Annotated in this window: 49 protein-coding genes and 1 pseudogene (1 of these 50 running past the window's edge); 17 read left to right on the plus strand and 33 right to left on the minus strand. The window is 58.4% G+C overall.

Annotation, left to right across the window (positions count from 1 at the left end):
- From THS5294_RS01220 to guaA, 3 genes are all read right to left on the minus strand, one after another.
- The coding region (locus THS5294_RS01220) for a P-loop nucleotide/nucleoside kinase family protein (protein ID WP_145974153.1) at positions 1-185 on the minus strand (185 nt) is incomplete at its 3' end.
- A 9-nt stretch (positions 186-194) separates the two neighbouring features.
- Positions 195-1,430, minus strand: coding sequence for a tyrosine-type recombinase/integrase (locus THS5294_RS01225; protein ID WP_058122296.1), 1,236 nt, complete (start codon positions 1,428-1,430; stop codon positions 195-197).
- Positions 1,431-1,593: 163 nt separating this feature from the next.
- Positions 1,594-3,168 (minus strand): glutamine-hydrolyzing GMP synthase, encoded by a 1,575-nt coding sequence (guaA, locus tag THS5294_RS01230; protein ID WP_058122297.1) that lies wholly within the window; start codon positions 3,166-3,168, stop codon positions 1,594-1,596.
- A 134-nt stretch (positions 3,169-3,302) separates the two neighbouring features.
- Here guaA and THS5294_RS01235 point away from each other — a divergent pair, with 134 nt between their 5' ends.
- A complete protein-coding gene (locus THS5294_RS01235; protein WP_038003853.1) occupies positions 3,303-4,847 on the plus strand; it encodes a trimethylamine methyltransferase family protein in 1,545 nt (514 codons plus the stop codon).
- A 107-nt stretch (positions 4,848-4,954) separates the two neighbouring features.
- Here the strand turns inward: THS5294_RS01235 and THS5294_RS01240 are convergent, their stop codons facing one another.
- Positions 4,955-5,230 (minus strand): DUF6477 family protein, encoded by a 276-nt coding sequence (locus THS5294_RS01240; RefSeq protein ID WP_038003285.1) that lies wholly within the window; start codon positions 5,228-5,230, stop codon positions 4,955-4,957.
- A gap of 219 nt (positions 5,231-5,449) precedes the next feature.
- Here THS5294_RS01240 and THS5294_RS01245 point away from each other — a divergent pair, with 219 nt between their 5' ends.
- Positions 5,450-6,544 (plus strand): DUF6456 domain-containing protein, encoded by a 1,095-nt coding sequence (locus tag THS5294_RS01245; RefSeq protein WP_052068394.1) that lies wholly within the window; start codon positions 5,450-5,452, stop codon positions 6,542-6,544.
- Between the two features lie 211 nt (positions 6,545-6,755).
- Here THS5294_RS01245 and THS5294_RS01250 read toward each other — a convergent pair whose 3' ends face one another.
- The 3 genes from THS5294_RS01250 to gltX form a co-directional block, all read right to left on the minus strand.
- Positions 6,756-7,718 carry a calcium-binding protein gene (locus THS5294_RS01250; protein WP_058122298.1) on the minus strand — a complete coding sequence of 321 codons (963 nt, stop codon included), beginning with the start codon at positions 7,716-7,718 and terminating at the stop codon, positions 6,756-6,758.
- A 178-nt stretch (positions 7,719-7,896) separates the two neighbouring features.
- A complete protein-coding gene (locus THS5294_RS01255) occupies positions 7,897-9,192 on the minus strand; it encodes a citrate synthase (protein WP_058122299.1) in 1,296 nt (431 codons plus the stop codon).
- Between the two features lie 75 nt (positions 9,193-9,267).
- The gene (gene gltX / locus THS5294_RS01260) at positions 9,268-10,689 is read right to left on the minus strand and encodes a glutamate--tRNA ligase (protein ID WP_058122300.1); all 1,422 of its coding nucleotides are present in this window, start codon (positions 10,687-10,689) and stop codon (positions 9,268-9,270) included.
- 91 nt (positions 10,690-10,780) lie between these two features.
- On the opposite strand from gltX, the gene THS5294_RS01265 reads away from it, so the two are divergent.
- Positions 10,781-12,865 carry a ComEC/Rec2 family competence protein gene (locus tag THS5294_RS01265; protein WP_233486381.1) on the plus strand — a complete coding sequence of 695 codons (2,085 nt, stop codon included), beginning with the start codon at positions 10,781-10,783 and terminating at the stop codon, positions 12,863-12,865.
- Here the strand turns inward: THS5294_RS01265 and lexA are convergent.
- The 6 genes from lexA to THS5294_RS01295 all read right to left on the minus strand — a co-directional run bounded on the left by lexA (position 12,829) and on the right by THS5294_RS01295 (position 17,682).
- The gene (gene lexA, locus THS5294_RS01270) at positions 12,829-13,521 is read right to left on the minus strand and encodes a transcriptional repressor LexA (RefSeq protein WP_058122301.1); all 693 of its coding nucleotides are present in this window, start codon (positions 13,519-13,521) and stop codon (positions 12,829-12,831) included. The two genes, THS5294_RS01265 and lexA, sit on opposite strands and share 37 nt — an antisense overlap.
- A 94-nt stretch (positions 13,522-13,615) precedes the next feature.
- Positions 13,616-14,791, minus strand: coding sequence for a molybdopterin molybdotransferase MoeA (locus THS5294_RS01275; RefSeq protein WP_058122302.1), 1,176 nt, complete (start codon positions 14,789-14,791; stop codon positions 13,616-13,618).
- Positions 14,788-15,279, minus strand: a complete 492-nt coding sequence (gene moaC, locus THS5294_RS01280; protein WP_058122303.1) for a cyclic pyranopterin monophosphate synthase MoaC — start codon at positions 15,277-15,279, stop codon at positions 14,788-14,790. Before moaC ends, THS5294_RS01275 begins: the two co-directional genes overlap by 4 nt.
- A complete protein-coding gene (trpC, locus tag THS5294_RS01285) occupies positions 15,276-16,088 on the minus strand; it encodes an indole-3-glycerol phosphate synthase TrpC (RefSeq protein ID WP_058122304.1) in 813 nt (270 codons plus the stop codon). The genes moaC and trpC overlap by 4 nt, the downstream gene beginning before the upstream one ends.
- Positions 16,085-17,104 (minus strand): anthranilate phosphoribosyltransferase, encoded by a 1,020-nt coding sequence (gene trpD / locus THS5294_RS01290; RefSeq protein WP_058122305.1) that lies wholly within the window; start codon positions 17,102-17,104, stop codon positions 16,085-16,087. The genes trpC and trpD overlap by 4 nt, the downstream gene beginning before the upstream one ends.
- On the minus strand, positions 17,101-17,682 hold the full coding sequence (locus tag THS5294_RS01295) for an anthranilate synthase component II (protein ID WP_058122306.1): 582 nt from the start codon (positions 17,680-17,682) through the stop codon (positions 17,101-17,103). Before THS5294_RS01295 ends, trpD begins: the two co-directional genes overlap by 4 nt.
- Before the next feature lie 181 nt (positions 17,683-17,863).
- Between THS5294_RS01295 and THS5294_RS01300 the strand changes: the two genes are divergently transcribed.
- Positions 17,864-19,510: a divergent polysaccharide deacetylase family protein gene (locus THS5294_RS01300; RefSeq protein WP_058122307.1), complete on the plus strand. Its 1,647-nt coding sequence runs from the start codon at positions 17,864-17,866 to the stop codon at positions 19,508-19,510.
- Positions 19,511-19,517: 7 nt separating this feature from the next.
- On the opposite strand, the gene THS5294_RS01305 is transcribed toward THS5294_RS01300, so the two are convergent.
- The 4 genes from THS5294_RS01305 to THS5294_RS01320 form a co-directional block, all read right to left on the minus strand.
- A complete protein-coding gene (locus tag THS5294_RS01305) occupies positions 19,518-19,739 on the minus strand; it encodes a hypothetical protein (RefSeq protein ID WP_058122308.1) in 222 nt (73 codons plus the stop codon).
- A complete protein-coding gene (locus THS5294_RS01310; RefSeq protein ID WP_058122309.1) occupies positions 19,736-20,890 on the minus strand; it encodes an aromatic ring-hydroxylating oxygenase subunit alpha in 1,155 nt (384 codons plus the stop codon). Before THS5294_RS01310 ends, THS5294_RS01305 begins: the two co-directional genes overlap by 4 nt.
- Before the next feature lie 106 nt (positions 20,891-20,996).
- Positions 20,997-21,560, minus strand: coding sequence for an acetolactate synthase small subunit (ilvN, locus tag THS5294_RS01315; protein ID WP_038003253.1), 564 nt, complete (start codon positions 21,558-21,560; stop codon positions 20,997-20,999).
- A gap of 76 nt (positions 21,561-21,636) precedes the next feature.
- Positions 21,637-23,490: an acetolactate synthase 3 large subunit gene (locus tag THS5294_RS01320; RefSeq protein ID WP_370736562.1), complete on the minus strand. Its 1,854-nt coding sequence runs from the start codon at positions 23,488-23,490 to the stop codon at positions 21,637-21,639.
- Positions 23,491-23,813: 323 nt separating this feature from the next.
- Here THS5294_RS01320 and THS5294_RS01325 point away from each other — a divergent pair, with 323 nt between their 5' ends.
- The 3 genes from THS5294_RS01325 to THS5294_RS01335 are packed head-to-tail and all read left to right on the plus strand — an operon-like array spanning position 23,814 to position 26,052.
- Positions 23,814-24,575, plus strand: a complete 762-nt coding sequence (locus THS5294_RS01325; RefSeq protein ID WP_058122310.1) for an HpcH/HpaI aldolase family protein — start codon at positions 23,814-23,816, stop codon at positions 24,573-24,575.
- Positions 24,572-25,603: a hypothetical protein gene (locus tag THS5294_RS01330; RefSeq protein WP_072936712.1), complete on the plus strand. Its 1,032-nt coding sequence runs from the start codon at positions 24,572-24,574 to the stop codon at positions 25,601-25,603. The genes THS5294_RS01325 and THS5294_RS01330 overlap by 4 nt, the downstream gene beginning before the upstream one ends.
- On the plus strand, positions 25,600-26,052 hold the full coding sequence (locus THS5294_RS01335) for a YaiI/YqxD family protein (protein ID WP_058122312.1): 453 nt from the start codon (positions 25,600-25,602) through the stop codon (positions 26,050-26,052). The genes THS5294_RS01330 and THS5294_RS01335 overlap by 4 nt, the downstream gene beginning before the upstream one ends.
- 48 nt (positions 26,053-26,100) lie before the next feature.
- On the opposite strand, the gene THS5294_RS01340 is transcribed toward THS5294_RS01335, so the two are convergent.
- The 7 genes from THS5294_RS01340 to THS5294_RS01365 form a co-directional block, all read right to left on the minus strand.
- Positions 26,101-26,973: a dimethyl sulfoxide reductase anchor subunit family protein gene (locus tag THS5294_RS01340; RefSeq protein WP_058122313.1), complete on the minus strand. Its 873-nt coding sequence runs from the start codon at positions 26,971-26,973 to the stop codon at positions 26,101-26,103.
- Positions 26,973-27,719: a 4Fe-4S dicluster domain-containing protein gene (locus tag THS5294_RS01345; protein WP_058122314.1), complete on the minus strand. Its 747-nt coding sequence runs from the start codon at positions 27,717-27,719 to the stop codon at positions 26,973-26,975. The genes THS5294_RS01340 and THS5294_RS01345 overlap by 1 nt, the downstream gene beginning before the upstream one ends.
- Positions 27,716-27,868 carry a hypothetical protein gene (locus THS5294_RS18425; protein WP_199484377.1) on the minus strand — a complete coding sequence of 51 codons (153 nt, stop codon included), beginning with the start codon at positions 27,866-27,868 and terminating at the stop codon, positions 27,716-27,718. Before THS5294_RS18425 ends, THS5294_RS01345 begins: the two co-directional genes overlap by 4 nt.
- Positions 27,865-30,678: a molybdopterin oxidoreductase family protein gene (locus THS5294_RS01350; RefSeq protein ID WP_058122315.1), complete on the minus strand. Its 2,814-nt coding sequence runs from the start codon at positions 30,676-30,678 to the stop codon at positions 27,865-27,867. Before THS5294_RS01350 ends, THS5294_RS18425 begins: the two co-directional genes overlap by 4 nt.
- 137 nt (positions 30,679-30,815) lie before the next feature.
- Positions 30,816-31,826 (minus strand): phosphate acetyltransferase, encoded by a 1,011-nt coding sequence (gene pta, locus THS5294_RS01355; RefSeq protein ID WP_233486382.1) that lies wholly within the window; start codon positions 31,824-31,826, stop codon positions 30,816-30,818.
- Positions 31,823-33,595, minus strand: coding sequence for a sulfoacetaldehyde acetyltransferase (gene xsc / locus THS5294_RS01360; protein WP_038003233.1), 1,773 nt, complete (start codon positions 33,593-33,595; stop codon positions 31,823-31,825). The genes pta and xsc overlap by 4 nt, the downstream gene beginning before the upstream one ends.
- Before the next feature lie 333 nt (positions 33,596-33,928).
- Complete coding sequence (locus tag THS5294_RS01365) at positions 33,929-35,305, minus strand: M20/M25/M40 family metallo-hydrolase (protein WP_058122317.1); 1,377 nt, start codon at positions 35,303-35,305, stop codon at positions 33,929-33,931.
- A 112-nt stretch (positions 35,306-35,417) separates the two neighbouring features.
- On the opposite strand from THS5294_RS01365, the gene THS5294_RS01370 reads away from it, so the two are divergent.
- The 4 genes from THS5294_RS01370 to ispG all read left to right on the plus strand — a co-directional run bounded on the left by THS5294_RS01370 (position 35,418) and on the right by ispG (position 39,933).
- Positions 35,418-35,993 carry a hypothetical protein gene (locus THS5294_RS01370; RefSeq protein ID WP_083571850.1) on the plus strand — a complete coding sequence of 192 codons (576 nt, stop codon included), beginning with the start codon at positions 35,418-35,420 and terminating at the stop codon, positions 35,991-35,993.
- Positions 35,994-36,113: 120 nt separating this feature from the next.
- Positions 36,114-37,337 carry a 5-aminolevulinate synthase gene (gene hemA, locus THS5294_RS01375; protein ID WP_058122319.1) on the plus strand — a complete coding sequence of 408 codons (1,224 nt, stop codon included), beginning with the start codon at positions 36,114-36,116 and terminating at the stop codon, positions 37,335-37,337.
- Between the two features lie 112 nt (positions 37,338-37,449).
- Complete coding sequence (locus THS5294_RS01380; RefSeq protein ID WP_058122320.1) at positions 37,450-38,703, plus strand: helix-turn-helix domain-containing protein; 1,254 nt, start codon at positions 37,450-37,452, stop codon at positions 38,701-38,703.
- Positions 38,704-38,811: 108 nt separating this feature from the next.
- Positions 38,812-39,933, plus strand: coding sequence for a flavodoxin-dependent (E)-4-hydroxy-3-methylbut-2-enyl-diphosphate synthase (gene ispG, locus THS5294_RS01385; protein WP_058122321.1), 1,122 nt, complete (start codon positions 38,812-38,814; stop codon positions 39,931-39,933).
- Positions 39,934-39,957: 24 nt separating this feature from the next.
- Here the strand turns inward: ispG and THS5294_RS18735 are convergent, their stop codons facing one another.
- Positions 39,958-40,218: an Lrp/AsnC ligand binding domain-containing protein gene (locus tag THS5294_RS18735; RefSeq protein WP_306434192.1), complete on the minus strand. Its 261-nt coding sequence runs from the start codon at positions 40,216-40,218 to the stop codon at positions 39,958-39,960.
- A 57-nt stretch (positions 40,219-40,275) separates the two neighbouring features.
- A pseudogene (locus THS5294_RS18740) lies at positions 40,276-40,425 on the minus strand (Lrp/AsnC family transcriptional regulator); the annotation flags it as partial.
- A 130-nt stretch (positions 40,426-40,555) separates the two neighbouring features.
- Between THS5294_RS18740 and putA the strand changes: the two are divergent.
- Positions 40,556-43,861, plus strand: coding sequence for a bifunctional proline dehydrogenase/L-glutamate gamma-semialdehyde dehydrogenase PutA (gene putA, locus THS5294_RS01395; RefSeq protein WP_058122323.1), 3,306 nt, complete (start codon positions 40,556-40,558; stop codon positions 43,859-43,861).
- A 60-nt stretch (positions 43,862-43,921) separates the two neighbouring features.
- On the opposite strand, the gene THS5294_RS01400 is transcribed toward putA, so the two are convergent.
- The 6 genes from THS5294_RS01400 to miaA all read right to left on the minus strand — a co-directional run bounded on the left by THS5294_RS01400 (position 43,922) and on the right by miaA (position 52,403).
- Entirely contained in the window at positions 43,922-46,009 is a 2,088-nt protein-coding gene (locus tag THS5294_RS01400) for a dipeptide ABC transporter ATP-binding protein (protein WP_038003217.1), read from the minus strand.
- Positions 46,010-46,024: 15 nt separating this feature from the next.
- On the minus strand, positions 46,025-47,476 hold the full coding sequence (locus THS5294_RS01405) for an ABC transporter permease (RefSeq protein ID WP_058122324.1): 1,452 nt from the start codon (positions 47,474-47,476) through the stop codon (positions 46,025-46,027).
- A 13-nt stretch (positions 47,477-47,489) separates the two neighbouring features.
- A complete protein-coding gene (locus tag THS5294_RS01410; RefSeq protein WP_038003213.1) occupies positions 47,490-48,578 on the minus strand; it encodes an ABC transporter permease in 1,089 nt (362 codons plus the stop codon).
- A 110-nt stretch (positions 48,579-48,688) separates the two neighbouring features.
- Positions 48,689-50,350, minus strand: a complete 1,662-nt coding sequence (locus THS5294_RS01415) for an ABC transporter substrate-binding protein (RefSeq protein ID WP_038003210.1) — start codon at positions 50,348-50,350, stop codon at positions 48,689-48,691.
- A gap of 213 nt (positions 50,351-50,563) precedes the next feature.
- Complete coding sequence (locus tag THS5294_RS01420; protein ID WP_058122325.1) at positions 50,564-51,457, minus strand: AraC family transcriptional regulator; 894 nt, start codon at positions 51,455-51,457, stop codon at positions 50,564-50,566.
- A gap of 64 nt (positions 51,458-51,521) precedes the next feature.
- Positions 51,522-52,403 (minus strand): tRNA (adenosine(37)-N6)-dimethylallyltransferase MiaA, encoded by an 882-nt coding sequence (miaA, locus tag THS5294_RS01425; RefSeq protein WP_058122326.1) that lies wholly within the window; start codon positions 52,401-52,403, stop codon positions 51,522-51,524.
- Positions 52,404-52,505: 102 nt separating this feature from the next.
- On the opposite strand from miaA, the gene pyrH reads away from it, so the two are divergent.
- Positions 52,506-53,237: a UMP kinase gene (pyrH, locus tag THS5294_RS01430; protein WP_038003203.1), complete on the plus strand. Its 732-nt coding sequence runs from the start codon at positions 52,506-52,508 to the stop codon at positions 53,235-53,237.
- Between the two features lie 15 nt (positions 53,238-53,252).
- On the opposite strand, the gene THS5294_RS01435 is transcribed toward pyrH, so the two are convergent.
- Complete coding sequence (locus tag THS5294_RS01435) at positions 53,253-54,035, minus strand: Hint domain-containing protein (RefSeq protein WP_158508571.1); 783 nt, start codon at positions 54,033-54,035, stop codon at positions 53,253-53,255.
- Between the two features lie 489 nt (positions 54,036-54,524).
- Between THS5294_RS01435 and frr the strand changes: the two genes are divergently transcribed.
- The 4 genes from frr to dxr form a co-directional block, all read left to right on the plus strand.
- Complete coding sequence (gene frr, locus THS5294_RS01440) at positions 54,525-55,088, plus strand: ribosome recycling factor (RefSeq protein WP_038003201.1); 564 nt, start codon at positions 54,525-54,527, stop codon at positions 55,086-55,088.
- A 77-nt stretch (positions 55,089-55,165) separates the two neighbouring features.
- The gene (gene uppS, locus THS5294_RS01445; protein ID WP_058122328.1) at positions 55,166-55,915 is read left to right on the plus strand and encodes a polyprenyl diphosphate synthase; all 750 of its coding nucleotides are present in this window, start codon (positions 55,166-55,168) and stop codon (positions 55,913-55,915) included.
- Positions 55,912-56,691 carry a phosphatidate cytidylyltransferase gene (locus THS5294_RS01450; RefSeq protein ID WP_233486383.1) on the plus strand — a complete coding sequence of 260 codons (780 nt, stop codon included), beginning with the start codon at positions 55,912-55,914 and terminating at the stop codon, positions 56,689-56,691. Before uppS ends, THS5294_RS01450 begins: the two co-directional genes overlap by 4 nt.
- Positions 56,688-57,671: the 5' portion of a 1-deoxy-D-xylulose-5-phosphate reductoisomerase gene (dxr, locus tag THS5294_RS01455; RefSeq protein ID WP_058122329.1), read on the plus strand. It continues 201 nt past the right edge of the window; the window shows 984 of its 1,185 coding nt (coding positions 1-984); the start codon lies at positions 56,688-56,690; its stop codon lies off the right edge, out of view. Before THS5294_RS01450 ends, dxr begins: the two co-directional genes overlap by 4 nt.

Raw genomic sequence — 57,671 nt, forward strand, 5'->3', positions numbered from 1 at the left:
CACGCTGGCTTCACGTAGTGAATCCCCTCATGATGGGATTTGTGCAACAAAGCCGCATAAAGTTTTGATAGTAAGTCGTCTTCACTTATCAAAACAGCACCTTTTTCTTCTGCTAGTCTCTTTGCTAACGTACTTTTTCCAGCACCCATCTTTCCACAGAAAAATATTAACGTTCCGTTTGTCATATAGCTTCCTTACAGCACTTCAATAGTGCCATCTGCGTTACGTCTGTAGTCAGCTACAGCATTGGTTAAACGTATCTCGTCATTTAAGTGGTAATACGTCTTTTCAATCTGCGCCACGCTAGTGCCACACATATCTGCTATCTGTCTGAACGTTAAACCACTCATAATACGCTGCGTAATCATAAAGTGACGCAAGCTGTAGGGTACTAAGTCACGCACTTCCCTATCAGCAATATCAGCTAACTCAATCATCTTGTGCCAGTGGTATAGCAGCGTACGCTTGCTTAGTTCGTTAGCGTTATCCACTGTAAAGATTAACTCGTCAGCAGTTTTAGGTTTAGATATTTCACGCAAGCGTTCAAAGTACTGTCCGTTACGACACAAGAAGGTGCGACTTGTACGCACTTTACTTGTCTCTGCACGTACGTGGATACGTGCTAGCTTTTGTTCTTCGCCATTTACTTTGTGACGTTCAATCTGCACATCACTCCAACGCAGCTGTCGCTGTTCACCAACACGCAATCCACTGTTAGCTGCGATTAGCACATAGTGCTGCACGATTTTTCGCACTCTAAGTTCAGCATCATCTAGCTTGTTGTGTTTGGCAGTGTAGGTACGCATTGCACGATACAGTGCTTCGTATTCGTCATTAGTCAGTGTTGCACGACGTATAGCTTCATTGCCTTTGTCTAAGCGTGGTAGCTTCTTAAAGTCGAAGCCATCAATGTGTGTTTCGCCATTCTTATGCAGCCACTTCATCAGCGCATTGATGGTGCTTTGTTCGTTTTGCACTGTGACTTGTTTGACGTTGCCGTTGGTGGCTTTGTGGCGATGGTAGAAGTAGTTTTCGCAGTCAGTACGTTCTAGTTCTTTCAGCTTGGTGTCTTTGCCCATGAAGCTTAGAAAGTGCTGTAGATGCGTTGCGATTGTTGTGTGACGTCCCTTTACGATGTGTCCAAGTTCAACGTCACGCATACGGAACGATAAGTACTTCTCCACACCTTCTTTTGTGGTTATGGAGAAGTAGGATTTACCTTGTTGCAGATTAGCGTAAATCTCTAAGTACGCAGCTTTACCCTTTTCTATTGCAGTAGCTTCACTGCGTGTACGTAGGCTTTTACGTGCGTACTTGTTTTCTTTTGGCAACCACATACGAAACTGCCAATACTCACCTCGCTTGTAGATACAAGCTTCGTCAAATATTGCTATCTCGCCTTCAGCAAACTGCTGTTTCTTCAGTGCCAAATCTTAGTCTCTGAGTTACTACGAGTTTCAGTAGTCACACGTTTGTGCAACATTTTGTGTAACTGTATGAAAAAAGACTAAGGAAATCAACGATTGATTTTTGAGTGTGAAAGTAATGTGTAAGTCATTAATTCAATAATATCAATAACTTACGCTTGAAAAACTACTCCCACTCAATCGTGCCCGGAGGCTTGGATGTGATGTCATAGGTCACACGGTTGATGCCCTCGACTTCGTTGATGATCCGCGTGGCGGTTTCACCAAGAAATTCATGGGTAAACGGATAGTAATCCGCAGTCATCCCGTCGACCGAGGTCACCGCGCGCAGGGCGCAGGCATAGTCGTAGGTACGGCCATCGCCCATCACGCCAACGGTCCGCACCGGCAGAATCGCGACAAAGGCTTGCCAGATATCATCATACAGCCCGTGCTTGCGGATCTGGTCGATGTAGACTGCATCCGCTTTGCGCAGGATGTCCAACTTGGCGCGGGTGATCTTGCCAGGGCAACGGATCGCAAGGCCGGGGCCGGGGAAGGGGTGGCGCCCGATAAAGCTCGCGGGCAGACCCAGTTCACGCCCCAAGGCGCGAACCTCATCCTTGAACAACTCGCGCAGCGGTTCAACAAGGCTAAGGCCCATTTTCTCGGGCAGGCCACCGACATTGTGGTGGCTTTTGATCGTCACAGAAGGACCGCCTGAGAAGCTGACAGATTCGATCACATCAGGATACAGCGTGCCTTGGGCCAAAAACTTTGCGTCGCCAATGGCTGTCGCGTGCTTTTGAAAAACGTCGATGAACAGTTTGCCGATGGTCTTGCGTTTGACCTCCGGGTCGCTGATCCCTTCGAGTGCGCCCAAAAACAGATCCTGCTCTTCGGCGTGGATCAGTTTCATGTTGTAATTGTCGCGGAACATCGTGACGACTTCCTCGGACTCGCCCTGACGCAGCAGGCCGTGATCCACAAAGACGCAAGTCAGCTGATCCCCAATCGCCTCATGGATGAGGACCGCGGCGACCGAGCTGTCAACGCCGCCGGACAGGCCACAAATGACCTGATTGTCGCCGACTTGAGCGCGGATCGCCTCAATCGCTTGTTCGCGGTAGGCGCCCATGGTCCAGTCGCCGTTAAACCCGGCCAAACGCACAAAGTTTTCGTACAGACGCGCGCCTTTGGGGGTGTGGTGCACCTCGGGGTGGAACTGCACAGCATAAAAATCGCGCGCGGTATCGGCCGTGATGGCGAACGGCGCATTGGGGGAGGTGCCAAAGACCTCAAACCCCGGCGCAATCGCGCTGACGTGATCCCCGTGGGACATCCAGACCTGCTCTGCACCGTCGTCGAACCAACCGTCCAACATCGGCAGGGCGGATTTGGGCGTCACATAGGCGCGACCGAACTCAGCGGTGCCATGGCCCCGCTCAACGGTGCCCCCCAGCATGTGCATCATGACCTGCTGACCGTAGCAGATGCCCAAGATTGGCACGCCCAGATCAAAAACCGCCTCAGGCGGGCGGGGCGATCCGGCGTCGATCACACTGGCCGGTCCACCGGACAGAATCACCGCCTTGGGCGCAAAGGTTTCCAAAAACTCGGCTGTCACGTTTTGGAACGGATGAATCTCGCAATAAACGCTCAATTCCCGCAGGCGACGCGCAATAAGCTGGGTCACCTGGCTGCCGAAGTCGATGATCAAAAGGCGCTCGTGGGTGCCTGTATCCGTCAAGGTATTTGTCATGGCGCGGGTCTACGCCTGCAATGATGCGTGCGCAAGCGTGGCAATGTCGCTTTGCGCCCTCAAGGGGCGGAAAAGAGCCTCGCGCCCACGGGATCGCGCGCTATGTGATGTCCAACTGTAGCGCGGAGGGTGCCATGAGTAATGTAGCAGAAACAGGTCGTCGGCGGAGCCGTGGGGGTGGTGGTGCTGCGCGCCGTGCGGAGCGGACCGCGATTTCGGTCGAGACCGCCAAGTATATTGAGCGGAATATCCCCAATTTTGAGGTTCTCAACGAAGAGGCGTTGGAGATCATTGAGGCCAACGCGGAAACCGTGCTGGCCGAGATTGGTGTGAATTTCGTGGATAACCCTGCCGCGCTGGATCGCTGGCGCGAAGCAGGCGCGGATATTGATGGCGAACGCGTGCGTATTCCGCGTGGATTAGCGCGGCAATTGTGCCAGACGGCGCCATCGCAGTTCACACAGCATGCGCGCAACCCCGAACGGTCCGTTGAAATCGGGGGCAAGAACCTCGTGTTGGCGCCAGTTTATGGCCCGCCCTTCGTGCGCGACGCCCAAGGCGGTCGCCGCTACGCGACGATGGCTGACTTTGAGAAATTCGTGAAGCTGGGCTACATGTCCAAGTGGTTGCACCACTCGGGCGGAACGGTGTGCGAGCCAACCGATGTTCCGGTCAACAAGCGTCACCTCGATATGTTGTATGCGCACATGTCGCTGTCGGACAAACCATACATGGGTTCCGTGACAGAACCCTCGCGCGCCCGCGACTCGATCGAAATGTCAGATATCCTGTTCGGTGGGTTGAACGACCGCACAGTCATGACCTCACTGATCAACATTAACTCGCCGCTCACCTTTGATGGCATCATGATGGGCGCGCTCGAAGAATTCGCCGCCGCCAATCAGGCGAGCATCATTTCGCCGTTCATCGTGGGCGGGGCAATGGCGCCTGTGTCTGTGGCCGGGACGCTGACCCAAGTGTTGGCCGAGGTTATGGCCGGTGTCGCGTACAGCCAGTTGATCCGCCCCGGGGCACCCGTGATCTTTGGCGCGTTTGTGACGTCAATTGACATGAATTCCGGCGCGCCCACGTTCGGGACGCCTGAGGCCGCACACATCACCTATGGCGCAGGCCAATTGGCGCGGCGGCTCGGGCTGCCGTATCGTTCGGCGGGGTCATTCTGTGGCTCCAAACTGCCCGACGCGCAGGCGGCTTATGAAACAGCAAACTCGTTGAACGTCGGCCTTCTGTCGGGGGTGAACTTTATGCTGCACTCTTGTGGCTGGCTGGAGGGCGGTCTTGTGGCGTCGTTCGAGAAGTTCGTGATGGATGCAGATCAGCTAGGCACATTGCACCACATCGCGCGGGGCGTGGCCGTTGACGAAAATGCACAAGCGATGGATGCATTACGCGAAGTTGGTCCCGGCGGGCACTTCCTTGGATGCGCGCACACCCATGCGAATTTCAAGGATGCGTTCTGGCGGTCCGAGATGCTGGACTACAAGCCATTTGAGACGTGGTTTGAGGAGGGCGCCCGAGATACAGAGGCACTTGCAAGCGCCAGGGTTGAGAAATTGATTGCTGCTTATCAGCAGCCGCACTTGGATCCGTCGATCGATGCCTGTCTAAAAGAATATGTTGCCAAGCGAAAAGAGGGCATGCCCGACGCGTTCATCTGATTCGCCGTGTTTACCTTTTGTTCTGAGGGTTAACTGTTTTGCAATATGAAACGCCCGGGTGTGTTATCCACACCCGGGCGTTTTTTTGCTGCTGATTGTTTCCAGTTTCAGCCTAATGTTCGGGCCTCACCCATCATTGCAATCAAGATATCGACATGCCGGGTCAGCGAATAGTTGGCATCGCCCGTCTGGCGGCGGACTTCTAATTTGTCTTCGATGTCCATCAACATGGGCAGCGCTTTGCGCGATGTTGCGGGCACGGCGACCCGTGTCAAACGGCGTAAGTCCCTCTTGCGATTATAGTCTGCCACCCCCATGCGCGCAGCCCGAACCAATAGTGCAGGGCGATTTAAGCGGGAAAGTTTATGGGTCAGATCGCACATGGGACATTCCTTGAGTTGCAAATAATACGTGATTTGTGATCGCTAAGATTTGCCACAAACTTGACCGGTGTTGCCGACGAATTGGTTGCACCGTTCGGTCCTGCCTCGCGTTTACTTCTTGGAAACAATTCAAATAGTTTTCCACAGACATTAAGGACTTAGTAACCAATATCTCGCTGTTTAAGGGGCGTGACCTTCGCCGAACCTTGGACAAACACAATGGAACAGCCCCTTCGATTTCCCTATCCGGAAATGCCCGCAATGCCCCAATGGGTGCCCGACGCTGTGCGTCGGTATTTGGAGCATACATCGAACGGAATGGCCCTGCGTGAGGTTGCCCGCCGGGACGGATGCCACCCGTCTACGATCTTGCGGCAAATCCGTCGTCTTGAAGGTCGCCGTGATGATCCGCTGATCGATGATGCGCTGGAAACGCTCGCAACCCAACTCACTCCCCCGACTGACCAAAAGGACTGCCCTTCAATGACAGCAATGAGTTCCCCCGCCAGTTTGCTGGACGACGACACGATCGCGCGTGAGGCGCGACGAATCTTGAGACGGCTTTGCGAACGCGATGCCGTCCTCGTTGTCAGCCATGAAATGGACCGCGCCGTTGTGTTGCGCCAACCTGATGATGAGGCCCCGACCCGCACAGCCGTTGTGCCGCGCCCTGTGGCGCAGGCATTCGCGCTGAAGGATTGGATCAGCTGTTATGCGGCGGGCAAGGTCACCCGGTATCGCATCACCGAGGCAGGGCGCGCAGCACTTAAACGGTTTCTGGCCGAAGACCATAAGCGTAAAATTGAACAACGCGGGATGGCCGAAGCACCGTCACCGTTTTTGACTCAACACGTCGAGTGGGGGGAGCGGACAATCCCCGGCACGGACGAAACGCTGCGGGTCAATTTAGCCGAAAGCCCGCTGGGGGCGCTTGCGCGGAAAAAGGACAAAAACGGAGAGCCGTTTTTGAACATGAATTTGGTTCTTGCCGGTGAACGTCTGCGCGAAGACTTTGAGGCCGCGCATATGGGCGCGCGTGTGGGCCAGAACTGGGAGCGGTTTCTCACCCCCGGTGATCGCGGCAGCTTTGGTGCCAAGGGGCCTGCATCCGGGCCTATGGATGCCCGCGCGCGGGTGCATGCTGCTCTACAGGACCTTGGTCCCGGCCTTGGTGACGTCGTCCTGCGGGTCTGTTGCTATCTTGAGGGGCTTGAGGCAGCTGAAAAACGCATGGGCTGGGCGGCACGCTCGGGTAAAATCGTGCTCCGCATCGCGCTCCAGAGACTAGAACTGCATTACGCGGGCCTCAGGTAGACCACGGGCGAAGCTCTGAACCACCCTGCCTGTGGGGGCCAGGGGGTCGGATGAAACGGGTTCGGCGCGGCTTTTGCAGGTGATGCAAAGACTGTGATGATACATAAAGTGTGAGAGTTTTTGAGGGGTCGCAGCAAGCGGCCCTTGTTTCGTTTGTCTATGCATTGGAGTGGTGTGGGGCAGGGCGTTGGTGCCGCTCAAGAGGGAAAGCCTAGACCAGCATGCTTGAAACACCGTTGGGGTTAAATGTCGTGAGGTCTTGGTTGCGCAAGATCACGACCGTGTCGCCTTCGGTGTTTCGATACTCGATATCGGAGCCCACCTGTATCGGTGTCATCACAATGGCGGGATCCGTTGCTGCCACCTCAATCGCCAACTGATCGGTTCCGGTGTTGTAATCGTTGATGATGACCGGATCGCCGGTGCGCTCCGCGAGGAGCAAGAACATATCATCACCGTCGCCGCCCTCGGCCTCATCGCCGCCACCGAGGATCATCATATCATTCCCGTCGCCGCCCATAAGCGTGTCGACCGCGCCATCGTCGGGTAGCGTGGATTGGAATAGATCGTCGGGCGGCGTTCCGGTGTCGCCAAACTCGAACCATTCCGAGAGGCTCAGGTCACGCTCACCCAAGGTGCCGGAGAAAAGGACGTCATCTCCCGCGCCACCGTTCAGCACATCCGCGCCAGCTCCGCCCGTAAGGACATCGCCACCTAGACCGCCGTCCAAGGTATCAACTCCATCGCCGCCAAAGAGATAGTCATTGCCCGCGCCACCGTTCAAAGTGTCTGCCCCAGTCCCGCCGTCAAGAAAGTCACCGCCGCTGCCGCCCTCGATCCTGTCTGCGCCTTCTTCCCCCACAAGGATATCGGCATCTGCACCGCCTTGGATCAGATCATTGCCGGTTCCACCGATCAAAATGTTGACCCCATCCCCACCCGATAGGGTGTCATTGCCCGTGCCGCCGTTGATGAGGTCGTTGCCCGGCTCACCGTCAAAGACATCGTTCCCACCGCTTAGCGTGGTGATACGGTCCAAGATGTCATCGCCTGTCGTCTCAGGCTCATCCTCCAAGTCCCCGAAGGTGCCAGTTTCCACCCCCTCATCTGAGGCCGATCCGCCAAGCCCCATCATCAGGGGGGCCAAAAGAAATAATCCCAACAACTCTAGCATAAGAGGCTCCGTCAAAACGCGGTCCAAGGTGAGCAATCACCGGGACAAGAGAAAAGGTTAACAAAATGTAGACAGAAAAACTGAGGTGGAAATTGGGCGGGTCTGTGTCGCGGCAACGAAAAAGGCGCGGCCCCTTTACGGCGCCGCGCCTCTTTAAATCTTGAACTGTCAGAGCCGCTTAGCGGTTTTCGACATCCACGTAGTCACGCTGCGTGGGGCCGGTGTATAGCTGACGGGGGCGACCAATCTTGTGGGCCGGGTCCGACAGTTGCTCTTTCCACTGCGAAATCCAGCCAACGGTGCGCGACAGCGCAAAGATCGGTGTGAACATGGACGTGGGGAAGCCCATCGCCTCAAGAATGATGCCCGAATAGAAATCAACGTTCGGGAACAGCTTCTTCTCTGCGAAGTACGGATCCTCGAGGGCTGCCTTTTCAAGCTCTTTGGCGACCTGCAATAGCGGGTTGTCTTCGACACCCATCAGTTCCAGAACTTCGTCCGCAGACTGCTTCATCACCGTCGCGCGTGGGTCAAAGTTTTTGTACACGCGGTGGCCAAAGCCCATCAGGCGGAACGGATCGTTCTTGTCCTTAGCGCGCGCGATGAACTCGGGAATACGGTCGGGCGTGCCGATTTCCTTGAGCATTTCAAGGCAGGCTTGGTTCGCGCCACCGTGGGCAGGGCCCCAGAGACACGCGATACCGGCCGCGATGCAGGCAAACGGGTTCGCACCAGAGGACGAGGCTAGGCGCACAGTCGAGGTGGAGGCGTTTTGCTCATGGTCTGCATGGAGCGTAAAGATACGGTCCATCGCGCGAGCGAGGATCGGATCGACCACGTAATCCTCAGCCGGGACCGAGAAACACATGTGCAGGAAGTTGGCCGCATAATCGAGGTCATTGCGGGGATACACAAACGGCTGCCCGATGGAGTATTTGTAGGCCATCGCAGCAATTGTTGGCATCTTGGCGATCAGACGGTGCGAGGCAACCTCACGCTGCTGCGCGTCCGAAATATCGGTACTGTCGTGATAAAACGCCGACATTGCACCCACAACACCGACCATCGTGGCCATTGGGTGTGCGTCGCGACGGAACCCGCGGAAGAAGTTGTGCATCTGCTCGTGGATCATTGTGTGACGCGTGATTGTCGTCTCAAAATGCTCCAGCTCAGCCGCCGACGGCAGCGCGCCGTAAAGCAGCAGATAGCAGACCTCAAGGTAGTGGGATTTGCCGGCCAGCTGATCAATCGGGTAACCGTAGTGCAGCAGGACGCCTTCATCGCCATCGATGTAGGTGATCGCACTGTCGCACGCCGCGGTCGACGTAAAACCGGGGTCATAGGTGAACACCTTGCCCTGCGCATAAAGCTTGCGGATATCAAGCACATCAGGACCCAAGGTGGGGGAGTGGATTGGCAAATCGAGTGTCGTGTCGCCGATGGTCAGCGTCGCCGTCTTAGGAGTATCAGCCATGGTTTTCCTCATATTAGGCCCACGCTCTTGGCGCGCAGGTCAGGTGCGTTTCAGCGCGAAACAAGAGGGTCGGCCTCAGGTCTCCGCGCTGGCATCATTTATTCGGGCCAAGGTTTCATCACGGCCCAGAACCAACATCATGTCATATACGCTTGGGGTCACAGACCGACCCGCAAGAACTGCGCGTAGGGGGCCTGCGAGCTTGCCAAAACCGATGCCATGCGCGTCGGTAATGATCCCGAATGCTTCCTCCAAAGCGTCTCGCGACCAGCTAGCAGTTTGCAGGTGCGGCGTCAATTCAATCAGTATACCACGGGATACCGCATCCAGCGCCTTGGCAGCCTTCGCATCCGGTGTAATGGGGCGCGAAGTCAGTGCAAACTCAGCCTTTTCAATGAGTTGCGGAATTGTTCGCGCCGATGGCTTGAGGCAATACATCGCACGTTGCAAAGTCTGACGCTGCGTCGCAGAAAATTCCTCGACCGGTTCGAGGCTCCGGTAGGCATCTACGGCGGCCATGGCCTCATCGTCGGTCATCATCGCGATGTGCTGGCCGGACGTATGTTCCAGCTTTTTCAGGTCCAAACGGGCAGGGGCTTTGCCGATGCCGTCCAGATCAAACCACTCGAGCGCTTGCGCATCGGTAAAAATCTCATCATCGCCGTGGGACCAGCCGAGGCGTGCAAGGTAGTTGCGCAAGGCCGCGGCGGGGTAGCCCATGGCGGCATAATCCTCAATTCCAAGTGCGCCGTGGCGTTTGCTGAGCTTTTTGCCGTCTGCGCCGTGGATCAGGGGAATATGCGCCCAGACGGGTACGCTCCACCCCATCGCAGCATAGATCTGTTCCTGCCGTGAGGCGTTATTAAGGTGATCATCACCCCGGATCACATGCGTGACGCCCATGTCGTGATCATCAACAACGACGGCCAGCATGTAGGTTGGTGTCCCGTCAGACCGCAGTAGGATCATATCATCCAGCTGCGCGTTCTGAACAACAACAGTGCCTTGCACAGCGTCGTTCACCCGCGTTTCGCCGTCACGCGGGGCCTTCAGGCGGACCACATAGGGGGCATCTGGATGCTCAGCCTCGGGCACATCCCGCCAAGGGCTGAGGTACAGCGTGGACCGCCCCTCGGCCTTCGCGGCATCCCGGAAGGCTGCGATTTCGTCTTGGCTGGCAAAGCACTTGTAAGCCGTGCCTTGCGCCAACATGGTGTGAGCAACCTCTGCGTGGCGGTCCGCGCGCTCAAACTGGCTGATCGCGTCGCCGTCCCAATCGAGGCCCAACCAAGTCAGCCCGTCCAAAATCGCTTGCGTCGCCTCAGGGGTGGATCGGGCGCGGTCGGTGTCTTCAATCCGCAGCACAAATTTACCGCCGCGCGCACGGGCATAGAGCCAGTTGAACAGCGCCGTACGCGCCCCTCCGATGTGCAAAAAACCCGTAGGCGATGGGGCGAAACGAGTGACGATAGGGGTCTCGGACTGGGACGAAGTCATAGGGGATTAACCTTTTAGCAACCAAGATGAGCGATGAGTGAGGGGACGTGCTTTGGGCGGGGTTTAGACCCCGCGAATTGGGGACACAAGAGTGACCGACCCAGCCGCCCTGATGGGGGTGATGAGAACCCGCCTGATCTGGGCGTTACAAAGCCAACGGGGCCACCGCTTGCCCTTTGTTGCAGTGGCGTTCGGCGTTGGCGTGGGGGCCTATTTTTCCCTGCCGGTTGAGCCGAGTATACGGGTCTTATCGGCGATTGCGCTGGCGGCTTTGGCGGCATTTGCCGTTGGTTACTGGCTACGTGAAACCTTTGGCGGGGTTGCCGTGGTTCTAGGGGTTGCGTGTCTGGGCCTGTTGATCGCAGCCCTACGCACCCACAGCGTTGCTGCCCCAGTTCTGGCCTTTCGCTATTACGGCGCGATTGAAGGGCGGATTGTCAAAATCGACCGCTCAGCCTCGGACAAGATGCGGTTAACGCTTGATCGCGTGCGTCTTGCGAACATGTCGCCGGACCGCACACCCAAATACGTGCGGGTTTCGCTGCATGGGGCGCAGCCGTACCTTGCGCCCGCACCCGGCCAGCGGGTGATGATGACGGGCCACCTGTCACCGCCCAATGGCCCTACGGAGCCGGGCGGTTTTGATTTTCAACGCCATGCGTGGTTTCAATCTATGGGGGGCGTCGGCTACACCCGAACGCCGGCCTTATTGGCGGCGCCTGATCCCGGTGAATTGTGGCTTCAATCGTTGCGCGCAAACATCGCCGCCGGTCTGGCCGACCGGATCGGAGGCCAAGCGGGCGGCGTGGCGGCTGCTGTTGCCGTCGGGGATCGGGCTGGGATTGATGCCCCAACGATGGAGGATTTGCGCGCCTCCAACCTCGCACATTTGTTGGCGATCTCGGGCCTACATATGGGGCTGCTTGCGGGGTTCGTGTTTATGTCGGTGCGCGGCGGCCTTGCGATGATCTCGCCTCTGGCGCTGCGGTATCCGATCAAAAAATGGGCGGCCCTCGTGGCGCTGCCAGCGGCGGCCTTTTACCTCGCGCTTTCAGGGGGAAGTGTCGCCACACAGCGCGCATTCATCCAAGTCGCGGTGATGCTTGCTGCGATTTTATGCGACCGTCGTGCTTTGACGCTGCGATCGGTGGCAATCGCGGCGTTGATTGTTCTGGCATGGCGACCAGAGGCCCTGTTGGGCCCTGGGTTTCAAATGTCCTTTGCTGCGACCACCGCCATGGTCGTGATATTCAGCGGGATGCGCGGTCACACGCCTCGCCTGCCGATGGGTGTTGCGCAGGTCAGCGCAGTGTTGATGTCCTCCATCATTGCAGGCGCTGCGACCGCACCCATTTCAGCAGCACATTTCAACCAGATCGGCCAATACGGCGTTCTTGCGAACCTCTTGAGCGTTCCGATGATGGGCACAATCGTGATGCCGTTGATGGTTGTTGCAGCCGTCCTCAGCCCCTTTGGGCTTGAAGGAGTGGCGCTGTGGGGCATGGCATTGGGGCTGGATTGGATCCTCTGGGTCTCTGCCTTTGTGGCTGGGTTAGACGGGGCGTTGCGCTTGATCCCCGCGCCATCCAACGTGGTTTTGCCGCTGCTCTGTCTGGGATGTTTGTGGTGCATCGCGTGGCAAGGGCGGGCGCGCTGGATCGGGGTGGTGCCCGCCATCGCCGCATTCGCGTTGTGGGCCGCCACGCCGCGCCCGATGGTCCTGATTTCTGCCAGTGGTAACTTGGTGGGCGTGCAAACATCGCAAGGCCGGGCCCTGTCAAAACCACGTGGCGATGGGTTCGTAGCCCAGAACTGGCTCGCCGCAGACGGATTACCTAAGGATCAGGAACAAGCCGCGGCGCGGTGGTCAATGGATGCAGAAACGGACCACGGTTTGGTGCACCTGTACGGACGCGGCGCTCAGGACCGAGTTGCTCAGGCTTGTCGGAGATCTCACGCTGTGGTGGCCAACAAAGATTATGATGCACCAGAGGGCTGTCTTTTTCTCTCGCCCACAGTTTTGCGCAGCACAGGGGCCATTGCGGTGACGCAAGATGGCCGCGTCATTACAAGCCGCCAGACACAAGGAAACCGGCCCTGGGTCCCCAGAGCCGGTCAAGCGCCTGATTTAGCGCCGCTTCAATATGTGCGGATGAGCCCGACGAGCCGCCCCTGAACCGCCACGCTGTCGTCAGGCAACATGCGGGTTTCATAAGCTGGGTTCGCGGCCTCAAGAGCGATCATGCCACCCTTGCGGTGATACCGCTTCAGCGTCGCTTCATGACCTTCGACCAAGGCCACCACGATTTCACCGTTATTGGCAGTCTCTTGCTCTCGGATGACGACGATATCGCCGTCGTTGATGCCTGCGTCGATCATCGAGTCGCCTTTGACCTCAAGGGCGTAATGCTCTCCGCCTGATCCGAGCATTTGGCCGGGCACGGCGACGTGGTTAGCAATCTCGCTGATGGCTTCGATCGGAACACCGGCGGCGATACGGCCCATCACGGGCAGGGTGGTCGCATCGGTGGCGATGTCCATGGCGCCAGCCGGTGCAGGGCGCGGTGCGGGCTTATCGCCCTCAATAACTGTGGGTTTGAACCCTTTGGCTTGCAGCGCGTCAGGCAGCTTGACGATTTCGAGCGCGCGAGCCCGGTGCGGCAGACGCCGGATAAAGCCACGCTCCTCAAGAGCGGTGATCAACCGGTGAATTCCAGATTTGGAACGCAGATCAAGCGCTTCCTTCATTTCGTCGAACGAGGGCGGCACACCGTCCTTCGCCATACGCTTTTGGATATACTCGAGAAGGTCGAGTTGCTTCTTGGTCAACATCTGCACGGGCCTCCCTATGGGGTTAGGTTCAACCCATGTTCTACAGGTGTTCTTGTTTTGTGTCAACAATTCTGTGTTCTACAAGATATTGTGGTCACAACGTAATGATAGACACACTTTCGCCTTTGGCCCGAGCCGGGTCGCGAATGGGGCGTACCACCAGCGCGTTAGAGGCCGCCAAAACCGACATCAAAGCGCTGTCTTGGGCGTCGTGCACACGAACGGTTCCATCGGGCGCCAGGTGTGCGCGCATGTAGTGCTCTCTGGGGCCATTGGGTGTCAGATCGTTGGCCAAAGTGGCCTGCGCGGTTTTTGGCGCGTCCGCGGGTAAACCCAGCATTTTGGTGATCAGCGGGACGATAAACAGGGTTGAGCAAACCATTGACGACACGGGGTTTCCGGGCAGGCCAATCATTGGCAAACCGTCCATGTTTCCAGCCATCAACGGTTTGCCGGGGCGCATCGCGATCTTGTAGAACGACTGGTCCATGTTCAGGTCAGCGGCAACCTCAGCCACGAGATCATGATCTCCGACCGACGCCCCACCGATGGTCACGATGAGGTCCGCGCCCTTGGCCATTGCGAAGACGTCGCGCAGTGCTGCTCGGGTGTCGCGCGCGATGGGCAAAAGACGGGTCTCGGCGCCTGCTGCCTCTAACTGCGCGGCGATGCCGTAGCTGTTGGAGGCGATGATTTGGTCTGGATTTGGGGCCTCACCCGGCGCGACCAACTCGTCGCCCGTGGCCATAATCGCAACGACAGGTTTGCGCACCACTGGGATCACCGCGTGGTTCATGGAGGCCAAAAGCGCGATGTCGGCGGGCCCAAGCTTGCGCGGTGCTGCAAACAGATCACCTTCGTGGAAATCGCCTCCCGCTGGGCGGACATGGCGCCCGGTATCGAGGGTCTCACCGAGTGTGATTAGGTCGTCAGTCCGCGTGACATCCTCTTGGATCACGACACGGTCCGCACCCTCAGGCAGCGGTGCACCTGTGAAAATGCGCACGGCCTCACCGGGGCGAACCGCACCGTGAAAGGCGTGGCCTGCTGCGGCCTCTCCGATGACGCGCAGGGTGCTCCCTGTGGCCCAATCGCCATCTTGAACGGCATAGCCATCCATGGCGGAGGCGGAAAATGGCGGCTGCGTGCGCTTGGCCCGCAGATCCTCGGCCAAGACACGGCCAGCAGCGGCACGAAGGGAAACCTGCTCCGATGAAAGGCGCGTGCCAAGGCTCAGCACCTTTTCCAACGCCTCCACAACGGAAATCATGCGTCGGACTTACTGGGCGCTTCAAACACACCCGACTTGCCACCTTCTTTGCGTAGCAGGCGGATGTCTTTGATTTCCATGTCTTTCTGGATTGCCTTCACCATGTCGTACACGGTCAGCAGCGCGGTTGAGACAGCTGTCAGTGCCTCCATCTCAACCCCGGTTTTGCCGCCCGTCTTGACCGTCGCAACAACGCGGACGCCTGGCAGGTCGGGCACAGGCTCGAGCTCAATTGCGACCTTGGTGATCGGCAATGGGTGACACAGTGGGATCAAGTCGGCAGTCCGCTTGGCCCCCATGATCCCTGCAAGCCGGGCCACCCCCATAACATCGCCCTTTTTTGCCGAACCATCTTGAATGGTTTCAAGCGTTTGCGCAGACATCTTGATGTAGCCTTCAGCCACGGCCATGCGGGCTGTGTCCGCCTTGTCCGAGACATCGACCATATGCGCCTGACCGTCGGCGTCGAAGTGGGTAAGGCCGCTCATAGACCTGGCACCAACGGGTTGGCGAGCAAGGCGCGGGTTGCTGCGGTGACGTCCGTTTGGCGCATCAGGCTTTCTCCGATTAGGAATGTGCGCGCCCCAAACCGGGCCATGTCCGCAAGGTCTTCGGGCGTGTAGAGGCCGGACTCGCTGACCACCATGCGGTCTGCAGGCACCCTGCGCGACAGTGTCCGCGTTGTATCAAGACTGGTCTCGAAGGTATTGAGATCACGGTTGTTTATCCCCATCAGGGGTGAGCGTAGCTGTGAGGCGCGTTCCAGTTCTTCGGCATTATGCACCTCAAGCAAAACGTCCATGCCCCACTCAAATGCGCAGGCCTCTAGATCAGCGGCTTGGATGTCCGTGACAGAGGCTAGGATGATCAGGATGCAATCCGCCCCCAACGCACGCGCCTCGGCCACCTGATAGGTGTCGTACATGAAATCCTTGCGCAGGCACGGTAGCGACGTCGCCTCGCGTGCGGCCACGAGGTAGCTATCATCGCCCTCAAAGCTGGGCCCATCTGTCAAAACAGAAAGGCACGCGGCACCGCCCTGTTCATAGGCTTGGGCCAGTTCTGGCGGATTGAAATCGGCACGGATCAACCCCTTGGAGGGAGAAGCCTTTTTGACCTCCGCGATCAGGGCGTAGCCTGTCCGGGATGCGGTTTCTAACGCCTCGGCAAAGCCGCGAGGCGCGCTGGCTTGGCGGGCGTCCGCCTCAACATCCGCTAGGGATTTGGCGGCTTTGCGCGCGCTGATTTCCTCAAGCTTATAGGCTTTGATTTTCTCAAGAATGGTCGGGGTGCTCATGAGGCCTCCGAGGTGAGCGCCGCAAGGGCTGCGAGTTTCGATTTAGCTGCACCGCTGTCGATGCTTTCGCGGGCGTGTTCGACGCCCTCGTGCAGGTCGGCGGCGACGTCCGCAATGACGAGTGCGGCGGCAGAATTCAACAAAACGGCGTCGCGGTATGCGCCGGGCGCGCCGTTCATCAATGCCTCAAACGCGCGGCCATTTTCCGCGGGTGTGCCGCCCAAGATCGCTTCGAACGCGTGTTCGGGCAGGCCCGCGTCGTCTGGGTGTAGCTCACGCTCGGTCACGGCCCCGTTTTCGAGGGCGGCGACGTACGAAACCCCGGCGATCGACAGCTCATCCGTGCCGTCACTGCCATGCACAAGCCACGCCTTTTCGGAGCCGAGATCCAGCAACGTTTCGGCCATGGGGCGGATCAGATCGCGGCTGAACGCCCCGGTCAATTGACGCAGAACGCCCGCAGGGTTCGTCAGTGGCCCCAAGACGTTAAACAACGTTCTTGTGCCCAGCTCGGTGCGCGTGGGCATGACGTGTTTGATCGCGGGATGGTGCATTGGCGCCATCATAAAGCCGATGCCCACCTCGTTAATGGCGCGTTCGACCACGGCAGGTCCAACCATCACGTTAACGCCCAACGCGCCCAAAGCATCCGCGGCACCGGATTTGGACGACAGGTTGCGATTGCCGTGCTTGGCCACCGTGACGCCTGCGCCCGCAACCACAAACGCCGTCGCAGTCGAGATGTTGAGCGTACCCTTGCCGTCACCGCCTGTGCCGACGATATCCATCGCGCCCTTGGGCGCGGCCACAGCGTTACACTTGGCGCGCATCACCGAGGCAGCCGCAGCGATTTCGGGTGTGGTTTCACCACGGACGCGCAGCGCCATCAAGAAGCCGCCCATCTGCGACGGGGTCGCGTCGCCCTCAAACAGGCAGCTAAACGCCTCTTCGGCTTCTGCGCGGGTCAGGGGGCGGTCGGCGGCAATGCCGATCAGGGGTTTTAGGCGGTCACTCATGCGGAGATCTTTGTCATATCTAGGAATGTCCTAAGCATAGCGTGCCCATGCTCGGAGGCGATGCTTTCAGGATGAAATTGTATGCCGTGGATCGGCGCGGTTTTGTGGGACAGGCCCATGATCGTGCCGTCCTCCAGCCAACCCGTGACTTCTAGCGTGTCGGGCAGGCTGTCGCGGTCCACCACAAGGCTGTGATACCGGGTGGCTTTGAACGGTGTGGGCAGGTCTTTGAATAGGCCGCGGCCTTCGTGGTGCATCATGCCCATCTTGCCATGCACGATTTCGTGGCAGCGCGTGACCGTTCCGCCAAACACCTGCCCGATAGACTGATGGCCAAGGCAGACGCCGATCAGAGGCGTCTGTGTCTCGGCGGCGGCTGTAATCATATCCAAGCAAATGCCCGCATCATCCGGGGTGCCGGGACCGGGGGACAGCATAATCGCCTCAGGGCGCAGGGCCATGGCCTCCTGCACGCTGAGCGCGTCATTGCGGACCACCTTCACATCAGCACCCAGCTCACCAAGGTAGTGCACAAGGTTGTAGGTAAAGCTGTCGTAGTTATCGATCAGCAGCAGCATAGGGCCATCCCGGCAAAGAGCCTTTATCTTGGGCAATAATTTGCCCGAGGAACGAAATCTAGGGGGTGAACCCCGGCGTCAGTCGCGGTATACATGCCCAGAGCGGTGCGCCGGGGTCAAGTCCCCGCGAGCGGCACAACCTGCGGCACGCACCACGCGAGGTTTCGAAGGAGAGACGGGCATGATCCGGGGGCTTTTGAGTGGGGTGGCATGGGGCGCACTCGTGGCTGGCATCGGCATGGCCGCTTTGTCGCTTGCAACGCCTTTGGTGACGCCGTTTGCCACTGCGCCGGTGGATAGCGTCGCCGTGGCACCAACCCCCAGTGTGATCCAAGCACCAGAGTTGCCCATGGCTGCGCCAGACCCAGCCCCTAAAGTCGCGCCAAACACGCCCGAACCCGTTGACGTGACCGAGGTCGCCCCCGCGCCGCAGCCTGTTGAGGTTGAGCCGCAGGAAGTGGCGCCCCCCGCACGCGACGTTGAAACGGCCACCATTGAGCCCGCGCAACCCGTTGAGACGGCAGAGGCGACGGTGCAATTTAACCAACCGGCATTGCCGCAGGTGTCGGCCTTGCCTGGGACGGATGCAGCGGTCGTCGCGCCAAGTGTGGCGGCACCATCAGTGCCCGCGACCAATGATACCAACACGTTGGCGACCCCGCGTCTTGATACCCAAAGTGCGGCCCTACCGGCCCCGGTGGCGAGCCTGCCGCAAGTCCGTGTGCCAAGCGAAAATGCTCGGCCTCAAGTGTCACAGGCGGTGGATGCCGCCGCGCCTCCGCCCAGTTTTCAGCCAGCCCCATTGACAGATACCCCGATCACCGCGCCGCAAGTGGACGTAGCAGCGGTAGACACGGCCCCCGCCACGCCACAGCCGGCGCCAGTCGTGGATGTGGCCCCGCAAATGCCGCAAACCTCGGTCGTGACGCCGCGTATCGCAGCCCCCGCCGAACCCCCGCAGGAGGCACAGCCCGCGCCGCAGGTGGCCGTGGTCACCCCGCGCATTCTGGAGCTTGGACAGGACACACCGGGCACTGCCGTGGGACGGATCGCCCTAGAAGGTGGTTTGATGACCGACACGCAGCGTGAGGCCGCGCAGGCCCTTGAGACTGCGCTGCCGGATACGAGTGTAGCCGCTGCACAGCCGCAGGCACTCGACGCTCATGCGATCCCTTTCACACGGTTCAGCCCGGACCTCCCGGTGATGTCGATCGTGTTGATCGACACGCCTGCGTCGCGCTTGGACCGTGTGACCTTGCTGGGCTTTGCACTGCCCGTAACGTTTGCGGTGGACGCGACCCAACCAGATGCCGCTGAGGCCGTGCGCAGTTATCGCGAAAATGGCTTTGAGGTCGTCCTGCTGGCCAATGGCCTGCCACAAGAGGGCACAGCCCAGGACCTTGAGCGCGCCTTTGAGGGGGCTGTGAACGTGGTCGATGAAGCGGTTGCCGTGCTTGATACGCCGGATGGGTTCCTTAGCAATACGCGCGTGGCCCTTGACACCGTGCTGGGCCGTTTACAGGGCAGTGGTCATGGACTTTTGACGCTGCCCCAAGGGCTGAACGCGGCTGAGGCTGCAGCGCGCCGAGCTGGGGTGCCGGGCCTAACGGCGTACCGGATGTTGGATGCTGAGCGTGAGCAAAGCGCCGTGATCTCGCGCTACCTTGACCGCGCGACGTTTACCGCAGGCCAAGAGGGTCATGTGGTTGTGGTCGGCCATTCCTACGCGGACACGGTCACAGCGCTATATGCGTGGCAGCAATCGAACCGAGCGCAGTTTGTGCAGGTCGCCCCAGTATCGTATCTGTTGCGGGAATTCGGTCAGTAGCACGCGGCTATTCGGCGGGTTCACTGCCGAGTGCGGCCAGACGCGCGCGCAGGGCAGGCACCTCGGACGCGCCACACTCCAAAGCAAACACGTAGGCGTGTGTCAGATAGAAAGCCTGCGCATCAACCACCGTATCCGCAGCCTCGGTATAGAGTGCGATCAGGGCGCGCGTGTCGCCCTGTGCATGTGCCTCTAGCAGCCGCGCGTCGAGCGCTGTTTGGGCGCTCATTCGGCGGCGTGGGGGGCGGCGCGGTGACGCTCAACCTGAGAGGCGACCCAATCGTGGAACACATGGGTCGGACCGTCCATCGCCGGTGAGAACTTTCCACCATCGAAGGCAGGACCGTGGCGGCCCCGCTGCATCCCCTCAACCACAAAGACGTCCTCCTTAAAGACCTCTTTCCACAGTTGTGTGTTCTTGGTGCGCGCGGCATCGGGCGTTTCGGGGGTGGTGTAGTACAGATGGATTTGCTCAACCGTTTTGTCCAAACCCTCGGGCGTAAGGACGATGGCAAATGTGTGGTCGCGGTGGACCCCAAGCAGGGTGTTGGGGAACAGCGCGATGTATTCTGCCGCCGTATCCCATTTGTCCGAGAGGTCCGCGAAATCGTCAAAAGCCGCGCCGTCTTCACCTGCCATCTGGCGATAGACCAGCGTGCCTTGACCCGCGTAGTGGCCGGGGGCTTCGATGTTGTAGTGATCTTCCAGCCGTGAGTAGCTGTTCAACCCGGGGTGGACCCAAGGCAGGTGGTAGCTTTCGCAGTAGTTCTCAACCGCGAGCTTCCAGTTGGTGGCCACGCTGAGGTTGAATTGGCTGTCTGCGCCGCCGTGATAGATCGGCTTGTCGAACTCAGCCCAGCGGGCGATGACATCGGCATGGTCGTCCTCAAATGCGGGGGCTGTTCCGTCGATGTTAACAAAGACGACGTCCATCCAAATATGGCTGCGGATTTCGATCAGCCCTAGGGTGGTGCGGTCAATCTCGGGGTGGGTGTTCTGGCCCGGACCGCCGACATGCGGGGTCGAGACCAGCTTGCCCGCCGTTGAATAACACCACGAATGGTAGGGGCAGCGGATGGCACCCTCAATCTTGCGCGGCTCATCCACGAGGATCATGCCCCGGTGGCGACAGGTGTTTTGAAACACGCGCACAACGCCGGACGTGTCGCGCAGAAGTAAAAGTGGTACACCAAGGAAGGTCAGAGGGCGTGCGTCGCCCGGCTCAGGCACTTGGGCTGCCACACCGATGGAGGACCAATTGGCAAAAAGAACGGCCTGTTTTTCCTCATCAAATACGCCTTGATCGACATAATGCGCATTGGGCAGGCCGTGGGCCTTGGCAAGGTCCTGACGGACAGCGGACAGATCAGTTAACGACATGGCAAGCCCTTCCTTTTGTGATCGCGAGATTCGCAAAAGAAAGGGCCGCAGGCTTGTTTCACCGCGACCCTTTTTCGTCGTTTTTCACCACGCTTTGAGGCGGGTCTTAGGCGCTGCCACGGCTCATGGCGGCGACACCTGTGCGCGCGATTTCTTGCAAGCCTAAGGGACGCATCAATTCGCAAAACGCGTCGATCTTGTCAGAGGCGCCAGTCATTTCAAACACAAAGCTTTCGAGCGTGCTGTCGACCACGTTGGCGCGGAAAATCTCTGCCAGACGCAACGCCTCAATCCGTTTGTCACCAGCGCCCGAAACCTTGATCAAGGCCAGCTCGCGCTCAACCGCAGGTCCCTCAACCGTAAGATCATGCACATCGCGCACAGGCACAATACGGCCAAGTTGGGCTTTGATCTGTTCGATCACTTGTGGCGTGCCGACCGTGACGACCGTGATCCGGCTCAGCGCATTGTCGTGATCAACCTCTGCCACCGTGAGGCTTTCGATGTTGTAGCCGCGGCCCGAAAACAGGCCAATCACGCGGGCCAGAACGCCCGCCTCATTTTCTACCAGAAGGGCAAGGGTGTGACGCTCTTGTACGTCGGAAAACGTGGGACGCAGGTTGTAGGCGGAATGGCTCGTGGAGCCTTTTTTGATGCGAAGTGCGGACATAGGAAATCTTTCTAGAATAACGTCGTGGGCGGGGGGCAGACGCGAACTTCACGCCTGACCCGAGGAGGGGGCTGGCCTAGACCAGCACCGAGCCTTTCGCATCGATCACGCCTTGTGTGTCGGCCTCACCCAGTAACATTTCGTTGTGGGCCTTGCCCGATGGGATCATCGGGAAGCAGTTTTCGTGCTTGGTCACGAGGCAATCAAAGATGACCGGGCCATCGTGTTTGATCATCTCCATGATAGCGTCGTCCAGATCATTCGGGTCCGAACAGATGATACCCTTCGCGCCAAACGCTTCCGCGAGTTTCACGAAATCGGGCAGGGCGTCGGACCAGCTGTGGGAATACCGCTCACCGTGCAGCAGCTCCTGCCACTGGCGCACCATGCCGAGACGTTCGTTGTTAAGGATGAACTGTTTGACGGGCAGGCGGTACTGCACGGCCGTGCCCATTTCCTGCATGTTCATCAGCCATGATGCCTCACCCGCAACGTTCACGACAAGCGCATCGGGGTGCGCGACCTGAATGCCGACCGACGCCGGGAAACCATAGCCCATTGTGCCCAGACCACCGGAGGTCATCCAGCGGTTCGGATCCTCAAAGCCAAGGTATTGCGCTGCCCACATCTGGTGCTGGCCCACCTCGGTTGAGATGTAGCGATCCATGCCTTTGGTCAGCTCCTCAAGACGCTGCACAGCGTATTGGGGTTTGATCACCGCGCCTTCTTGTTTGAACTTCAGGCACTCAACCTGTTTCCACTGTTCAATCTGTGCCCACCACTTTTGCAGACCTTCTTTGTTGGTCTTGCGGCCGCGTGATTTCCAGATGCGCAAGGCATCCTCAAGCACATGTGCGACGTCACCCAAGATCGGGACATCGGCTTTGACCACTTTGTTGATGGACGAAGGGTCGATATCGACGTGGATTTTCTTGGACTCCGGGGAGAACGCATCGAGGCGCCCGGTGATCCGGTCATCAAAGCGCGCGCCGATGTTGATCATCAGATCACAGCCATGCATCGCCATGTTGGCTTCATAGAGGCCGTGCATGCCCAGCATCCCGAGCCACGCCTCGCCCGAGGCAGGGTAACAGCCCAGCCCCATCAGCGTGGACGTGATGGGAAAGCCCGTCTCAGCCACAAACTCACGCAGCAATTGGCTGGCCGCAGGGCCGGAGTTGATGACACCACCACCGGTGTAGAACACGGGCCGCTCAGCGGTCTCCATCAAAGCGACCATCTGCTCAATCGCTTCTGGGTCGCCCTTGAGACGGGGTTGATAGTGGCCGATGTCGGCCTTGCCGGGGGCCTTGTAGGTGCCGGATGCGAACTGCACGTCCTTGGGGATGTCGACCAACACGGGGCCGGGGCGGCCATTGGTGCAGACGTGGAACGCCTCATGCAGTGTGTCGGCCAAGGCGTCGGTCTCTTTGACGAGCCAGTTGTGCTTGGTGCAGGGGCGGGTGATGCCCACAGTGTCGGCTTCTTGGAACGCGTCCGAGCCGATCATGAATGTCGGCACCTGACCGGAGAGAACGACAATCGGGATCGAGTCCATCAACGCGTCCGTCAATCCGGTCACGGCGTTGGTGGCCCCGGGGCCAGAGGTCACAAGGGCGACACCGGGCTTACCGGTTGAGCGCGCATACCCTTCGGCGGCGTGCACGGCGGCTTGCTCGTGGCGTACAAGAATGTGGCGAATGTCGTTTTGCTGAAAGATCTCGTCATAGATCGGCAGCACCGCGCCGCCGGGGTAGCCAAAAATCACCTCAACGCCCTGATCCTTCAAGGCCTTAACCACCATCTGTGCGCCCGTCATGTTCGCCATAGTCACATCTCTCTCTTGCTCTGCGCGGTCTCGCGGTTGCGGGCAATAAAAAACCCCCGAAGGTGACTTCGGGGGCGCCTGGGTACCGGAATGGTTGCTGATTGCTCAGCCCATGCGCCTTTTGCCTACAATTACGAGAAGCGTTGCCATTTCTCAGTGTCTCCAATTTCACGTGCTGAGACCGTAGACAAGGGCAAACCGCCGGTCAATACGCAATTTTTTGAATAAAATGTCCCTGATGCCACAATAAACTTGCCGAAAGTTTCTCAAATATCGGTGCTTCGAGAAATTAACATGATTTTGGTGGCTGATTTTGGGACCGAGCAGCGCCTAGGCGGTGGGTCCGATTGTTATCACGCAACGCCTCTTGCACCTTTGGGCAAAATACGGCCCGATGCAGCAAAACCAAAACGAGGGAGGCGTGCATGCCAGTTGCACCAAACGAATTGAAAGCCGCACTGCAGGGCGACGCATGTCAGGTAGGGCTGTGGCTCAACTTGGGAAGTGCGATCAGTGCGGAAGTCGCGGGTAACGCGGGCTATGACTGGTGCCTGATTGACGCCGAACACGGGCCTTACGACCTTGCGGCCATTCAGGCGCAGGTCATAGCGCTGGCCGGGACGGGGGCCGAGGCGGTCGTGCGGGTGCCTGCGGCAGAAGATTGGATGCTCAAACAGGTCCTCGACCTTGGCGTGCGGTCGGTCATGGTACCGATGGTCGAAAGCGCGGCTCAGGCCGAGGCGTTGGTGCGCGCGGTGCGCTACCCACCCCACGGCGTCCGTGGGTTTGGGGCGACTGTTGCCCGGGCCTCGGGCTTTGGTGCGGTGCCGGACTACGCACAAACCGCCGACGCGGAGATGTGTTTAATCGTCCAGGTCGAAAGCCGCGCGGCGCTGAACGCCTTGCCAGAGATTTGCGCCGTCGAGGGTGTGGACGTGGTGTTTATTGGCCCCACGGATTTGGCCGCCGACATGGGCTACATCGCGGATTTGAACAACCAATCGGTTCTGGACGCGATTGACCGCGCGATCGACACGATCGTTGAGGCGGGCAAGGTGCCGGGCATCATCTCGTTGGACCGGGATGTATGTGCGGCCTACCGGGACAAAGGTGTGCGGTTCCTCGGGGTCGGATCTGATGCCTGTTTGCTGGCCTCAGCGGTTCGGGCCACGCGGCACCTGCCATGAGGATTGAGATCTCCGCCCGGAGGATATGGGCGGAGCTGGAACCGAGCGTTGGTCACATGCCACGGTTGGTGATTGGCGGGGCCGATGTCTTGCATGCGGCCCCTTGGCAGCAAGCGCCGGAGGTTCAGGCCGACCGGGCCATCCCACCCGTGGATCGTCGTCTGGGGGGCACGTTTTTGACAGCCCCCTTTGGGATGGATGACGTCACTGATGGGCCACCCCACGGCGCGCCCGCAAACACCCGCTGGATCCTCAAACGCCAAACCGCGCAATCGCTGCATTGGCGTTTGGCGCAATCCATTAGCGGCGCGCGGATTGATGGCCATATCTGGGTGCGCGATGATGAGCCCGCGATTTATCAACGCCATGTTATCTCGGGCGGCGAGGGAGCCACCACGCTGGCACACCATCCGATGATCCACATGGCAGAGGGCGGTTTTGTTCGGTGCGCGCCCAAACGCGCGATCCTCACGGAGCCTTCGCCGCTGGAACCGGGGGCGCAATACTGGCGTTCCGGGCAACGGATCACGGGCTGGATGATTGACGGGCCTAGCGGCCCGGTGGACCTGCGGGAGTATCCGCACGACACGCCCTGCGAAGACTTTCTGACGATGGTTGAGCAAGCGCAAAGCGGCTTGGGCTGGACGGCCGTGCACCGCCACGCAGAGGATGATACGATCCTCTGCCTCAAACGCTGCGAAGAATTACCCGTCACTATGTTGTGGGTGTCGAATGGCGGGCGTGCCTACGCCCCGTGGAACGGAAGACATCGGGGCGTGTTGGGCGTTGAGGACGGATGCACTGCCGGTGGTGCGGGCTTTGCCGCGGCCTTGCGCGACAACCGTGTCTCTGACGAAGGTGTGCCATCGGCCCTGCCGCTCAGCGGGCAGCGCGTTATCCGGCACGCGATCCTGCGGCTGAACGGGGCGCGGCCCATCGCGCAAGTCGCCCTCGCACGCGGGTTACACATCACCTATGAAGACGGCGGCACACACGAGGTGCCGTTCGACGTGGAGGCGTTTGCATGAGACGGATTTTGGTGGACGCAGATGCCTGCCCGGTCAAGCCCGAGATATATAAGGTTGCGTATCGGACAAATGTGCCGGTTGTGCTGGTCTCTAACAGTTATTTGCGGCTGCCGGCCCATCCGTTGCTGTCGCAACTGGTGGTCAGCGATGGGTTTGATGCGGCCGACGACAAACTGGTTGAGATGTGCACCCCAAGGGACGTCGTCATCACCAGTGATATTCTGTTGGCCGAGCGTGTTTTGGGAAAAGAGGCTGCAGCACTTGATCCGAAGGGGTCAGAATTCACCTCAGCTTCAATCGGATCGGCGGTCGCGACGCGGGCTATCATGGCAGATGTGCGCGCAGGGCTAGAGGGAATGACAGCGGGAGGCTCGAAGCCGTTCTCTGACCGGGATCGCTCTGCGTTTTTGAACGCGCTGGATCGGGTCTTGGTCAGGTTGTCCCGATAGAAACAGGGGCGCGATCCCCCCGCAAGGGACCGCGACCCGAAAGTGTGATTAGCGTTTGCCGTAATACAGGCCGACGACATGCTCGGCCTCTGCAAAGAACAACCAGCGCGAGGCAAAAGTGCCTGTGAAGTAGAGTGCCACTGCGATCAACGCGCCGAGGTGCTTTACCTCACCCAACATCATGAAGCTGGGGATCAGTGCCGCGAACAACAACGCGATGATCCGCAGTTTGAACGCATGTTTACGGCCCACCACATACACCATCTCTTTGAGGAGGTAGTTGTCCCCGGTGTGTGGGGACTCGAACTGACGCACTGCGCCCTTAAGCCCAGTGGCCGTGTTCATATTGGTGCCTGCGTTGCGGAACGCTTTGTCGCCACCGTTCCAGTGCCACAACTGGATTAGCGCCGTCAGAAGGAACAAAAAGCCCGCATGCGCCACTGCGCCCGCCAACAGCGCACCACCCGTCAGCGCGTAGCTGAGGAACAGGGCCGGCGTGGCGAGGGGTTGGTGCCAGCGGGGCACGGCCTTGATCTGGGTGTAGATCATCGCCGTGGTGAAAACGGTGAACAAGCACAGTGCACCGGCGACATAGCCCAAGGGTGCCACGCGGATGTCAAAAAAGATGATTAGCGCTGCATAAAGCCCCATCAAGCTGAGGGCTGCAACGGCAGAAATACCCTCGCGAGAGAGCCACGATGTGCGCCATTGCGAAAAGCTGTAGATGGCGTTCTTGGGGTTCGCGAGGTGAAGCGTGGCAGACAAAAGCCCGCCCACCGCAAGCACAAAGCCCACGGCAAAGAACACAAACGCAGGCCAGCCTTGTGACGTGGCGCGCGCGCCAAAGCCCAACAGCGTCAAAAGGCCAAAGCCAGCGCCCGATAGGACTGAGAAAAAGATAACAGAAGGAGCAGGATGCATCAGAGTTTCTCCAAAGCGCGATCAAGCCAGCCAAGGAAGCCCTTGGGCTGTTCGGCCACGGGGGCCAGCAGGGGGCCAAGCACGTCGATATCGGTATCAAGCGTGTCTTTGGGCCGAGGCGGCAGGTATTTGTTGGTGGGTTTGGTGCCTTGCTCGGGCATCAGGTCGATGCCGCCACGTTCAGCTACCAGCTGGCTGACGTCGCTGTCGGGGTCGCCCAGATCGCCGAAATGGCGTGCTCCAGCCGGGCAGGTCCGCACACACGCAGGTTCGCGGTCTTCCTCGGGCAGGTTCTCGTTGTAGATCCGATCCACGCAGAGCGTGCATTTTTTCATGACACCGGCTGCTTGGTCCAGTTCACGCGCGCCGTAGGGGCAGGCCCATGCGCATAGACCACAGCCCATGCAGGCATCCTCGTTCACCAAAACGATACCGTCTTCTGTTCGTTTATAGCTGGCCCCGGTCGGGCAGACGGTGACGCAAGGCGCGTCCTCACAGTGGAGGCACGACTTGGGGAAGTGGACGGTTTGTGCTGTGCCCAAATCCGGCACGACCTCATAGCTGTGAACGCGGTTCAGGAATGTGCCCTCGGCTTGGCCATAAGGGTCCATGTCCGACAAAGGCGCGCCGTAGTTTTCTGTGTTCCACCCTTTGCAGGACACCACACAGGCGTGGCAGCCCACACATGTGTCGAGGTCGATCACAAGGCCGAGCTTGGTCTGGGTTGTTTCGGGCAGGGCGGTCATGACGTGGCTCCTGTCGGTGAGAGTGTGGTCTGGATTTGGCTCGTGGGTGCGCGTTTCTCAGCGTCCCATGTGGCGATGTACCAAATGAAACTGCCGAGCATGAACGCAACGAAAGCCGCGATAAGAAGAAGCGTGCGTTTGGGGGTCACGAGCCGACCTTCCATGCCTGCTTTGCGGGCGCTTTGGGCACCGGCGATTTCTGTGCCGGATAGTTGGGTTGGCTTTCCGCAGGGGCTGCGCATTTCTCGATCTTGACCTTCAAATCGAACCACGCGGCTTGGCCTGTGATCGGGTCGGAGTTCGCCCACCGCATCCCATCACCTTTGGGTGGGTGCAGTTCGTGGATCAAATGGTTCAGCAAGAAGCCCTTTTTGACCTCAGGCGCGTTCTCTTCCAGCGCCCAAGCACCCTTGCGCTTCCCAATCGCGTTCCATGTCCAGATCGTGTTTTCGTTCAACGCGGCCATGTGGGCGACGGGAACGGTGATCTCACCGTGGGGGGATGTGACGCGCGCCCAATCGCCCTCCGCAAAGCGTTGCGCTTCCCAGATTTTGGTCGGCACATAGAGCGGGTTGTGACCGTGGATTTGACGTAACCACGCGTTCTGAGAGCCCCAGCTGTGATACATGGCCATCGGCCGTTGCGTCAGGGCGTTGACCGTAAAGCCTTCGTGCTGATCCGTGCTGGGGTACCAGACAGGCAGCGGGTCCATACGGTCCTTGATGCGCTGGCGCAGGTGTTCGGGGGGCTGACGCTCTCCGTGACCTTCGGCGGCCAGCTGGAATTTGCGCATCGGCTCACACCAGAGGGTAAAGATGTAGGGCTGTGGCTTGTCGTAGAACGACATCTCGACCGCCCAGTCCTGATAGGCCTTGTTCCAAGGCTTATAGAATTGCGCGTCCTCGGGCACGTGCGCCAGATAGAACCCACCGTTGTCGATGTAATCCTGCATCTGGTTTGGGTTGACCTCACCACGGCCAGTCTTGGTGCCATCTTCACCACGGAACCCGATAAGGGGCCCGACACCGGGACGGCGTTGGTGGTTGACGATGTAATCTGCGTAATCTTCATACTTTGCGGTGCCATCGTCATTCACAAAGCCGGGCAGCTTCATTTTGGCGCCCAGTTGGATCAGCGCGGTTTGGAAGCCGCGCACATCGCGGTCCGGCTCAACAACCGGCCAGCGGATCGCATCCGCCGCGCCCTCAGCCTCACAGATCGGGCGATCGAGGGTTGAGATACAATCGTGCCGCTCAAGGTAGGTCGTATCGGGCAAGATCAGATCCGAGAAAGCCACCATTTCCGAGGAATACGCATCGGAATAGATGATATGCGGGATCACGTAGTCGCCATTTTCATCCTTGTCAGTCAGCATCTCCATGACGCCGCCGGTGTTCATGGACGAGTTCCACGACATGTTCGCCATATACATAAACAGCGTGTCGATTTTGTAGGGATCGCCCGCGTGCGCGTTGGAAATCACCATGTGCATCAACCCGTGGGCTGACATTGGGTTTTCCCATGTGAACGCCTTGTCGATACGCGCGGGGCTGCCATCGTCCTTGAGCGCGAGGTCATCGGGACCATGCACAAACCCAAGGTGTGGGCCGTCCAGCGGCGCGCCGGGCGTGACCTTGCAGTGGGGCTTGGGGTGCGCCGTAGCGGGCTTGGGGTAGGGTGGTTTGAACCGGAAGCCGCCGGGGACTTCGACCGTGCCAAGGATGATCTGGAGCATATGCAGCGCGCGGCAGGTTTGGAAGCCATTGGCGTGCGCCGAAATCCCGCGCATCGCATGGAAGCTGACAGGGCGGCCTTGCATGGTCTTATGCGTGCGGCCGCGGAAATCGGTCCACTCGATGGGCAGCTCAAACGCTTCATCAAACGCCACACGGGCGATTTCCGCCGCGATGGCGCGGATGCGGTTGGCCGAAATGCCGACAGTCTCAGCCACCGTTTCGGGGGCGTATTCTGTGCCGAGGTACCGCTCTGTCATGTGATGGAACACGGTGCGGTGGGTGACGCCGTCAACCTCCCACGTGCCGGCCAGATCGGGGTGTACGTCGGGGGCATCAAAACAGCGTGGCTTTTGTTGGTCGCGGCACCAAACCAGCTGATGGCCGTCATCGTCGCGCAGGGCCAATCCGAACTCGGGTGAGTTTTCATCGGCGTTGATCAGAACGGGCGCATCAGTCAAATCGCGCAGATATTTCAGGTCAATCTTGCCCGCAGACATCAGGCAGTGCACGAGGCTCAGGATAAACAGACCGTCGGTGCCGGGGGTGATGCCCACCCAATCGTCTGCAACAGCGTTGTAGCCCGAACGGATGGGGTTGACGCCAATCACTCGCGCGCCGCGTTTTTTCAACTTGCCCAGGCCCATCTTGATGGGGTTGCTGTCGTGATCCTCGGCCACGCCGAACAGCATGAACAGCTTGGTACGATCCCAATCGGGTTGACCAAATTCCCAGAACGCGCCGCCCATCGTATAGATGCCTGCGGCGGCCATGTTCACCGAACAAAAGCCACCGTGGGCGGCGTAGTTCGGTGTTCCAAAGCTTTGGGCCCACATGGAGGTAAAGCTTTGCGATTGGTCGCGGCCCGTAAAAAACGCGAGCTTGGATGGATCGTCCCGGCGGATCGGCTCCAGCCATGAGGCGGCCAGATCATAGGCTTCGTCCCAGCTGATTTCCTCAAACTCGCCCGAGCCGCGAGGGCCCACGCGTTTCAAGGGCGCGCGCAGGCGGGAGGGTGCGTTGTGCTGCATGATCCCAGCGGACCCTTTTGCGCACAGCACGCCTTTGTTCACAGGGTGGTCTCGGTTGCCCTCAATGTAGGCAACCTTGCCGTCCTTCATGTGAACGTTGATCCCGCAGCGACAGGCGCACATGTAACATGTGGTCTTGCGGATTTCGTCCGACACCTTTGGCGATGTCTCAAGTTTAGGTTGCTGGAATGTCATCTGGCGCCCTCCTTCAAAAGTCCGCGGCTCTCACGAGAGCAGATAGAAACCCGCAAGGCCAAGGCCCGCAGGGTATGGTTGGTATGTGGTCACTGGCGCGCACGCCGAAATGTCCTGCATATGATGTTTGTGATCGGTCATGACGCGTCGGCCTGCACAGCCGTGACGGCGATCATGTCGAGGATATCCTCGGTGCTACAGCCTCGGCTGAGGTCATTGGCGGGTGCGGCGAGGCCCTGCAAAATCGGGCCAATTGCGCTTGCGCCACCGATACGTTGCGCGATTTTGTAACCGATGTTTCCGGCGTTGATGTCGGGAAAAATGAACACATTGGCCTGTCCGGCAATCGCGCTGCCCGGTGCCTTGCTCGCGGCGACTTCGGGCACAAAGGCTGCATCGAATTGCAGCTCACCATCGACCGCGAGGCCCGCGGCCTTGGCGTGCTCAGTCGCCTCGGTCATTTTGGTGACGTTAGGGTGCTGAGCGGACCCTTTGGTCGAAAAGCTGAGCATCGCGACCTTTGGGTCAACGCCCAACAACTGCTGGGCAGAGGCGGCGGCTTGGACCGCGATCATCCCAAGCTCTTGGGCGGAGGGTTCAATCACCAACGCACAGTCGGAAAAAACAACGCCCTGTTCAGGGCGCGTTGGGTGGTAGTCTGGCATCACCATGACGAAAAAGCTCGACACCATGCCAGCGTTCGGGCCCTTGCCGATCATCTGAAGGGCTGCGCGCACCGTGTCAGAGGTGGTGTGTGTCGCCCCGCCGATAGTGCCATCCGCAAGACCCGCACGCACCATCAAGGCGGCAAAAACCAGCGGATCATTGATCGCGGCCTCGGCCTGCTCTTGGGTGGGGGATTTCTTGGCGCGCGCTTCGAGGAAGGCGGTGATGAGGGCCGCACGGTGCGGTGATGTGGCCGGGTCATGGACTGTCACCCCGTCGGGGGCTGCGGTGCCTGTTGGGGCAACGATCGAAATACGGGCAAGGCCTGCCTTGGTCGCTTGTGCGGCGGCCTCCAGCACGCGAGGGTCCGTGCCCTCAGATAGAACAATATGCTTTTGTAACTTTGCAGCGCGGGTCCGCAAAGCAATGAGGGGCGCCGGAATATCCGCCGCCCCCATTTTAGTGTCCGAGAGAACGCTCACTCGGCTGCCATGTCGGCGGCGGTCACACCGGCCACGCGCACTGGCTTTTTCATCGCGTCGCGGCGGAAGGGCTCACCCAGTTCTTGGTTGAGGATCACTTCGATCACCGTGGTGCGGTTGTTTTCCATTTGATCCTTGATCGCTTGGTTCAAGATGTCTGTCAGCTCATCCATGGATTTCGCTTGCACACCGATCAGACCACAGGCTTGTGCGATCCCGGCATAGGACACTTTCATGTCCAGCTCGGTGCCCACAAAGTTGTCGTCAAACCACAGAGTGGAGTTCCGCTTTTCCGCGCCCCACTGGTAGTTGCGGAAAACGATCTGTGTCACGGCGGGCCATTCGTCCCGACCGATGGCTGTGAGTTCATTCACCGCGATCCCAAAGGCACCGTCACCGGCGAAACCAACGACAGGCACGTTTGGCTGGCCGATTTTTGCGCCAACGATGGCAGGCAGGCCGTAGCCACAGGGGCCAAACAGACCGGGCGCAAGGTACTTACGACCCTCGTCAAAGTCAGGGTAAGCGTTGCCGATGGCGCAGTTGTTACCGATGTCCGAGCTGATGATCGCCTCGCGGGGCAGAGCCGCTTGGATCGCGCGCCATGCTTGACGGGGCGACATCCAATCGGGGCGCGCTTCGCGTGCACGCTCGTTCCAGCTGGTGCCGGGATCGTCTTGCTCGTGATCCAGCGACGACAGCTCTTGCTTCCACGCGGATTTGGTCTGCGCGATGTGCGCTTTGCGGTCGGCGCGGCCAGCGTCGCCTGCGTCGTCCGCAAGGTTGCCGAGGATGCCGTTGGCGATTTTCGCCGCATCACCCACGATGCCCACGGTGACCTTTTTGGTCAGACCGATGCGGTCAGGGTTGATGTCAACTTGGATGATTTTCGCGTCAGCGGGCCAGTACTCCATGCCGTAGCCGGGCAGGGTCGAGAACGGGTTCAAACGCGTGCCGAGGCACAGAACAACGTCGGCGTCCTTGATCAGCTGCATGCCAGCCTTGGAGCCGTTGTAGCCCAAAGGACCCGCGAACAAGGGGTGCGAGCCGGGGAAGGCATCGTTGTGCTGATAGCCGACGCAGACTGGCGCATCCAGTTTTTCAGCCAACGCCATGGAGGCCGCGATGCCGCCCTTGGACAAGACAACGCCCGCACCGTTCAGGATAACGGGGTTCTTGGCGTTCGACAGCAGGTCGGCGGCAGCCTTGACGGAATTCTCACCACCGGGGGAAGCTTCGAATTCGATCGGCTCAGGGATTTCGATGTCGACGACTTGGGTCCAGAAATCGCGTGGGATGTTGATCTGCGCAGGACCGGACAGACGCTTGGCCTTAGCAATCACGCGGGTCAGAACTTCGGCGACGCGGGATGGGTCACGGACTTCTTCTTGGTAGGCAACCATGTCTTCGAACAGTTTCATCTGCTCAACTTCTTGGAAGCCACCCTGACCGATGGTTTTGTTCGCCGCCTGTGGCGTGACCAGAAGCAGTGGCGTGTGGTTCCAGTAGGCGGTTTTGACGGCGGTCACAAAGTTGGTGATGCCGGGGCCGTTTTGCGCGATCATCATAGACATTTCGCCGGTGGCGCGGGTGTAGCCGTCTGCCATCATACCAGCGGAGCCTTCGTGGGCGCAGTCCCAGAAGGTGATCCCAGCTGTGGGGAAGATGTCGGAGATCGGCATCATAGCCGAGCCGATGATCCCGAAGGCATGCTGGATGCCGTGGGCTTGTAGTGTTTTGACGAAGGCTTCTTCGGTGGTCATCTGCATGATGAGGGCTCTCCATGAACTGAGGAGGCCAGCACACCGGCGCTTGCCCCCCATAAATCCCGTTATGGTTCGTGATTAGACGTGGTTTTGTCTAGGCGTTAGGGCCAAATCCGACATGCGGATAAGGCCAGAATTTTGGGCGAAGATAGGCATGTAGATCGATTGGGTGGGTAAATCATTGCTTTGACGTTATTTTTCTGGTTTTCGTCAACGTTTTCTTAAATCACCGTTCAACCTAAGATGAAATTTTTATGAGACTCTTGGTCTCAAAAATTAGCGCAAACGGAAATGAAAGCGACTCAATGATGTTCGCTTTCATTCCCGTGCAAGCGCTTACATTTTGGCGATTTCATCCAGAATTCTAACCCAGCTGCGTGTGCCCTTGTGAAAACTTTCGACGTCGTACTTTTCATTAGGGGAGTGCAACCCGTCATCCGCGCGTGAAAAGCCGACAAGCAGGCTTTGCAGATCGAGGATGTCTTGGAAGTAACCGGCAATTGGGATCGAGCCGCCTGCACCGACAAAAGCGGCCGGGTTTGGCCATTCTTCGCTTAACCCGCGGCGGGCGGCGTCAAAGACAGGGTGGTTGAGGTCCATGCTGGATGCAGGAGACGCCCCGTGGGATTTGAATTCCACTGTACAATCCGCTGGAAGTTGCGCCCGGACCCAGTCACGGAAAGCGATCCGAATGGCGTCTGGATCTTGGCCCGCGACCATGCGAAACGACACCTTGGCAGAGGCGATTGACGGTAGGACGGTTTTGAAGCCGTCACCAGTGTAGCCGGATGTCATGCCGTTAATCTCGGCGGTGGGGCGGGACCAGATCATTTGCAGAGGCGTGCGATCTTGCTCACCCGCTGGGATCGATAGGCCGACATCACCCAAGAACGCCGATGGATCAAAGCCAAGCGCATCCCACTGGGCCTGCACATCCTCGGGTACCTCAGGGATATTTTCATAAAACCCGGGGACTTGGACGGTGCCGTTATCATCATGGAGGTTGGATAGGATATCCACCAAAACGCGGGCCGGGTTCATCGCGATGCCGCCGTACATGCCGGAGTGTAGGTCTAGCTTAGGTCCAGTGATCGTCAGCTCTTCGCCCAACAATCCGCGCAACATGGTGATGATCGCAGGCGTGTCGTGGCCATAAAGCCCGGTGTCGCAAATCACCGCGATGTCAGCTTGGAGTTCCTCTGCGTGCGCTTTCATGAACGGCACAAGCGAGGGAGAGCCGGATTCCTCCTCTCCCTCAAACAGCACGGTCAACTTGCAGGGCAGTGTTCCGGTTTCGGCTTTGATCGCCCGCAGCGCCTCTAGGAAAGTCATCAACTGACCCTTGTCATCCGCCGCACCCCGGCCGCGAATGACTTGCCCTTTGGCGGTATCCTCAATCGCAGGGTCGAACGGGTCCCTGTGCCACAGGTCAATCGGATCAACAGGTTGCACGTCGTAGTGGCCATAAAATAGCAGGTGCGGGCCGGGGCCATCGCTATGCCCCACAACCATTGGGTGACCGGGTGTTGGATGGGCCTTGGCGGTGATGCCCAATTCCTCCAACACACCGACAAGGTGATCCGCTGCTGCCTGGCAATCTTTTGCAAAGGCGGGGTCGGTCGAGATCGACGGAATGCGCAAAAGCGTCATCAGTCGGTCCAGAGCGGGCTCAAGGTCGGCATCAACGCGGGCAAGCGTGGCATCTAGGGTCATAACAAGGCTCCGGGATTTTTTCTTAGAGTGCCAAGCGCGGGTAAGGGTGTCCAGACTGGAACGTTCGGAATTGGCGGGCTAGAACAGGTTTCAATCGATGGGGGAGTTTGCGATGCGCAAGATGATTGCATGGACCTTGGTAGGGGGGCTGACGTTGGGCGGTGCTATACCGGCCGCAGCGACTGACACGGTGCCCGGCGCCAAAGAGGCGTGGCGCATGTTGTTTGGCACCCGGACCTCGGTGGCAGAGGTCTCAACAACGATCCCGCTATCGCAAAGCGACCGGGACATCGTGCAAAGTATTGGTCCCACACAACAATACTATGGGGCGATCGCATATTCGCCCGACGAAGGCCTTCTGTCAGAAGCCACCGTTGCGGCGGCCAACCATCACAGCGTTGAGATCGCGCGAGCGCTGGCCTTGGCCGACTGTAATGGCAAACGCCGCGAAGGAACTGCGGCCTGTGCTGTCGCGGCTGATATCTTGCCCAAACGGTACCGGGCAGGGCGCGCGTTGCAGTTGAGCATGGGCGCCACCGCAGGGTTTGACGCCGAATATCGCAAGGCCAAAGGGTCCAGATCTTTCGCGATCTCGGCGCAAAGCGGGCTTTGGGGGTGGGGACCTGACGATACGGCTGCGTTGCAAGCATGTAACGCGCAGGATTGCAAAGTTGTGGTGCGGGACTAGATCGCGCCAAAGAACGCAATGCGCGACCTTTTGTAACCTCGTTGCAGGCCGGGCATAACTCTACCTATGGACGAAAGTTAAGGTGCCTCGGACAGGCTGCCAAGGCACACGGAGAGCAGGATGAACTACGATAAAGCAGTCGACCAAGCGATCGAGACCCTGCACGCCGAGGGGCGGTACCGCACGTTTATCGATATTGAGCGGCGTCGCGGCCAGTTCCCCCACGCGGTTTGGACGCGCCCCGACGGGACCGAGCAGGACATCACCGTTTGGTGTGGCAACGACTATCTCGGCATGGGGCAACATCCTGTTGTGTTGGAGGCGATGAAAGAGGCGCTGGATGCGACCGGCGCGGGCTCTGGCGGTACACGCAATATCTCGGGCACGACGGTTTATCACAACGCGCTTGAGGCCGAGGTTGCCGATCTTCACGGCAAAGAAGCCGCGCTTTTGTTCACCTCTGCCTACATTGCGAATGACGCCACGCTTAGCACTTTGCCGAAATTGCTGCCCGGTTTGATCATTTATTCCGACGCATTGAACCATGCCTCGATGATTGAAGGTGTGCGCCGCAATGGCGGGGCCAAGCGGATCTTTCGGCACAATGATTTGGCACATTTACGCGAATTGCTGGCCGCTGATGACCCGGCTTTACCAAAGTTGATCGCATTCGAGTCAATTTACTCCATGGACGGGGATTTTGGTCTCATAAAAGAAATTTGCGACATCGCGGATGAGTTTAATGCGCTGACCTATATTGACGAGGTCCACGCCGTTGGAATGTATGGCCCAAGGGGCGCTGGTGTGGCCGAGCGTGACGGGCTGATGGACCGGATCGATATCATCAATGGAACCCTGGCCAAGGCCTATGGGGTGATGGGCGGATATATCGCGACCAGCGCGCGGATGGCCGATGCGGTGCGCTCCTATGCGCCGGGGTTTATTTTTACCACATCACTCCCGCCTGCTGTGGCCGCAGGTGCAGCGGCATCTGTTAAGGTCCTGAAGACAGAGCAGAAACTGCGTGACATGCAGCAAGATCATGCACGTATTTTGAAGATGCGTCTGCGCGGTTTGGGGCTACCGATCATCGATCACGGTAGTCATATTGTGCCCGTTCATGTGGGTGATCCGGTGAAATGCAAAATGATCTCGGACCGGCTTTTGTCGGATCACGGGGTCTATGTGCAGCCGATCAATTTTCCCACCGTACCACGCGGGACCGAACGGCTTCGGTTCACGCCGTCCCCCGTCCATACGCCCGATATGATCGACGATTTGGTGCATGCGATGGATAGCCTTTGGTCTCATTGTGCGCTGAATCGTGCCGAGATGACCGGCTAAATCAGAATAGGTGCATTGAGCGCGTTAACCTGCTACGATCACAGGAAGACGTCTGGGGAATGATTCATTTCCACGGCGCGTATCGAGTAGGCAAAAACGGTGAGGCGTCGCGGTGTTCGGCCGATATTTCGACTCTAGCACGACCGAAGAGACGGTGCCGCAACGCGGCTTTGACAGCTTTGAGCTGCGTCTTGGGGATGTCATGCGCGGGGAACGCGCCACGCTCGGCAAATCTTTGCTCGAGGTGCAGCGTGATTTGCGGATCAAAGCTACCTACATCGCGGCGATTGAAGATTGCGATACTTCCGCCTTTGAAACGCCGGGCTTTATCGCGGGCTACGTGCGGTCTTATGCGCGGTATCTTGGCATGGAGCCTGAGGAAACATTCGCACGTTTCTGTCTTGAAAGCGGATTCGAGGGCATTCACGGCGCTGCATCGCAGTTGAATAGCGATAATCGCGCGAAACCTGCGTTAAATGCCCCGATCACCGGAAATTCGGCCGACGTCATGGCGCGTGCGAACCGTCCGTTTGTACAGCACACCGGACCCGCGTTTGGCAGCGTTGATCCCGGTGCGCTTGGCTCAGTCGCAGTCTTGACGCTTTTGATGGCGGGGATCGGCTTTGGTGGCTGGTCCGTTTTTCAGGAAATTCAGCGGGTACAAGTCGCCCCTGTTGAGCAAGCTCCTGATGTCATTGCACAACTGGTCGATCCATTGGCTGGTGCGATTGCGTCTGACGCCCCTGTGGCTGCCGTGGGACGGCAAGCTCCATCTGTAGAAGCGCTCGATCGCTTGTATCGCCCCGATCCATTGGACGTACCCGTTTTGGTTGCCCGCGATGCGCCGATTTCCACAATTCGTCCCGGCGCCATTGGGGCTTTGGCAGGACCAGATGCACCGGACCTGTCTACACGTACGGCGACACCGACGCTTGGGGCGCAAATCGCGTCCATCGACGTACCAATGTTTGTCGAAGAGCCAGAGCCTCAGATCCCGCAAGTCACTGAAAAGCCACAAGATGAAGTTGTGTTGTTCGCTGTGCGCCCGGCTTGGGTCCGGGTATCGTCCGGTGATGGCTCCGTCCTGTTTGAACAAATCCTCGATGCTGGTGATAGCTATACCATCCCGCGCGATGAGCTGACCTCATCCTTGCATGCAGGTAACAGCGGTTCAGTTTACTTCCGCCTCAACGGTCAGACTTACGGCCCAGTCGGGCAGGGCACATCGGTGTCCCGCGGGATTGAGCTGGCTCCGACAAGTGTTGTCGCAAGTTACGCGGTCGCGGATCCCGAGGCTGACCGTGATTTAGCGACGGTTGTTGCCGAGTTGTCATTGCCGACTGCCGATATCGCACCAACCGAATAGCCCACCTTTATCGCGACCTACCCTGATTAATGCGTTATGGCGCATTGTCAGGCGAAGTTGACAGGTTTACATTCTCACCAACTCAGAATGCCAAGAAGGTTCCGCGCCATGTCACTTCATTCCATTCGCCCCTGGCGTCAGATTGACCGGCGCAAAAGCCGGCAAATCATGGTTGGCTCCGTTCCGGTGGGCGGTGATGCCCCTATTACCGTTCAAACGATGACCAATACGTTAACGACGGATGCTTCAGCTACGATCAAGCAGGTATTGGCCTGTGCCGACGCTGGCGCAGACATCGTGCGCGTGTCGGTGCCTGATCAGGCCAGCTCAAAGGCGCTGAAGGAAATCATTGCGGAAAGCCCTGTGCCAATCGTGGCCGACATTCACTTTCATTATAAGCGCGGGATTGAGGCGGCCGAAGCTGGTGCGGCGTGTTTGCGGATCAACCCCGGGAACATTGGTGATTCCAACCGCGTGAAAGAAGTGATCAAGGCTGCACGCGACCACAATTGCTCCATTCGGATTGGCGTGAACGCGGGCTCGCTAGAGAAGCACCTTCTTGAAAAATATGGCGAACCTTGCCCCGATGCCATGATTGAGAGTGGGCTGGATCATATTCGCATCCTCCAAGATAATGACTTTCACGAATTCAAGATCAGCTGCAAAGCATCGGATGTGTTTATGGCAGCCGCGGCTTATCAAGGCCTCGCGGAAGCCACCGATGCGCCAATCCACCTCGGCATCACAGAGGCTGGTGGCCTAACGTCCGGCACGATCAAATCGGCGATTGGCCTTGGTAATTTGCTCTGGATGGGTATTGGCGACACGATCCGTGTGTCTCTGTCTGCTGATCCAGTGGAGGAAGTTAAGGTTGGCTACGAAATCCTTAAGTCCCTCGGCCTTCGTCATCGCGGCGTTAACATTATTTCCTGTCCGTCCTGTGCACGGCAGGGGTTCGATGTAATCAAAACGGTTGAAACGCTCGAGGATCGGCTGGCTCACATCAAGACCCCAATGTCGTTGTCGATTATCGGCTGTGTGGTGAATGGCCCGGGCGAAGCACTGATGACAGACGTCGGTTTTACCGGTGGCGGCAACGGATCGGGCATGGTGTATCTGGCTGGTGCGCAAAGTCATAAGCTAGACAACGCGCAAATGGTCGACCACATCGTCGAGCAGGTGGAGAAAAAAGCCGCTGAAATCGATGCGACGGCAAACGCGGCTGAATGAATATTGCACTGTAGGCAGCTGGTCTTAATCGTAAAACCTATCTTCCTTTACGCTCTCCATGCTCACGTGCGTGGACGAATGTGAGACGTGAGGCAACGTACTGAGCGTCTCCCCAAGGAATGTCCGATAGGCAGCAATGTCGGTCGTTCTGACCTTGAGCATATAGTCAAAACTTCCAGCGATCATATGGCATTGCTCAATTTCGGGGTGGCTTTGCACAGCGCGGTTAAAGTCATTCAGAGCGCGTGCACGTGTGTCCTTGAGCCGGATTTCAACGAAAGCCACATGAGCGCACCCAAGCTTAATGGGATCGAGGATGGCGCGATACCCTCGGATCACGCCAAGCTTTTCAAGCCGCTTTAACCTTGCTTGACAGGGCGTTTTCGAAAGCCCGACCCTTTCAGAGAGATCTTTGAGCGTAATGCGCCCATCCTCAGAGACTGCTTTGAGAATAGCATGATCAAAAGCATCTAAAGACGATAAGAGAGACATGCGGTGGCTTTCATTCTCGAAATTACTGTCGAATTCATAAAATTAAGGAAATAAGATCTCCTGTGAATAAATATACAGGAAATAACCTCATGTGAAGCCTGTATTCTGTTCCCAACATTGGGAGGCCTTCATGAGCGACACAAACACGATCCGTCAGATCATCCGCGACAGAACATATGCGCCAGAGGCCGAGGTCCTAGAGCGCCTTGCACACTTCCTTCCAGACCCAGCAAAACGCGCCCGCATTGAGGCGATTGCGACCACATTCGTGGACCACCTTCGTAAAGATGCACGTCCCGCTTTGATGGAGGTTTTTCTAGCCGAATACGGCCTCAATACGGAGGAGGGTGTGGCGTTGATGTGCCTCGCGGAGGCCTTGTTGCGGGTCCCTGACGCCGACACAATGGACACATTGATTGAAGATAAAATCGCCCCTTCCGACTGGGGTAAGCATCTCGGCGCGGCACATTCTCCGTTGGTGAATGCCTCCACTTGGGCGCTGTTTTTGACTGGCAAGGTGCTGGATACGGATAGATCCGTTGCAGGTGTTTTACGCAATGCAATCAAACGTATGGGTGAGCCGGTCATTCGGAAAGCCGTGCGCAGTGCGATGAAGGAGATGGGTCGTCAGTTTGTATTGGGCGAGACGATCCAATCAGCCATGTCGCGGGCAAGCGTGCGTGAGGCCCGTGGCGAAAGCTACAGCTACGACATGCTGGGGGAAGCCGCGCGTACAGACGCCGATGCTCGGCGCTACATGGCCGCCTACGCAAATGCCATTGCTGCAATGGCGACTGCCAAGGGCGACGATATCCGCACACGACCTGGTATCTCCATCAAACTATCGGCGCTTTTTGAACGGTATGAGCCGTTGCACCGTGAGCTCGTCATGGAGGTTCTTGTCCCTCGAGTGAAAGCGCTTGCACAGCAGGCTGCAAGCGCGAACATTGGCTTGAATATCGACGCCGAAGAGGCTGATCGCCTCGACCTCTCGCTAGACGTGATCGAGGCGGTTCTGACTGATCCCGAGTTGGCCGGATGGGATGGCTTTGGGGTCGTAGTGCAGGCCTATGGCAAGCGCGCCTCTGCGATGATCGACTGGTTGTCTCAACTGGCACAAGATCACGACCGGAGGATCATGGTGCGGTTGGTGAAGGGCGCCTATTGGGACACCGAGATTAAACAGGCACAAACCCTCGGGCTTGCTTCATACCCCGTATTCACCCGCAAAGCCGCGACCGACGCCAGCTATATCGCCTGTGCCCATCAACTTGCCGGGATGATTGATCACATCTACCCACAGTTCGCGACCCATAACGCCCATACTGTTGCGGCTATAACTAACATGAATCTATCCCCACAAGCATATGAATTTCAACGACTTCATGGGATGGGTGAGGCGCTTCATGATCATCTTCGTGCAACCTATGGAACCCAAACTCGGATCTATGCACCCGTGGGCGCGCATCGTGATTTGCTGGCTTATTTGGTGCGTCGCTTGTTGGAAAACGGCGCAAATTCATCGTTTGTGAACCAAATTGTTGATGAATCACGCCCGGTTTCTGAAGTGGTTGCCGACCCGATCACAGCTCTTACCACTCTGCAAAGCAAGCTGTGTGAGCCACGGGAAATATTCACACCGCGAGTGAATTCGGATGGGTTTGATTGGGTCGATCCTGATGCCCGTTCAAAGCTTCAAGCCGCACTTGATGCCGTGGCGGATAGAACTTGGGAAGCCGCGCAATCTGTTGGAAGTATACATAAAACAGTTACCAGTCCGGGGCGTGACGATATCGTAGGGATCGCGCGATGGGCCACGGCAGCAGAAGCCGTTCAGGCGATCACCGAGGTTACTCCTTGGACGGTCGACCCTGAAAATCGCCGCGCAGTACTGTACCGGTCTGCTGATTTGTATGAAGCTGAGCGGGTGCACCTGATCTCTCTGCTCATGCGCGAAGCTGGTAAGACACTCATAGATTGCATCAATGAAATACGGGAAGCCGTTGATTTTCTTCGGTACTATGCAGAGTTTGCGGATCCAACGCCCAGTGTTGGCATCGTGACGTGCATCTCGCCTTGGAACTTTCCCTTGGCGATCTTCACCGGTCAGATCGCGGCGGCGTTAGCGGCGGGCAATGGGGTGCTTGCTAAACCCGCGGAGCAGACGTCGTTGATCGCGGACTACGCCGTATCGCTCCTGATCGATGCAGGTGTGCCGCCAGAATGTTTACGGTTGGTTTCTGGGGAAGGCGCGATTGTTGGCCCGATTTTGACCGGAACGGCTGGCATCCATGCCGTCGCTTTCACCGGCTCAACCGCGACGGCTCAACGTATCAATCGTACGATGGCGGCCTCACTTACCCCCGGCACGCCCTTGATCGCGGAGACCGGGGGGCAAAACGCGATGATCGTGGACAGCACTGCGCTGTTGGAGCAGGCTGTACGCGATATCATTGCCAGTGCGTTCCAATCCGCGGGCCAGCGATGCTCGGCGCTTCGGATGCTTTACGTCCAAGAAGACATCGCGCCTGCGTTAACCGAAATGCTCACCGGGGCGATGGATGCATTGGTTGTCGGGGACTCGACCGATTTTGCCACTGATGTTGGCCCGATCATCGACGCCACAGCCAAAGCGCGCATTGATGCACACATCGCCGCTAGCACAATCGTGCATCAGGGGCCAAAGGGCGGATCGCAGCATGTGGCCCCGACGCTCTTGCGGGTCAATGGGATCAATGACTTGGCGGACGAAGTGTTTGGCCCTGTCTGTCACATCGCAACCTTTGCGGCTGGTGAACTGCCTCAGGTCATCGCGGATATTAACGCGTCGGGCTATGGCTTGACGTTCGGACTGCACAGCCGGATCGACAGCCGTGTAGAAGAGATCAGCCAGCAGGTGAACGCGGGCAACATCTATGTTAACCGAAACCAAATTGGCGCTGTGGTGGGAAGCCAACCCTTTGGTGGGCACGGCCTGAGCGGGACGGGCCCAAAGGCTGGTGGCCCCCGCTATGTCGCCCGCTTTCATCGCGGCTGGGTTGTGTCTGCGCTCGATGGCACGCTCAGCCTGCCAGGGCCAACGGGAGAGTCGAACCGCTACCGCGTGATGCCGCGCGGGCGGATTGGGTGCTTTGGCCCGACACCTGACGATTTAGCGACGCAGATGCAGCAGGTCGGTGCCAGCGGAGCTGAAGCCGTTGATTGCAGTGCCGTCGACCTGACTTCACTGGCTCTGCTTGATCTGGAGGGGGCAGTTTATTGGGGTGACAATGGACGTGACATTGCAGTCGCTCTGGCAGGACTTGATGGGCCAATTACGCCTTTGTGGACGGACAAGACATTCCAAAATTGGCTTTGGCTTGAACAAGTGATCAGTGTGGATACAACCGCTTCGGGGGGGAATGCTTCGCTGTTGGCGAGCATGGATGAGGTTTAACCCCACCCTATAAGAAACTGAAAAGGGGCCAAGTTTTCACTCGGCCCCTTAGATATATGCTTACTCAGCAGCGATTTTGATGACCGGCTCCATCCGCGCGAGGATGTCATCGGCCAAGTGGCATTTGACCTGATGCCCATCGCCCAACTGACGAACGGGCGGGACCTCTTTGTCGCATAGACCGTTTGGCACCTGATCTTTCCACCGGCAGCGCGTTTGGAACGGGCAACCACTGGGTGGGTTCATCGCCGATGGGATATCGCCCTCAAGCACGATGTGCTTTTTCTCAACCGAGGTGTCGGCGATTGGAACAGCTGACAAAAGCGCCTCGGTGTAGGGGTGATAGGGCGGGCTAAAGACCTGATCGGTGGTGCCCAACTCAACCACGTGGCCAAGGTACATCACCATCACGCGATCGCTCAGATACCGCACAATCGACAAATCGTGGGAAATAAACAGGAGCGTGGTTTTGTTCTCGCGCTGGATCTCCATCAGCAGATCGGTCACTGCGGCCTGCACCGACACATCAAGCGCGGAGACTGGTTCATCCGCCACAACGATCCGCGCATCACCTGCAAAGGCGCGCGCAATACCGACACGCTGCTTTTGTCCGCCAGACAGCTGGCGCGGCATCCGGTCTGCAAAGGCGCGGGGCAGTTTGACCAGATCCAAAAGCTTGAGCATCCGATCGTGCCGCTCTTCGTCATTGTCGCCAATGTCGAAAATCTCAAGCGCGCGAATGATCTGGCGACCCACCGTCATGGACGGGTTCAGCGTATCAAACGGGTTCTGAAAGACCATCTGCACATCGGCAATTGTCTTGGTATCGCGCTTGTCGATGGGCGTGTCCTGGATGGGCAGGTTCCCGAGGGTGATCTTACCCTCTGTCGCCGTCTCAAGGCCCATGAGGACCTTCGCAAAGGTGGATTTTCCGCAACCGGATTCACCCACAATTGCCAGTGTCTCAGACTCGCGTGCCTCAAAGCTAAGCGTTTCGTTGGCCTTGACCACTTTCTTTTCACCGCCGCCAAACAGCGCGTTTGCCGCGACCTCATAGTATTTCTTGAGGTCTTCCATCTTGAGGACGACATCACCAACCGGTGCTTTTTCCTTAGCCTCCGCCACGGTGATTGGTGCGTTCCAGTCGATTTCTTCAAACTTCAGACAGCGGGATTCATGACGGTCATTGCCGTCAATCGGAGCCATCTTGATGTCCGTCGCATCACAACGCCCAGCCTCAAAATAATCGCAGCGCGGGCCAAAGTTACAGCCCGGAGGACGTTCATGGGGCAGGGGAAAGTTGCCCGGGATCGCCACCAGAGGACGTGCATTTTTGTCGGCACCCGGCAGAGGGATCGAACGGAACAAGGCCTGCGTGTAGGGGTGCTTCATGTCATCGAACACATCCGCAATCGAGCCACGCTCAACCGCCTCGCCCGAATACATCACGCACAGCCGGTCACAGGTTTCGAGAACCAGCCCGAGGTTGTGCGAGATGAACAGCATGGATGTGCCGTACTTACGCCCCAGATCCCGGACTAGCTCAACAATCGCGGCCTCAACAGTTACGTCCAGCGCGGTTGTCGGCTCATCAAGAATAAGCAGCGATGGTTTCGACATCAGCGCCATCGCAATCACGATCCGCTGTTGTTGTCCGCCCGACAATTGGTGCGGGAAGGATTTCAGCATCCGTTCAGGGTCGGGCAATTTGACGTCGGTCACCACCTCGAGGGCACGCTTGTAGGCCTCGGCCTCTGACACGCCCTCGTGGATCATCGGCACCTCCATGAGCTGCTTGCCGATCCGCATTGCGGGGTTCAGCGACGCCATGGGTTCTTGGTAGATCATGGCGATTTCATTGCCGCGAATATCGCGCAGCTCTTCCATCGACATCTCACCTAGATCTTGGCCCTTGAACTTGATCGATCCGCCGACAATGCGGCCGTTTTTGCCAAGGTCCTGCATGACCCCAAGAGCCACGGTGGATTTTCCGCAACCGGACTCGCCCACAAGGCCAACGGCCTCACCGGGTTGTACGGTCACAGAAAAATCCATCACTGCAGGAATTTCCCGCAGCCGGGTGAAAAACGAAATCGACAGGCGATCAATTTCGAGAATGGGACCGTCGTAATCGGGTGTCTTACTCATATCATCGTCTCCGGATCAGTCTTTCAGGCTCTCTTCGCGCAGGCCATCGGCCAGCAGGTTCAGCCCCAGAACAAGGCTCAACAACGCGAAGGAGGGCGGAAGCGCGGGGTGGGGGTAGATCGACAAGAGCTTGCGGCCCTCGTTAATCGTGGATCCCCAATCCGGGCTTTCCGGTGGCAGACCGAGGCCAAAGAAGCCCAAGGTCCCGAGAAGGATGGTGGTGTAACCAATACGCAGGCAGAAATCCACGATCAGCGGACCGCGCGCGTTGGGCAGGATTTCCCACAGCATTATGTACCAAGCCCCTTCACCACGGGTTTGCGCTGCGGCGACGTAGTCGCGGGTTTTGATATCCAGCGTCAGGCCCCGAACGATCCGGAACACGGTGGGTGAGTTTACGAACACGACCGAGACGAACACCACAAGGATACCGCCGGGCACGTTGAACGCATCCAAGCTGGCGGGGATGAACGACACAGGCGTCGAGCTGTCAGAGACCAGCCAAACATACAACAGGACCATCGGCGTAAGTGCTACGGCCATGTACAGATTGCGTTTGGGGGGCTGTGTGTAGAACCGTGAGTTGATCAGAACGCCGGTAAAAATGATCGGCGCGAGGAACAAGAACATCGCCATGTAGGACGGCAGGCCGGTTTCCACGATCTCTGGTGTGACCAGAAGGTAGAACAGCAAGATCACCGGGAATGCGAGGATCAGGTTGGCAAGAAACGACAGCACCGTGTCGAGCAAGCCACCCCGGTAACCCGCAGGCAGGCCGAGTGTGATGCCCACCATAAACGCGAACAATGTGGCCCGCGGGGCGATCTGCATCACGACTGTGGAGCCTGCGATCATCCGTGAGAACACATCGCGTGACAGGTTATCTCCGCCCAATAGGTAGAACGGAAAGCCGCCTTCTTCGGCGCCGCGGAAGGGCGTGCCGGGGACCTTGTTCTTCATCCCCGAGGCGACTTCGAGCGGCTCATGGGTGATGATCCAGCCAAACATCCCGTAGAACAGCGCAGTGTAGGCCCAGAACATCACGAGACCAAAACCGATCATGCCAACCGTGCTGTCAAAGAGTTTGCCATAAAGGCCAAGGCGGCGTTTGTAGACAAACGACAGAACGAAGGTCGCAACCAGCGCGCCCCAGACGGGCACGAACTGACGGATGATGCCGCCAAAAATGCCGCCATTGGTGTGGCCCGTGATAATGCCGCCGGCGATGTAGCCCACCAGCGTCAGAACGAGTGCCGCGAAGGACCACTTGATGATCGCTTTCAACAGGCCGTTAAAGCCGCCTGTGGCCACAGCCGTGCCGTCGGCGTTAAAGCTGATGCGTTCCTCGGGTTGGAAAAACGCGAGCAGGGATTGCAGCAAAACGCCCGCCACGAGCACCGCAAGGCTGACGCCTAATGCGGGGTTCAGGACCGTGCCAAGGCTGCCTGTCCAGGTTAATGGTTCCATGTCTCAGGCCTCCTTAAGAAATGCGAATGCGCGGGTTGAGGAAAACGTAGCCGATGTCAGAAATCAGCTGGGTGAAAAGCACCACAAAGACCGAAACAACCGAAACGCCGAGCAGCAGCTCAATGTCGTTGTTGCCGGCGGCTTGGACCAGCGTCCAACCGAAGCCTTTGTAGTTAAACAGGGTCTCAACAATCACCACACCGTTCAGCAGCCATGGGAATTGCAGCATGATGACGGTGAAGGGCGCGATGAGCGCGTTGCGCAGGGCGTGCTTTAGGACGATGGTTTTGAACGCCACGCCTTTGAGGCGCGCGGTACGGACGTATTGCGCGGTCATGACCTCAGTCATTGAGGCGCGGGTCATCCGGGCGATATACCCCATCCCGTAAAGTGCGATCGTGATCACCGGCAGGAAAAAGTTCCAAAAGTTGGCGTCTTCCATCGCGCTGGTCGCGGTGCCTTTGAACAGGGTCCGGCCTTCGATCCAACCAGCACCTCGCAAGAATTCGTTCAGCGGAGAGGCCGAGGCCGCAAGCACCGCAATGAAGATCACACCCGACACATATTCCGGCGTCGCGGTCGTTGTGATCGAAAAAGTAGACAGCGTCCGGTCCGTGCGGGAGCCTTCGTTCATGCCCGCAAGCACACCTACAATCAGCGCGCCGGGTACCATGACGATCATCACCCAGAACATCAGCTTACCCGTAAGCCCAAGGTTTTGGCCCACGATTTGCCCCACGTTTTCTTTGAATACCGAAGAAAAGCCCCAGTGACCCTGTAACACACCACAATAGGTGGCGGCGTTCTCGGGGTTTTCCATGCCGGGGGTAATGCAGCGTCCCCGCAGGTTGCCGTCAGAATCCTGATGGGTCCATCCCGGGGCTACGCCGAGCCAGCGACCGTATTTGACCAACATCGGATCAAGGTGCCCGTTGCTGCCCAACCAACTGTCGACTTGTTCGTCGGACATGCGGAAGTTGCCTTCGGTTTTGGCGAGCTTCTCAAGGTTGGGGTAGAGGTTGGTCAGTGTGAAGACGATGAACGTCAGGCAAAGCGCCGTCAGTATCATCACCCCCAAACGTCTGAGGATGAACAGTCCCATGTGGGTTCCCTATAGCTGTCTGGACCATGTGCCGCTGCCAGCATCTCATTGGCCTGAATGGTGAAACCGCGCCCGGATTAAGGGCGCGGTTTGCTTTGGTTGAAGGGCTATTAAGCCGCAACACCCCATTTGTAGATCTGTGGCAGGTACGCGATGTGCATATCTGTGCCCACAAAACCAGGGACCGTGTGACGGTACAACGCACGCCAGTACGGCTGGATCGTCACACCTTCGTCGATCACGATGGCCTGAATTTTGGACATCACTTCACGACGCTTGCCAGCGTCTGCGATCGAGTTGGCTTCGGACAGAAGCGCGTCGAACTCAGGGTTGGACCAAGCAAACTCGTTCCATGCAACGCCGGAGCGGTAGGCCAGACCCAGCACCTGTGTGCCCAGTGGGCGGTGGTTCCAGTTGGTCGACGAGAATGCGTATTTCGTCCAGTCGTTCCAGAAGGTCGAACCGGGCAGGATGGTCCGCTTGACCTTGAAGCCCGCGTCACGCAGCTGAGCGGCAACAGCGTCAGTTGTATTCCGGCGCCAATCGTCGTCGATCGAGTGGATCTCGAACTCATAGTCCTCACGACCCGAAGCTTTCAGCAGCTCATTGGCTTTGGCGGGATCGAACGGAATACGGCCGACCGATGCGTCATGCTCGGGGTGTACCGGGCCGACGTGGCAGTTGTCCGCAGGAACACCGCGACCAGCATTGCCAAGCTCGTTACATACGGCGTTGTCGACAGCCATAGCGATTGCCTGACGCAGACCTTTGTCGGCGTAGATTTTCTCACCGTTTTCGTCTTCGGCCAGCTGGTTGGGGCGCACAACGATTGTGGAACCCGTAGCAACTTCGGACTTTTCCCAGCCGAGTGCGTCGAAGATGTCGACGAAATCGCCGATGTTTTCGTACAGCGTGTCGACTTCTTCGGCTTCAGCAGCAGCCACCCAAGCAGCGGGGTCTGTGCCGTAGTCGATGTACTCGATCGTGTCGAGATATGCGCCTTTGCCGGCAGCGTAGCCCCACCAGTCGTGATCCTCGTTGCGCACGAGAACCGACTTCACACCAACCGAGTGCTCGGTGTTGAGGTATGGGCCCGTACCGATTTGCTGGCCCAGAATGTTGTCTGGGTCCTGATCGGGGTGGATCACGGCGGCGGGGTAGTCCGCGATGCCGGGGATCACTGTGATGTCGGGCTGGATCAGGTTAAGGCGCAGGGTGTGCGTGTCGACAACTTCGATGGCGCCTTCGGCGGCCACGTTCGTTTCTGGGTCAACAATGGATGTCACACGTGCAGCCATGGAGTTGCCTTCGGCGTCAGCCTCGGCCCAGCGACGGAAGTTGTGCGCGACGTGCTCAGCAGTGAAGTCATCACCGTTGTTCCACTTAACACCTTTACGCACGTTCAGCGTGTAGACCGTGGCGTCGTCGTTTACGTCCCAGCTCTCAAGCAGCATGCCTTCGAACGTACCGTCGGAGTTGTACTCCACGAGGTACTCAAGCCAACCGGCGGTGACGTGGGCCATCTGGGTCCAGTCAAACGTACGCGGGTCCTTCAGGGCGCGGACTTCCATCTGCATCCGGATTTTGCCGCCTTGCTGGGCGTGGCCTGCGGCTGCCGCAGGTGTCGCGCCAATCAAAGAATAGGCAGCGGCTGCGCTTACACCGAGGGCGGTGGTCCGAACCAGAAATTCACGGCGATCGAGCAAGCCTTGCTTGAACTCACGCGCATACATTTCCGCTGCGGGGTGCAGCTGTGTTTTGGGTTGCGTCATTATAGTCTCCCTGTGACACATCATTTTTTATTCACGAAGCGGGCGGTGATATTTTTGGCCGTGTTCAAAACCGTTTCCCGTTAAACGAGAAACTGATCGGCCAACCCCTCCACCTCGATCCAGAGCATTGCGCCCTAAATCGACCCAAAGGTCAACGGCCTCCATTCGAAAGATAGGTCAAAAAACGACTTAAACCTAACACAAAAACGACAGTCAGGTCATTAGCGACACGCGCTGGTCGCTTTGGGCCGGACGGATTTTGCCTGACGCAGCGTCAGATTGATGCGTGTTGGGACGGTTACGATTTCGGAACTTTCCTGGGGTTTCCTCAGCGTGATGCAAAAATGCGCGAGAGAAGTAGGCAGGGCTGGAAAAACCCAAATCGCGCGCAATCTCCGCTGCGGAATTTGGTGTATCGATTAGCTCGCTGCGTGCCGCATGCATCAAGCGGTCCCCAAGGTACCGCGCAGCAGTCATCCCGCAAGTAGATTTGAAAGTGCGCGTCAAATGTGTCGGTGTCACGTCAAGCATGTCGCCGATATCATTTAGGGTGGCACCGGTGGCGTAACACTGCTCAACTTCCCGGGTGAAACGCGCCGATAGTTTTTGGGAGGCCGATTGGGCGGTCTGGGCGGTGTCCGGTCCTGTCAGTCGTTCCAGCATCGAAGACACAAGCATCAGCCGGGCAAGGGCGGCACGCTCCGATCCTGGTCCGCCGCTTGTCTGTCCCTTTGCAATGCGGTCCAAAAGGCCCGACAACTCGCCTTGGGTGCCGATATCGTTGACCCGGATCAGATGAACGCCCTCTGGCATCGGCAAAAGCGACGAGGTCGGGATTTGCACAAAGGTCGCTTGGGTCTGCGCGCCCGGTTCAATCGCAAAGGCGGTTTGCGCGGGCAGGGTGACGCATACATTGGGTCCGATCCCGATGGCGCGCCCTTCGATGATCAACCGGGCGTTGCCGCGCACGAACCACAGAAAGCTTGGGCCAGGCACCGAATGGGGCAGGGTGTGGCGCCAAACCTGCCGCCGTGTCAGCCCCGAGATCGGCATCAACGACAGCGCATTCATCGCCGGTACTTGGCTCTTGAGATATTCGATATCCATGATCGCGCCCCCTCCGTTAGGGAAGCCTTTCACGACAACCCGGCAAAGTCAAAAGCGCGGAGGTTTAGCGCAGTTCAGCCGCGACAACTGGCGTCCAATCGCCCATGCGTGCGCGGAACCATGTGCGCTGCCGCTTTGCGTATTGAACTGTCGATAGGCACGCGGCCGTGCGGGCCTCTTCAAGGGTCATCGTGCCTTGGAGGTGCGCGATTAATTCAGGTGCGCCAATGGCTTTAGCCGCCCCAAGTTTTGGGTCCCATTTGGGCAACACAGCACGTGCTTCATCCAGCGCGCCGCCTTCTAGCATCAGGTCAAAGCGGTGCGCGATCCGGGGGGAAAGCCAATCTTTGGGCGCATCCAAAACAAACGTCGCACAGTCCGCACGGTTCAACAGTGGGGGCGGGGTGTCGTCTTGCCACTCGTGCATGGGCCGACCGGTGGCAACCTCTACCTCCCACGCGCGGCTGACGCGCATCGGATTGTTCTGGTCGATCCGTGCAAGTGTATCTGCGTGGATATCGGGCAGCAGAGCGGCGATCCCGCCCTCGGCCAAGCGCGCCATCGCGCGAGCGCGGACATCAGGCGGGGTCAGAGGGATATCCGCCAATCCCTCCAGTAGCGCTTTGAAATAAAGGCCGGTGCCGCCCACGATGATAGGCCGTGTCGTTGCCAAAAGCGGCGTGAGTGCGCGCAGCCAGTCGCCCACGGAAAACGCTTCCGCAAAGTCGATGTGACCGTACAAAGCATGGGGCGCGCGGGCGCATTCCTGCACATTGGGGCGCGCGGTTAAAACGCTCCAATCACGGTAGACTTGCAGCGCGTCGGCATTGATGATCGTACCGCCTTGACGTTCCGCAATTTCCAAAGCCATAGCGGATTTTCCGCTGGCCGTGGGACCTGCGATCAATACCGGTTGGTCCGGCAGAATTTTGTCGATGAATTTCAAAGCTCTGCGCCTAGGTGGCTTGAGGGGCCCAATTGCCCGTTGCACGCCGCGGGTATTTGCATCATTTTGCCGCTGTTTGCAAATATCCCAAAGGCGGCCCCTATGACGACCTCTTCCACCGTCCCTCCGGCGTACACACGTGTCATGCTCAAGATTTCCGGGGAGGCATTGATGGGAGACCAAGGGTTTGGTCTGCATCCGCCCACCGTGCAACGCGTCGCCGCAGAGGTAAAGCGCGTGCATGACCTTGGGGTTGAGATCTGCATGGTCATCGGCGGCGGCAATATTTTTCGTGGGTTGTCCGGCAGTGCCCAAGGCATGGAGCGGACGACCGCCGACTACATGGGCATGCTGGCCACGGTCATGAACGCCCTTGCGATGCAATCCGCGCTAGAGGAGTTGGACATCCACACACGCGTGATCTCAGCGATTACGATGAACGAAGTGGCAGAGCCCTACATCCGTCGTCGCGCTGTGCGCCACCTAGAGAAAAAGCGCGTGTGTATTTTTGCGGCGGGCACGGGGAACCCCTATTTCACCACGGATACGGCTGCGACCTTGCGCGCCAATGAGATGGCCTGCCAAGCGATCTTTAAGGGCACCAAAGTGGACGGCGTGTACGATAAGGATCCGGTCAAACACGATGATGCAGTGCGCTACGATTATGTCTCCTACGATGAAGTGCTAGCCAAACACCTCAACGTGATGGACGCCTCCGCAATCGCACTTGCACGGGATAACCACCTGCCGATCATCGTGTTTTCGCTGGATGAGCCCGGTGGTTTCCAAGGCATTCTTGCGGGCGAGGGGACCTATACCCTCGTGAAGGACTAGGCTCAGCGCGCCTCTCTAGGAGGCCTGCGCAGGTTCGTCGTCACCGGCGTCGAGTTGCTGCATGACAAAGGCGCGCCGCTGTTTGAGGTGGCGCGCAACAAACGCGCGCTGCGCTGCCCCGCGCAGGATCGGACGCACCGGTGGCTTGGCCTGCGCGGCTTCATCCTTGCCTCTTGCGAGCTTCTGATCAAACACAACTTCCAGCTGTGATACATCCGAGGCATCCATGCCCGGTGGCACCTGTAATCCGGGAAAGAGCGTCTCGGCCCATGTGCCATTGGCGCTGACAAGCGCGTGGCGTGCGGTGGCGATGTGCCAATACCTGACTGGGATTTCACCATCGACCTGACGGACGCCCGGTGCATCCAGTAGGAACCGTGCCGAGAGTAAGATCTCGGCTTGCCCAAACATTCGCATCGCGATGGAGGACCGCAGGCACAGCCGGTGGTATGGCGACACCCGCAGCGTGACGGAAGGAAATCCGCGACCCAGCGCACCGGCCGCGATCTCAATTGGGGCATGGGCGCGGGGTTCTGTATGGAGGGTTGTGCCGATCCAGCGGACGGGTTGAACACCATAATCCAATGTCTGAACCGGAAAACCCACGCGAATGTCCTCAACCGGGAGGGGGCCGCGTGGGGTGTGAATAAACGTGCCTGTACAAAAACACTGCGGGCGATCCCCGGCGGACAGCTGGTTGTGCGCGAAACGTGCCATAAAAGCCAAGTGGTCGGTGGGGGTAATCGTGACTTGTGCGTCGTGGGGGAGGCCCTCTGTTGCCGCGCATTCCGCAAACACGTCACCATCATGCGTTTGGGTTAAGAGTGCATCTTGCGCTTTCAAAGACGGCGCGACTGTAATCTGCGCAGGCAGGGTCCGAGCAGAAGCAGTGTTCGTAGCCGCACCAGTTGATTGTAAGGAATACCTAAGCATTTCGGGCTGGGGCGCAAAGCCCGCGTTTGGCGGAGAAACTCCCTCTCCCGCGAGACCTGCTAGGAGCACAGGTATCGCGGGATGGGGACCACGAAGCGTCTGGGGAAACGCAGTCTGAGACAATGGCGCATGGCGACCGAGATAAAGGGCATAAGTCGGCGCTGACGACATAAAGAAGACTCACGTGGAATTTCTTCCGAAGGTCCTACAATAAAATCCCTAACAGAAAATAAAGGCGCCCCGACCACTTAGGCCTCATCCCTGCACACAACGCCATTGTCGATCCTGCTTTCTTGACGCTATATATGCGCAAAACGACCCCGGGGCTGATCCGGGACAAAAAAGGAAGCAGTCATGTCTGATGATTTTTTGCTCGACACCGACGACCTAAACCGCCGTATGGATGGTGCAATCGCGAACCTGCGCGTGGAATTCGCGTCGTTGCGGACCGGGCGGGCCTCGGCCTCGATGCTGGAGCCGGTGATGGTGGACGCCTACGGATCGCCTACGCCGATCAACCAAGTGGGCACGGTCAACGTACCAGAGCCGCGCATGGTAACGATTAACGTGTGGGACAAAGGCTTGGTTGGCAAAGTCGAAAAAGCCATTCGCGAGAGCGGCTTGGGGATCAATCCTCAACTTAACGGCACGATCATCATGCTACCTATTCCCGAGCTGAACGAGGAGCGTCGCCGCGAGCTGACCAAAGTTGCGGGCAGCTACGCTGAGAACGCGCGTGTCTCCGTGCGCAACGTGCGGCGGGACGGCATGGATCAGATCAAGAAAGCCAAAGCCGATGGTATGTCTGAGGACGATCAAAAGCTGTGGGAAGAAGAAGTGCAGGAAATGACCAATGACTACATCAAAAAGGTCGATGCCCTGCTAGAGACAAAACAAGCCGAGATTATGCAGGTTTAATATCCACAAAACGGGCTGAGGCGCCGTTTGGGCGCATGCCCTTTCGCCGCCTCACATATATATAAAAGACCGTTTCTATGGAAAAAACCATTATCTCAGCTGAACCTCAGCCGGAAGTGCCCCGAACAGGTCCGCGTCATGTCGCGGTCATTATGGATGGCAATGGCCGGTGGGCGCAAAAGCGCAATCGCCCCCGGCTTTTGGGGCACCGCGCGGGTGCGCGGCGTGTGCGTGAGATAGTGGAAGCCTGTCCTGACAACGGCGTGGAGTACCTCACCGTTTTTGCCTTTTCGACGGAGAATTGGAAGCGCACGCAGGCTGAGGTTTCGGGCCTGATGATGTTGTTTCGTCGGTATATTGAGCGTGAGGCGAACAACCTTCTGCGCACGGGCACGCGCGTTCGGTTCATCGGTGACCGCGTGCGTCTAGACGCCAAACTGGTCAGTCTGATGGACATGCTTGAGGACCTGACCAAGGACAACACGTTGGTTCACCTGACGATCGCAATCAATTATGGCGGCCGGGATGAGGTGGCTCGGGCCACCAAGCGCTTGGCGCAGGATGTGCAAAGCGGGGCGCTAAATCCTGATGAGATTACTGATGAAACGCTGCCGCGCTATCTGGATACGCACGTTTTGCCTGACCCAGATCTGGTGATCCGTACAAGTGGTGAGGCGCGGATTTCGAACTTTCTTTTGTGGCAGTCTGCCTATTCCGAATATGAGTTCATCGACACGCTTTGGCCGGATTTCACGCGCGACATCTTTGAGGACGTATTGCAGCGTTTTGGCACCCGCTCACGTCGGTTTGGCGGAGTGACAGGGTGACCAATTTTGCGGATTTGATGCCTCGGATCGCAACGGCGCTGGTGCTGGTTGTGGTCGGTGGGGCTGCGGTGTGGGCGGCGGGACCTTGGTTCGCGGCTCTCATTGCGGTCGTTTGCGGCATCATGGTGTGGGAGCTTGCGCGCATGATCGGTGCCGATCAAAAGCGGTCTTTGGCTTTGGGCGGCCTGAGCACTGGGGCGTTGGCCGCAGCATATGCGTTGCCACTCGGCCTCGCGCTGCCATTGTTATTAGCGGTGCCAATGGCTGGGATCGCCGCGTTGCACCTGCATCGGCGTATTTTTATGACCTTTGCATTGGCGATTTTGTTCGCCGGGCTCGGGCTTACACAGCATCTGACTAATTTTGGCTTAATCTGGATGTTATGGTTGATCGGCGTCGTTGTAGCCTCTGATATCGCAGGATATTTCGCTGGCCGCCTGCTGGGTGGCCCCAAATTTTGGCCCACAGTTTCGCCTAAAAAAACGTGGTCAGGCACGGTTGCGGGCTGGGTCGCGGCGGGCCTTGTCGGCTGGGCCGTGATGGGCGTTACAACCGCGGGGATTGACCTAATCGGTATATCAGTCGCGCTCGCTATGATGGCGCAGATGGGTGACATCGCTGAATCTGCGGTGAAGCGAAAAATGGGTGTAAAGGACAGCTCCAACCTACTGCCCGGACACGGCGGATTGTTTGATCGGTTTGATGCGATGCTGGGGGCCGCCGTTCTGCTGTTCGTAATCGAGAGCCTGGCTGAATTCCCGCCGGTGCCGGCATGAAGCGGGTCTCTGTCTTTGGGGCCACGGGTTCGATTGGTCAGAACACGCTGGACCTGATCGCGCGCGAGCGGGATGCCTACGATGTTGTCGCCCTAACGGGGGGTGGCAATATTGGTCAACTTGCGAAAGATGCCAAAGCCTTACAGGCCGAAGTTGCAGTAACAGCTTATCCGGAAAAACTGGATGAGTTGCGCGACGCCCTCGCGGGTTCAGGGGTAGAGGCAGCAGCAGGGCCAGAGGCAATCGCTGAGGCCGCAGATCGTCCGGCCGATTGGATTATGTCGGCGATTGTGGGCGCCGCGGGGCTTGTCCCGGGGTTACGCGCTTTGCGCCATGGCACCACGCTTGCGCTTGCAAACAAGGAGAGCCTAGTCACCGCAGGGCCCCACTTGATGGCCGAAGCTAAGCGCCACGGCGCACGTATTTTGCCAGTGGATTCAGAACATTCCGCTGTCTTCCAAGGCCTCGTGGGTGAAAATATCGAAGACGTTGAGCGGATTGTTATCACGGCCTCTGGTGGGGCCTTGCGTGACTGGCCGCTAGAGCAACTGGGTGCCGCGACGCTTGCCGACGCCTGCGCACACCCCAACTGGGATATGGGGCAGCGCATCACGATTGACAGCGCCTCTATGTTTAACAAGGCGCTGGAACTCATTGAAACAAGAGAGTTCTTTGATGTAGCGCCTGAGCAGATTGAGGCCGTGGTTCATCCCCAAAGCCTGATCCACGCGTTGGTGGGGTTCCGTGACGGTGCGCTGATGGCCCATATTGGTCCGCCCGATATGCGGCACGCCATTGGGTATGCTTTGCATTGGCCGGACCGCAAACACCTGCCGGTCGCGCGGCTTGATCTGGCGCAGATCGCGACGCTTGAATTCCGGCCTGCTTGTGAAAAACGCTGGCCTGCGTTGCGCTTAGCGCGCGAAGTTATGCATCTGCGCGGGTTGGCGGGTGCCTGCTTTAACGCCGCCAAAGAGAGT

This window comes from Thalassobacter stenotrophicus (assembly GCF_001458315.1).
GTDB lineage: Bacteria > Pseudomonadota > Alphaproteobacteria > Rhodobacterales > Rhodobacteraceae > Thalassobacter > Thalassobacter stenotrophicus.

What these genes read in the sequence shown, in the direction of transcription:
- guaA (WP_058122297.1), bottom strand. Translation starts at nt 3,168, where the DNA reads ATGACAAATACCTTGACGGATACAGGCACCCACGAGCGCCTTTTGATC.
- THS5294_RS01235 (WP_038003853.1), top strand. Translation starts at nt 3,303, where the DNA reads ATGAGTAATGTAGCAGAAACAGGTCGTCGGCGGAGCCGTGGGGGTGGT.
- THS5294_RS01240 (WP_038003285.1), bottom strand. Translation starts at nt 5,230, where the DNA reads ATGTGCGATCTGACCCATAAACTTTCCCGCTTAAATCGCCCTGCACTA.
- THS5294_RS01245 (WP_052068394.1), top strand. Translation starts at nt 5,450, where the DNA reads ATGGAACAGCCCCTTCGATTTCCCTATCCGGAAATGCCCGCAATGCCC.
- THS5294_RS01250 (WP_058122298.1), bottom strand. Translation starts at nt 7,718, where the DNA reads ATGCTAGAGTTGTTGGGATTATTTCTTTTGGCCCCCCTGATGATGGGG.
- THS5294_RS01255 (WP_058122299.1), bottom strand. Translation starts at nt 9,192, where the DNA reads ATGGCTGATACTCCTAAGACGGCGACGCTGACCATCGGCGACACGACA.
- gltX (WP_058122300.1), bottom strand. Translation starts at nt 10,689, where the DNA reads ATGACTTCGTCCCAGTCCGAGACCCCTATCGTCACTCGTTTCGCCCCA.
- lexA (WP_058122301.1), bottom strand. Translation starts at nt 13,521, where the DNA reads ATGTTGACCAAGAAGCAACTCGACCTTCTCGAGTATATCCAAAAGCGT.
- THS5294_RS01275 (WP_058122302.1), bottom strand. Translation starts at nt 14,791, where the DNA reads ATGATTTCCGTTGTGGAGGCGTTGGAAAAGGTGCTGAGCCTTGGCACG.
- moaC (WP_058122303.1), bottom strand. Translation starts at nt 15,279, where the DNA reads ATGAGCGGCCTTACCCACTTCGACGCCGACGGTCAGGCGCATATGGTC.
- trpC (WP_058122304.1), bottom strand. Translation starts at nt 16,088, where the DNA reads ATGAGCACCCCGACCATTCTTGAGAAAATCAAAGCCTATAAGCTTGAG.
- trpD (WP_058122305.1), bottom strand. Translation starts at nt 17,104, where the DNA reads ATGAGTGACCGCCTAAAACCCCTGATCGGCATTGCCGCCGACCGCCCC.
- THS5294_RS01295 (WP_058122306.1), bottom strand. Translation starts at nt 17,682, where the DNA reads ATGCTGCTGCTGATCGATAACTACGACAGCTTTACCTACAACCTTGTG.
- THS5294_RS01300 (WP_058122307.1), top strand. Translation starts at nt 17,864, where the DNA reads ATGATCCGGGGGCTTTTGAGTGGGGTGGCATGGGGCGCACTCGTGGCT.
- THS5294_RS01305 (WP_058122308.1), bottom strand. Translation starts at nt 19,739, where the DNA reads ATGAGCGCCCAAACAGCGCTCGACGCGCGGCTGCTAGAGGCACATGCA.
- THS5294_RS01310 (WP_058122309.1), bottom strand. Translation starts at nt 20,890, where the DNA reads ATGTCGTTAACTGATCTGTCCGCTGTCCGTCAGGACCTTGCCAAGGCC.
- ilvN (WP_038003253.1), bottom strand. Translation starts at nt 21,560, where the DNA reads ATGTCCGCACTTCGCATCAAAAAAGGCTCCACGAGCCATTCCGCCTAC.
- THS5294_RS01325 (WP_058122310.1), top strand. Translation starts at nt 23,814, where the DNA reads ATGCCAGTTGCACCAAACGAATTGAAAGCCGCACTGCAGGGCGACGCA.
- THS5294_RS01330 (WP_072936712.1), top strand. Translation starts at nt 24,572, where the DNA reads ATGAGGATTGAGATCTCCGCCCGGAGGATATGGGCGGAGCTGGAACCG.
- THS5294_RS01335 (WP_058122312.1), top strand. Translation starts at nt 25,600, where the DNA reads ATGAGACGGATTTTGGTGGACGCAGATGCCTGCCCGGTCAAGCCCGAG.
- THS5294_RS01340 (WP_058122313.1), bottom strand. Translation starts at nt 26,973, where the DNA reads ATGCATCCTGCTCCTTCTGTTATCTTTTTCTCAGTCCTATCGGGCGCT.
- THS5294_RS01345 (WP_058122314.1), bottom strand. Translation starts at nt 27,719, where the DNA reads ATGACCGCCCTGCCCGAAACAACCCAGACCAAGCTCGGCCTTGTGATC.
- THS5294_RS01350 (WP_058122315.1), bottom strand. Translation starts at nt 30,678, where the DNA reads ATGACATTCCAGCAACCTAAACTTGAGACATCGCCAAAGGTGTCGGAC.
- xsc (WP_038003233.1), bottom strand. Translation starts at nt 33,595, where the DNA reads ATGCAGATGACCACCGAAGAAGCCTTCGTCAAAACACTACAAGCCCAC.
- THS5294_RS01365 (WP_058122317.1), bottom strand. Translation starts at nt 35,305, where the DNA reads ATGACCCTAGATGCCACGCTTGCCCGCGTTGATGCCGACCTTGAGCCC.
- THS5294_RS01370 (WP_083571850.1), top strand. Translation starts at nt 35,418, where the DNA reads ATGCGCAAGATGATTGCATGGACCTTGGTAGGGGGGCTGACGTTGGGC.
- hemA (WP_058122319.1), top strand. Translation starts at nt 36,114, where the DNA reads ATGAACTACGATAAAGCAGTCGACCAAGCGATCGAGACCCTGCACGCC.
- ispG (WP_058122321.1), top strand. Translation starts at nt 38,812, where the DNA reads ATGTCACTTCATTCCATTCGCCCCTGGCGTCAGATTGACCGGCGCAAA.
- putA (WP_058122323.1), top strand. Translation starts at nt 40,556, where the DNA reads ATGAGCGACACAAACACGATCCGTCAGATCATCCGCGACAGAACATAT.
- THS5294_RS01400 (WP_038003217.1), bottom strand. Translation starts at nt 46,009, where the DNA reads ATGAGTAAGACACCCGATTACGACGGTCCCATTCTCGAAATTGATCGC.
- THS5294_RS01405 (WP_058122324.1), bottom strand. Translation starts at nt 47,476, where the DNA reads ATGGAACCATTAACCTGGACAGGCAGCCTTGGCACGGTCCTGAACCCC.
- THS5294_RS01410 (WP_038003213.1), bottom strand. Translation starts at nt 48,578, where the DNA reads ATGGGACTGTTCATCCTCAGACGTTTGGGGGTGATGATACTGACGGCG.
- THS5294_RS01415 (WP_038003210.1), bottom strand. Translation starts at nt 50,350, where the DNA reads ATGACGCAACCCAAAACACAGCTGCACCCCGCAGCGGAAATGTATGCG.
- THS5294_RS01420 (WP_058122325.1), bottom strand. Translation starts at nt 51,457, where the DNA reads ATGGATATCGAATATCTCAAGAGCCAAGTACCGGCGATGAATGCGCTG.
- pyrH (WP_038003203.1), top strand. Translation starts at nt 52,506, where the DNA reads ATGACGACCTCTTCCACCGTCCCTCCGGCGTACACACGTGTCATGCTC.
- frr (WP_038003201.1), top strand. Translation starts at nt 54,525, where the DNA reads ATGTCTGATGATTTTTTGCTCGACACCGACGACCTAAACCGCCGTATG.
- uppS (WP_058122328.1), top strand. Translation starts at nt 55,166, where the DNA reads ATGGAAAAAACCATTATCTCAGCTGAACCTCAGCCGGAAGTGCCCCGA.